The organism is Amycolatopsis silviterrae (genome assembly GCF_042684085.1).
GTDB lineage: Bacteria > Actinomycetota > Actinomycetes > Mycobacteriales > Pseudonocardiaceae > Amycolatopsis > Amycolatopsis silviterrae.
Window position 1 is genome coordinate 225,696 of record NZ_JBHUKS010000014.1, and the last position, 53,958, is coordinate 279,653.

Here is a 53,958-nt window from a genome sequence, read left to right on the forward strand (position 1 = left end):
TAGTTCATCGAGTTGTAGCGGTTGTTCGCCGGCCACGGATCGCCGTATTCGACGACGCTGCGGCCATTCGAATCGTCGTAGCCGTAGAGGACGTGCATGTGGCCGCCGCCGGACGTCCAGCCGATGCGGGTGCCGATGGGCTGTCCCGCGTTGATCTGGTTCTTGATGCCGGAGAAGGAAAGCCGGTAGCCACCGGAATTGTAGGAGCCGGTGCTGCGGAAGCCGAGATAGCGGAAAACTCTTTGCTGGTCGCTGAGGTAGCCCTGGTTGTTGGCGCAGTCGCTGCCGGACTCGTTGTGCGCGATCTGGCAGAACTTGGTCTGGGTCAGGGAATAGCCCCAGAACGCGGCGATGGTGTTGCCGCTGGCGTCCCAGCACCAGTTGCTTTTCTGCTGGGCCTGCATCGAGATGTTGGTCTCGCCGGCGAGCGCCGCGGCCGGAACGGCGAGCGCGGTGCACGCCGCGGCCGAGATCAATGCGATTCCGCGCAGCATAGAAGAACGCACTTTCACGGTTTCCTCCAGGGGAGAAGGGGTGACCGTCCGGAACGGTACGCGCGCGAGGATCGCGGCGGCTAGCGACTAATGTCGGTATTTTCCGATATCCACATTTCCGGTGGCGTCGATGAGCGGAAACAATTCGGCAATCCGACCTTCGTATGGTGTTTTTCCGTTGAATTGGCCCCGTCGTTGGTCGGACGGCATTCCGCGCCGCGGGCCGGACCGCGTCACCGCCCGCCGCTGACTCGGTCCGGACGCCGGACCCGAGGCGGGCACGCGGGGGTTTCGCGCGTATGAGACACTTGATCGGTCATGACTGCCCTCCCTCTTGTTTTCGACGCGCCCAAGCGCGGCCTGCCGCCGCGCCATCTCGCCGACCTCACGGTGGCCGAGCGAGCCGAGGCGGTCGTCGAACTGGGCGAGAAGGCGTTCCGCGCCAAGCAGTTGTCGAACCACTACTTCTCGCGGCTCACCGTCGACCCGGCGGAGATGACCGACATCCCGGCCGCCTCGCGCGACAAGCTCGTGGCCGACCTGATGCCGCCGCTGCTCACCGAGGTCCGCGCGCTGGCCGCCGACGGCGGAGCCACCCGCAAGACCCTGTGGCGCGCGCACGACGGGACGCTGCTGGAGAGCGTGCTCATGCGCTACCCGGACCGCGCGACGCTGTGCATCTCCAGCCAGGCTGGCTGCGGGATGGCGTGCCCGTTCTGCGCGACCGGCCAGGGCGGTCTCGACCGCAACCTGTCCACCGCGGAGATCGTGGACCAGGTCCGCGATGCGGCGGCAGTCATGCGCGACGGTTCGATGCCCGGCGGCCCTGGGCGGCTGTCGAACATCGTCTTCATGGGCATGGGCGAGCCGCTGGCGAACTACAAGCGCGTGGTGGCGGCGGTGCGCCGGATCACTGATCCCGCGCCGGGCGGGCTTGGCATTGGACAGCGTTCGGTGACGGTGTCGACGGTGGGTTTGGCTCCGGCGATCCGGAAGCTGGCGGACGAGCGGATGCAGGTCCGGTTGGCGGTGTCGCTGCATACGCCGGATGACGAGCTGCGGGACACGCTGGTGCCGGTGAACAACCGGTGGTCGGTGGATGAGGTCTTGTCGGCTGCCCGGTATTACGCGGACACGTCGGGTCGGCGGGTGTCGATCGAGTACGCGTTGATTCGGGATATCAACGACCAGCCGTGGCGTGCCGAGCTGCTCGCGAAGCGGCTGCGGAAGCATCTGGGTCAGCTGGTGCATGTGAACGTCATCCCGTTGAATCCGACGCCGGGCTCGAAGTGGGACGCGTCGCCGAAGCCGGTGGAGCGTGAGTTCGTACGCTTGGTGAATGCGGGCGGGGTCGCGTGCACCGTGCGGGACACCCGCGGCCAGGACATTGCGGCGGCCTGCGGACAGCTCGCCGCCGAAGGTTGAGCGAACAGTTCAGAGTGGAGTAGTTGTCTTGTTGTGTGCGCCGAGCCTGCTCGATCCGGCGGCTGAGGAACTGAAGCTGGCCGACGTGAACGGCCGCCAGACCGCGGTGGACGTGGCCCGCACGGCCCGCACCCTGCTGGGCGAGCGGTTCGACCCGGGAAGCTTCATGTATGTCCTGATGCGCGCCTTCGAGGTCGACTACCACGCGGCCCGCGAGGCCTCCCGGTGGCACGAATTCCACGGCGGAGCGGCGGCGCTGTCGGACGACGCGCTGGAGAAGCTTCTCGCGCCCTGGCTGACCGCTCGCTGAGTCCGGCACGGTCTGCGCGACCGGCAAGGTCCTTGGTTACCGATTGCGTCCCCCCACGGCTCCTTTTCAGGGCCGGAATCCGAGCGGCATGCTCGCTCCCGCGTCACCGCGCCGTGATGCCCAGCGGCGGCAGGTTCCCGGCTCTGGTGCGGTCCGTGCCGGAGCGCCCGACTTGCTGCGCACGGCCAGCAGACAGGACTCAGTCCTGTGTGTGGATGTGTGCAGAGGTGTTACATTTCGTTATGGCACTTGGGCTGGCGGTGAGTACATCCGCACGCGATCGTCCCGCTATCCCGGTGCCAGTGACATCGAGCCGGCCTGGACCTTGGAAGCGGCAGCTGACCCTCATCGGATCACCCGTGAGCCTGACCCTAAGAGTCACCGGGGAGACATCCGCGTGATCGGCTACTCGCCCGCCGCGGGCTTCGTGCTCACAGTGATCATCGATCACGTGGATCATTCGGGCATCAATGCCTGGAAGACCAGCGGTGCCGACCTGCGTGCGTACCGGGCGGCTCTTGGCGGAGAGGACGAAGCGCCATGACTGAACCCATGAGTCGCGAACAGGTGCTGGCCGGGATCAAGGGAGAGATTGCCGAGCAGGAAGCCGCGGCTCGGCAGGAAGCCGATCCGGTCAAGCGCGAGCGCATGCTGCGGCACGCACGGTCCCGGCGGGACTACGCGGAGGAGGAAGCGGACGCGGTCGCCGCTGACATCGCCGAGAACGAGCAGTCCGCGCTGTCCCTGCGGGTGCCGACCTCACTCGCCGCCGCGCTGAAGGCTCGCGCGGCGGCCGAGCAGATTCCCACCTCTGCCCTGGTACGGCGGATCCTTACCCAAGCGGTGCAGCGGCCCGACGCGCCGGTACTCACTGTCGAACAGGTCGAGGAGATCGCCCGGCGGGTCTACCGCGAATCCGTCTGAGTTCGGCGGGTTACCGTGCGCCTGCCCGCTGGTCAGGGATTCCGGCCCATCAGACGCAGCAACCGATCCTGCCGAGACCCCGATCCGCTGCCCGCCTCCGGCTCCGCGAAGAACCGGTGCGTCGTATCGGCGGCGACCGGGGATTCCACCAGCCCGGCGTAGATCTCTTCCAGATCCTCACTGATCCACGCAACCAGACCGGGATCGAGGCGATCGTCGACGTCCAACGCCCGCGCCAGGTCCCAGGCGTGGATGGTGGAGTCCGTCGCGCGCACGGCCAGAGCTTGGCGGCCGGTCACCTGGCCCAGCGGGTAGTCGAGCAGCTGATCCAGCGCGCCGGGGCGGCTGAAAGCATCGACAACTAGCTGCACCGACACCGTATAAGCGGCGAGCGGGTCATCGCCCCGGGCGTCGGCGTCGCGCAGGCGTAGGAAGTCCTCGCGGGTGCCGCCCGCCAACAGATCGACGTAGTTGAGGTTTCCCCGGACCATGTGGTTGACGAGCTGCCGCACGTTCCATTCCGCGCAGGGCGTCGGGGCGGTCCACTGTTCGGGCCGGACCAACGACAGGCGCTGGTCGAATTCGGTGCTGGCGGAACGGAACCGGTCGAGGACGTTGAGCATGGCCGCCAGTCTTTCGCGGTTTGGGCTCCTTGCGCTGGCGCAAATCCGACGTGGCGTTAGCCGTCCTTGGCGATTTCGCACAGGGAGGCGCGCAACGGCGAACTGCCGCTGATCGGGTCGCTCGGGCCTTGGCTCAGCACGAGGTTGAGGTTCGCGCTGCCCTCGCCGAACGGCGGATAGCCGGGCTGGCCTAGTTCGCCGGCCGGCTGCCACCAGCCGTGCTGGCCGCATACGACAGAGGGGTGCAGGTTGACGTTGAACTTGGCTTTCGTGCGGATGCTTCCCAGCGGAGTCTCCAGCCGCACCCAGTCTCCGGCGACGATGCCGCGGGCGGCGGCGGTTTCGGGGTGCAGTTCGACCGTGGGGTCGGGGGAAGATTTGCGCAGGCTGGTGATTTCGCGATGCTGGGTTTCGCAGAAGAACAGGGACTTCGCGCAGGTGAGAATCAGCGGGTAGCGCGTCGCCAGGTCTGGTCGGGAGAGCGGGCTGATCGACGGTTCGGCGAAGGTCGGCAGCGGTGGGTATCCGTTTTCCAGCAATGTCTCAGAATACAACTCGACCAGGCCGGACGGGGTGTGGAAGCCGCGTTGTTCGTACTTGCGGTGGACCGTTTCCAGCGGCAGTCGGATTCCTTCGGGGGCGGCGCGTAGCTGGTCGAGGGTGATGCCGCTGGGTGCGAGTTGATGGTGCCAGGCTGCTTCGATGTCGCCGTTGAAGAACTGCGGGCCCAGGCCGAGGGCGACGGCTAGGTCGAAGATGATCCTGAGGTCCGATCGGGCCTCTCCGCGCGCGGCGACCAACGGCTGTCGCAATTGGACAGTCGACTGCGCGGCTTGGCTTGTCTCGAAACCGATCCGCAGCGCCTCTGCCTCCCACGCACTCGTCGCGGGCAGCACGAGGTCCGCCTGCTCAGCGGTCGGGTTCAGGAACAAATCCGTGTGGACGAAGAAGTCCAGCGCGCGGAGAGCGTCCCGGCCCCGTGCGCTGTCGCCGTGGGCCAGGTTGCTGCCGAAGTTGACCAGGGCCCGGGCTCGGTAGGGCACGCCGGTCAAGGCCGCGCGGTAGAAGTCCTCGCCGGTGACGTACTCGAACTTCGCCGGGCCGAGCGGGCGCGGCTGTATTCCGATGGCCTTGCGCCGTTGTTCGGGCGGCAGCAGGTCCCGGCCGTCGACCGGGTTGGCTGGCACGGGCGTGAACAGCACGTTCCCGCCGGGGGCGTCGATGCAGCCGGTGAGTGCGTAGACCTGGCCGATGGCGCGGACGGTCTGGGTCGCGTTGCTGTGCTGTTCCAGCCCGCTCCAGGTGTAGAACGCGACCGGACGGTGCTCCCAGAGCAGCCGGGCCGTGGCGACGACCTGGGCGGCGGGCACGCCGGTGATCTCCTCGGCGACCTCGGGGGCGGACTTCGCGCACTCTTCGACGATCAGGTCCCACACCCGCCGCGACGCACCGGCCGGTCTCGCCGCGTTGGTCCATCGGTTGACGAATTCCTTGTCGTACCAACCATTCTCGATCATCACGTGCGTGATCGACAACGCCAGCGCCGCGTCCGTTCCGGGGCGCACGCGCAGCCACTGGTCGGCCTTGCTGGCCAGCCCGGCGCGCCGGGGATCGACCACGACGAGCTTGGCCCCGCGACGCAACGCGGCGGTGGTCGCGGTGGCGTGCGCGAGTCGCGAGACCGACGGGTTGTAGCCCCAGTAGAGGATGCACTGCGCGTTCTCGAGATCGGGCAGATAGCCGCCGGGGACCGGTTCGCCCCAGGTGTACTGGGTGCCCAGGTGGCGGCCCCAGCCGCAGAGTTCCAGGTAGCTGACGAGGTTGGGACTGCCGAAGGCACGCCGCAGCCGGGTCAGCCAATCGATGGTGTCCGACATGGCCGACGTCGACGGCGAGGCACTGCCGAACACCACCGCTTCCGGCCCGGACTCCTCGGCGATCGCCGTCAGCCGGGACGCGATCGTCGCCAGCGCCTCGTCCCAGCCCATGCGCTCCCAGCCCGGGTCGGCCGCGTCTTTCGGGGCCGTCCGGCGGAGGGGATGCAGCAGCCGGTCCGGATGCGCGACGATTTCCGGCGCGGCTTTGCCTTTGACACAGATCGCGCCGCCGGTCGGATGGCCGGGCAGCGGGCCGAGCGCGAGCAGCCGCCCGTCCTCGACCGTCGCGGTGGCTCCGCACCGGGACACGCACAGCGGGCAGAAGGTCGGTACTTCGGTCGCCATCGGGCACCTCCGGACTCTGCTGGTGAGTCGGAGATGCCCGCTCCGGTATAACAGCTCGTGAGTGTTTGTGCCGCTTCTAACCGGCATCGCCACTCACGAGGCCAGAACCGAAGTCTCCCAAGCGAACCCGTCCGGATCCGTGATCCGCCCGGCATCCCCGCCGATGGTCAGCAAGTGCGAACCCGAACCCTCCTCCGGCACCCCGGCGTCCTTGGCCAGCGCCTTCCGGCCGTAGAGCGCCAGCTTCACCGGGCTGGTCTCGAATTCCACGTACTTCCGCCCATAGCTCTTGCCCACCGAAAGCCCGTGCGACACGTAAAACTGCTTAGTCGCCGCCACGTCCGAGGCGCCAAGCAGCAGCACCATCTGGTCGTATTCCCGGACCCCGGGGCCGGAGTCCTTCTTCGTGGAGGTCGCGACCTTCCAGATCGCGCCGTCGGGTGCCTGCACCACGCCGCCGAAACCCCACAGCGACTTGGCCGCCGGCTTCAGTGAGGTGGCGCCCGCGACGAGGGCGGCGTCCAGGTAGGCGACCGCGTTCGCGGGCTGGGAAACGGTGAGCGACAAGGTAAATCCGCGGAAACCGGCGCTCGGTGCGGCGGCCTGCCGGAAGCGGAGACGGTCGCCCAGATCGAACGCGGTGGTGTAGAAGCGCTCGGCGGCGGCGACATCGGGAACGTCCAGGGTGACAAAGTCGAAGGAGGTCATGCGGTAAACGCTAAATCCGGCACCAGTCCCGACGCTTCTTGATTCCTGATCGCTTACCGGGAGCGCCGGGAGAGCCACGCCTCCCGCCGGCGCGGTGACGCACGGGACAGCCAGGCGTCCTCGACGACCTCGGTCAGCTCCTGCAAAGTCAGCGCACCGAGATGGGCGGCGCGGATCAGCACGGACAGGTGGCCGTCGAAGTGCGGAGTGGTGAAAAACGGGCTGTCCGGGTCTTGGACCAGCGCCTGCTTGTCCGATTCGGACGGTACCCAGAACACGATGACGTCCGGATAGCGTTCCCCGGTCTCCGGGTCGAAGGCGTCCGGCCGCGGGGTCCGGAAGAACACGAACGACTTGCCGCCGACCTGGTAAACGGGGTTCTCGCGCGAGCCGCGCACCACCGTGACGTGGGGCATCCCCAGCGCCAGTTTGTGCACGTCTTCGACCCGCGCGCATGACCTGCACGATACGACTCCTCGCGCACCGCGTCAGGTATGAACAGGGGCATGGTCACGCTGGATCGGCTCGTCAACGTCCTCGGTGGGTACGGCGCGCGGTTGTGCTGTTGTCCTATCGCGCGCGAAGCGGCGTTGCGGGACGTGGTGATGGACGACCCCGCCGACCCACGCGGGTTGCGCGGCGACGTTTACCTCGCGGTGGGCGTCGAATCGGTGCTGGAAGCTGTCGAGCGCGCGGCTGCGGCGAGGGCGTCTGTCGTGTTGGTGCGAGGGTCCGTGCCGCCGGGGCCAGCCGAAATCGCCAAGGCAGAAGAGGGCCGGGTCGCGGTGCTGCTGGTGGACCCGGAAGTGTCGTGGGGCCAGCTCGCGGGCGTGGTCTACGGCCTGGTCCTCGAAGGGCGCGAAACGGAATCCGGACGCGGGCCGACCGACCTGTTCGCGCTCGCCGACAGTCTCGCCGACGCGCTCGGCAGCGCGGTCACCATCGAGGACCAGCTGTCCCGCGTGCTCGCGTACTCCAGCCGTCAGCAGGGCGCGGACCGGGTGCGGCTGGAGACGATCCTCGGCCGCCGCGTGCCCGATCAGGTGCGTGAGCTGTTCGAGCGCCGCGGTGTGTTCGCGCATCTCGCCGAGTCCGACGAGCCGTTGTTCGTCGAAGCCGATCCCGAGCACGGGCTGACCGGGCGCATGGTGGTGGCGGTCCGTGCGGGACGCGAGACGCTCGGGTCGATCTGGGTGGAGTGCGAGCAGCCGCTGTCCGACGTCCGGCGCACTGTCCTGCACGACAGCTCTCGCACGGTCGGGCTGCATTTGCTGCGGTCGCGGGCGAGCGCCGACCTGGAACGGCAGGTCGAATCGGACCTGGTGATCCGGCTGCTGGAGGGCACGCCGGACGCGGCGGCCGTGCTGAGCAGGCTCGGGCTGCCGCCCGGCCGGTTCCGCGTGGTCGCGCTCCAAGCGCACATCGCCGACGAACGGCACGCCGCGCTGCTGCTCGCGTTCGAGCGCGCGACCACCGGGTTCGGCTGGTCGCGGCCGGGCCGGAGCACGCTGTTCAGCAACACCGTCTACACCGTCCTGCCCGGCGAGGACGTCGCGGCCGCGCGGGCGTGGATCGACGGGATCCGGGATGCGTTGCCCGCGCAGGTCACGGTCGCGGCGGGGATCGGCGCGGCCGCCTCGACCGCGGAACTCCCGGCCAGCAGGCGGGAATCCGACGAATGCCTCGCCCTGCACGACGTCCGCCCGAAACCCGGCGCGACCGTCGCCTACGACGAGTCCTGGGACGACATCCTGATCCTCCGCCTGCGTGCCGCCGCGGCAGCCGGCCGGGCCCCGGCGCGCGGTCCGATCGCGGACCTGGCCCGGCACGACGCGGCCCACTCGACGAGCTACGTCGCGACCCTGCGCGCGTGGCTCGAAACCCAGGGCGACCTCACCGAGGCCGCCGAACGGCTCGGCGTGCACCCCAACACCATCCGCTACCGGCTGCGCAAGATGGCCGACGTGACGCCGCTGCGGCTCGACCTGCCCGCGAAACGGCTGGCGATGATCATCGAGCTGGCCGTCGCCGATCCCCAGGATTGACCGATCCGGACAAACCGGCCTGCTCCGTTTGGCCGAACTCGACAAAGCCCGCCCGCCCGATCCGGGTCATCCTGGCCGCACCAGCACAACCAGCGGTACGGCGGAGGAACACATGGGCGATCTCGACCGGATGAGCGGCGGACCGCGTTCGGCGATCGTGGCCGGCGCGGGCATCGTCGGACTGTCGACCGCCTGGTTCCTGCAGGAACGCGGCGTGCGGGTGACGGTCGTCGACCGCGAGGGCATCGCGGCGGGCTCGTCGTGGGGCAACGCGGGCTGGCTCTCGCCCGGGTTGTCGATCCCGCTGAACGAACCCGCCGTCCTCCGCTACGGCCTGCGCACGCTGCTCGACCGGCAGGCCCCGCTGCACGTCCCGGCCACCCCGGACCCCCGGCTCTGGCGGTTCCTCGCCCGGTTCGCCGCGAACTGCACCCACCGGTCCTGGACCCGGGCGGTGCGCGCGAACCTCCCGTTCAACGACGAATGCCTCGAAGCCTTCGACGTCCTGACCTCCAGCGGCGTGGACGCGCCGACCATCGACGCGCCCATCACCGCCCTGTTCGAGACCGCCGAGAAAGCCCAGACCCTGGTCAAGGAGCTGGACCGGCTCGGCGACGCCGGGCAGAAGGTGGCCTGGACCCAGCTCGCCGGGCCGGAGCTGCGCGAGCACTTCCCGCAGGTCACCGACCGGATCGGGGCGGGCATCCGGATCGACGGCCAGCGCTATGTCGACCCCGGCCGGTTCGTCGAATCGCTCGCCCGCGCGGTGGTCAGCCGCGGCGGCACGATCCGGCACCGGTTCGAGGTCGCCGCGATCCGCCGGCACGAGTACGCCTACACCGTGCTGTCGGCGAACGGGCAGACGGTCAACGCCAACGCCGTCGTGCTCGCCACCGGCGCGTGGCTGGGCGAACTGGCGCACAAATGGGGAGTGCGCGTCCCAGTGCGCGCCGGACGCGGCTACTCCTTCACCGTGCCGACCGACGAGCCGGTGCCGAGCCCGATGTACCTGCCGGACATCCGGGTCGCGTGTACTCCGTACCAGGGCGGGCTGCGCGTGGCCGGGACGATGGAGTTCCGCAAGCCGGACGACCCGCTGTACCCGGCACGCGTCGACGCGATCATCGCCTCGGCCCGGCCGCTGCTCAAGGGCCTGCGCTGGGACCAGCGCACCGACACCTGGGTCGGCTCGCGCCCGGTCAGCGCCGACGGGCGGCCGGTGATCGGGCAGACCGGCGCGCCGGGCATGTACGTCGCGGGCGGGCACGGCATGTGGGGCCTGTCGCACGGCGCGATCACCGGGAAGCTGCTCGCCGAACAGATCGTCACCGGCAAGCAGCCGGAGGCGCTGGCGCCGTTCGACCCGCTGCGGTGACGCGCGCGTGTCCGCCGACCCCGCCGTTCCGGCGCCGCTGACCGGGGACGAGCACGCCGAACTGCTCTTCCTCCGCGCGGAGAACGCCTTGCTGCGCACCGAAAGAGACATCCTGGTGAAAGCCGCGGGCTGGTTCGCCGCCGACGCCGGCGTGCTCGACCGCCACACCGAGCCCGAGCCCCGCTGACCGCCGCGGGACTCCTCGAAAGTCCGTGGGGGCTGGAGGCCTCCTGCTTGCCCGGCCCCCACGGACGACCATCCGAAAGGCGCATTTCCCATGTCGACCACCTCTTCGCGGCCCTGGCTGACCGCCGACGCGCACGCCCGTCTCGCCGCGGAACTCGCCGCCCTGCGGCGCGAACCCGACCTCGACGGCGACGACCTGCTCGACCGCAGGCAGCACCGGCTGGCCCGGATCCGGCAGCTCCAGGACCTGCTGCGCGACGCCGTCGTCGGCGAAGACCCGCCGGACGACGGGATCGCCGAGCCCGGCATGGTCCTCACCGTCCGGTACGACGACGGCGGGGTCGAGACGTTCCTGCTGGCGGTCCGCGACGAGGCCGGCTCCGACCTGGAGGTCTGCTCGCCGGACTCGCCGCTCGGGCAGGCGCTGGACGGCGCCAAGCCGGGGGAGCGACGGGAGTACGAGGTGCCCAGCGGCGCGGTCGTGCGCGTCACGCTGGTCGAGGCTTATCCGTACGGGTGTTATCAAGACCACATCTGAGCCGGTTTCGTGGCTACTCTGAAGGAGTGACCGACGAAGAACTCATCATCGAGTTCGCTCTCGCGCGGCTCGACAACCCGAGCCTCGACCTCGAAGAGGTCGCCGAGCTTCTCGTCCGCCGCGTCGGGCCGGACCGCATGCTCGACTTCGCCGCGCGCAACCTCGAAACGCGCGGAGAACTGCGCGGCGCGATGTTCGAATCGGCTGTCGAACACGTCTTACGCGTTGTCCTGACGCTGCGCGGCCCGGCCGACTGAGCCGTGGACAATTCGCTGACCTGCGTGGACAGTCAGCGGTGAGGACACGCCCGACGGTTCGCATCGAATGTCGAGGACACAAGCATCTTATCCCTGTAGGTAGTCAAGCGTTGTAGTCGTGGCGAGGCCAGCGTGCGCAGCGTCGCGATGGGTTGTCCAAAGGTAGTCTCCTCTGTTCGTCGTTGGTGCGTCTGCTGTTGCGCTGTCGGGGCGGGCGCACGAGGAGACGGGTGTGATCCACGATCACGGATCTGAGGGTCGATGCCAAGGATTGTCGGTGGTGTCGACTAGCCTGCGTGGTGTGGGTACGAAACCGATCTCGATGATCGACTTGTTCGCTGGCTGTGGAGGCATGACCTCGGGTTTCATGGCTGCGAAGGGCTTCAAACCGGTGATGTCGGTCGAGTTTGACCTTCACGCGGCCGCGACCTACGCGGCCAACTTCGGAGAGTCGCACACTCGTTACGCGGACATCGCGACCATTCCGGATGAGGACATCCCGCAAGCCGACCTGATCATCGGCGGGCCTCCATGCCAGGGCTTCTCCAACCTCGGGTCCCGCAACGTGAATGATCCGCGGAACAAGCTGTGGAAGGAGTACATTCGTTTTGTTCGGCACGCCACGCCGAAGGTCTTCGTGATCGAAAACGTGGACCGCTTCTTCTCCTCTAGCGAGTTCGCTCTCCTGCAGGCCGAGGCGCAGCCTGGCGGGCTGCTCGAAGGCTATGAGTTGACGTCGGGGTTCCTGTTGGCTGCCGACTTCGGAGTGCCGCAGCGGCGGAAACGGACCATTGTGATCGGATCCCGCGTCGGCAGGATTCCGCTCCCAACGCCAACACATGCCCGCACTGGGACTCTGGACGCTCTGCCTGAGTGGCACACGACCCGTGACGTTCTAAGCGGACTGCCCGAGACTCCGGAGACGACGGAGTTGCCAGCTTCGTCGGTGGAATTCTTCGGCGAAGACATCCCGGGTATCTTCAAAAGCTCCGATCTTCACATCGGTCGGAATCCGACGGCGATGTCGCTGAAGCGCTATAGGCACATCCCTCCGGGAGGCGGCCGGTTCAACCTGCCCGATTACTTGCTGTCGCGTTGCTGGAGGGAGAAGAAGACCGGCACGACAGATGTCATGGGGCGGATGCGTTGGGACATGCCCTCGTTGACGATACGTACGGAGTTCTTCAAGCCGGAAAAAGGTCAGTACCTGCATCCGCAGTGGGAGAAAGAGGACGAGGGGCACAGCGTCGACCGTCCGATTACACATTGGGAGGCCGCTCGTCTCCAGAGCTTCCCCGACGACTTTCAGTGGTGTGGCACGAAGCTTCAAGTCGCCAAGCAGATCGGCAACGCTGTTCCTCCGATGCTGGCTGAAGCCATCGCGCACCACCTCAAGCCTTACGTTCGTGGAACCTCGAATCGAACGCGTAAGTCATCCCCGTGCCGCCTATGTCACTAGCCTTGAATTAACGAGAGGTGGCCGACCGGAACGCATTTGTGATGCGCGTTAGGAGGCCTCGCTCGTGCGACGGCGGCTATCTGGTGCGGACACCATGGCTGAGGGTCAGTAACGGATCGTTGGTACCGGTGTTATGGGGTCGTTGGGCTGGGCGACAGCGTAGGTGCCCTCCGGGAGAGTGACTGTCGGTCGGTCGGGTGCAGGCGTGTTTACCGGTGTCAAGCGCACCGACAGAAAAGTGCCCTTCATCGGGACTGGGAGGCCGAGCGCGCGGGCAACCATCGGACTCTGATTTTGGTGGCCGAGGATGACGATGCCCTCTCGAGCGAGTTGGGGCCGCGCGTCGCGACAGCGTTTGAGGCCATCGGCTTGCCTGGCGACTGTCACTGCAGTGTTGCGTTCGATGATCCGACCTTGAACACTACGTAACAGCTGGTTGATTCTTTTCTGGCCCGAACCCGCGGCGACGATAGTGCGGACTAGTGTGTCAGGCAGGGTAAGAAGGAGATTTTCCGGCAGCGGGGCTCGCTGAGCTAGCCACACCACGCGATCCCGGGCTGCTGCAGTGATCGTAGTCTTTTGATCCTTGTTGAGTCCTTTGTTGAGGACTTCAGGGGTGATCCGGATCAGGCCGACGTCGAAGAGACCCTTGCGGTCGTTGGCGGAGGACAACAGGCACATGTGCCCCATGGCTTCGGTCGGTATCGACCATGCTCCTCGCAACGAAAACTTCGAGTCGACGTCGTGCCCGGCGATGGCGTAGTCCATGTTCGCACCACGGGGAAGGTCGAATGCAGCGCGAGTGACGATTTCGACCTTGGTCCCTAGATAGGTCTTCTCGGTCTTCTCCGCGAGAGCGATGTCGTACCGGCCGGTGCGCTGTCCATCGAGTACCTCATCGATCGATTGGCGCAGGATCGACCCGAAATGTTGCTGCAAGCCGGGACGCTTTCGGAACCAGTCGACGACCTGCTGCAGCTCAGGGTCGTCGTCGGCTACGTGTGCAGGCTTCGGATCGACGTGTATGTCGACATGCGAGGTCGGGCCGAACAGGACTAAGTCTTCGGACACACGTTCACTCTATCCGCTGAAGCTGCGGTACGTGACAGGTTTCGATTTGGGCAATCCGGTCCGGGTTCAGGGCTTCGCGGGAAGAGACTTGACGACACGGACCAGGTCGTCGAAGTCTCGGAGCCGGTTCTGGTTCACGAGTCGATCAAAAGTCTTCTTCGGTGACCAGTTCGCTGGCGCGTTCCGCGTCTTCGCCTCGATGTCGATTGCTTTCGCCAGCGAGTCGAGGTCGAGGTGGTACACCCAGTCGATAGAGCCGGAGCCGTCCGCCAGGATCTTGAGCATCGACGGCCGAGTCTCTGCTGTGATGACACCGAAGTGAGGCATGCGACCGCGACGCTGGGTGACTAGCTTGTTGCCCTGCGAGACGCAGTCCTGTGCCCTGTCGGTGCGGAGCGACCATTTGGCCGAAAGCGCCAACGCCAACTCCGGAAGTTCGCCGTCTTGCGGACGTCCGACCACGACGTCAAGCTTGAGCAGGGATTCCTCCGGCATGAGGCCGACCAGTGTCGTCACCAATTCCGCATTGGCGTCGATACCTCGGCCGATGCGCTGGGCGATGGCGATCAGCCGACGTCGGTTGCGGCTGTCGGGAATCGCTTCGATAGCAGAGACGAGCGCCTTGATCTCCTTCGCGGAGTTGCTGTAACCGGCACGGAAGGCTGGGAACACGTTCAGGTGCGCGTATTGGCTGAAGTCCGATGCCGAACACGATTGCTTGATGTCCAGGTCTGGGCGCACGGCTTGCAGGGACGCGATCACACGACGTTCGAGACCGGTGCCCTTCTGGTCAGGTCGTTCGTGCCATGCTCCGGCGACCTCCAAGAACCGAGTTCCGAGACGCACCGAAAGCTTGTCGCTGGCGTCGGACATGTTCGGCTTGCCGTTCTTCTTCCGGTAGCCACAGAGATCTTTAGTGAAGGGTGCTGGCACGGTGGCCACATTGCCGGCTTCTGATCCAGTCCGCAGGCCATTTTCTGAGGCGGGTTGTGCTTCGCGCTGTCAGCGGGTCTCGGGTAACGAGCTAACTACTATAGGTAGTCGCGCGTTGTCCTGACGCTGCGCGGCCCGGCCGACTGAGCCGTGGACAATTCGCTGACCTGCGTGGACAACCGCGCGCATTGACCGTGGACGGCCGGCGGTTGAGCACAAACCGGACGGCGCGCTGGGATGAGTGCACCGGGATTTCCCGGCTGTCATTCCATTCCACTTTCGTCCGAGGGGACACCCATGAAGATCGGCAAGACGCTGATGGCCGCCTCCGCGCTGGGGATCGCACTCGCCGGGATCGCCGCGCCCGCCGCGTCGGCGGACACGGTGAGCGCGCAGGGCAAGCACACCGCGAGCATCAAGTGCTCGAAGCCGTCCGGGAAGAAGTCCAACTACTCCTGGGGCGACGGGTTGACGAACGTCACCGTCTACTTCAACAACCACTGCTCGCACAAGGTGTCCGCGGGCATCGTGCTGAAGGACATGGACGGCGCGCTGAGCGTGCAGTGCATGACCACCAACGGCGGCACCAGCGGCAAGAAGAAGTTCCACATCGGCGCCGACCACACGGTCGCGCGCGTGCAGAAGGGCTGCAAGCTCTGAGCTGCTGACGAGCCGGGGCCCGGGGCTGCGCCGCCCCGGGCCGCCTGGCAACCTCCAAGGGTCGCAATCGATCTTTGGAGGTGTCATGAGCGAGCCCGCGGCCGGACCGCCCCGGGCCCGCCGAGGTCGCAGGCACATCGTGCCCGACGCCGGCGCGGGCCCCGTCGCCCGTTTCGCCTGCGCGCTGCTGGACTTGAAGCGGGAAGCGGGCGACCCGTCCTACGACCGGATGCGCACGGAACTCGGCGCGGCGGCGTCGAAGTCGGCCCTGTCGGCCGCCACCCGCGGCCGCAGCGCCCCGTCCTGGCCGACGACGTGGGAATTCGTCCGGAGCCTTGCGGTGACGAGCCTCGGCCGAGACGAGGAGGCTGTCCGGCGCGAGTGGCTGGAGCGCTGGGAAGAGGCGGTCGAGGACTCGTCCGGTTCGGCGGGGGAAGCGTCGGCGGGCCAGGTCGGCGACGAGCCACGTCCGGAGTCCCTGCCGAATGCGCAGCCATCCCCGGCTGATCTGCCCGGCGCGGAGGACTGGCCGCCATCCGGCCTGGCGAGCGACCCCGCTCCGCCCAGCCGCGAAACCCCGGCCGATTCACCCGGCCACCCCGCTGACAGCCACCCAGCCCAGCCGATCCCCGCCGAGGCCTTCCGCCCGCCCTCCGGCGAACCGGCCAAACCTCGCCGCTGGGGCTCGATCGCCGTGGCGGCGACCGTTTTGGTGGTCCTCGGGCTCGTGGCCGCCGTCGTGGTACTGGCCACCCCGTCCTCCCGCGAGAAGGACGCGGCCGCCCCGCACTACCCGCTGCCCGGCGACTCGTCCGGCTTCGGCGGCGACGGCCTGTCCGGCGACGTCACCTTCCCGGACGGCGCGAAAGCCCGCTACGGCCAGACTTTCACGAAGATCTGGCGGCTCAAGAACACCGGCTCGGTGCCGTGGCGCAGCCGCTACCTCCAGGTCGCCGGCGGCACCACCGTCCTGTGCCCCTCGCCCCCGCGCGTGCCCGTCCCGGACGCCGATCCGGGCCAGCTGGTCGAGGTGAGCGTCCCGGTGACGCCGACCGGCACCGGGGTCTGCCACGTGCTGTGGAAAATGGTCGACGAACGGGGCGCGCTGGTGTTCCCGGACCGGACCGGGATTTTCTACCAGGTGGTCGTCTCCGTCGAGTAGGCGCGCGAGTCCTTTTCGGACTGTCCACAATCGCGCGTCGCCGCTGGTCACCGCCCCGGGCAAGGAAAATCGTACCCTTTTTCCCGTTCGCTCGTTCGGACCTTCCGATTCCTTTGTGGACAATTTCCGCCCGTGCCGCGCCCGGTTCCGGGGCGAATTGGCAGGCCGGGAATGGGCGGTAGCGGTCACATTACGGCGGGTGCCCGGCGCGGACCCTTCGCAGGATCACCCCTCCGGGTGGGGCGCGGGGCAATCCGCCATCGGGGCCTCGGTTCCGGTAGCTCAGCGTGAGAAAACCGCGTCGGCGGAGCCGCGTTACATCACTCTTTAGTGGTGAAATTGCGATAATTGCGGTCACGGGAACCGTCCGGCGGGCGCGCTGCGCGACGGATCTTGCTTTGCGTTTACCGGTGGTCTTGATAATGTCGCGGCCTGCCGATGACCGACAGTTGTGCTCGGTCACGCGTGGATTCGGGGATCCGTGCGGCGGCTCCATTTCTTGATGTTCGGAAGGACAATTCATGCGTTCTGCCCTGCTGCGCGGACGAACCGTCGCGGTCGCCGTTCCCGCGCTGGCTCTGCTCGCCGCCGCCGTCGCCCCGCCGGCGTTCGCCGACGCGCCCGCCGGGTCGGCCTACGGCGCGTCCGCCTCGGTTTCGCTGCTGCCCGGCGTGCTGGGGGACAAGGGAATCACCGTCGACACCGGCAAGATCGCCCCGTCCTCGACCGCGGGCCCGGAGTCCGCGCAGGTGGTCAACGTGCCGCTGAAGGGCCTGGTCACCGCGAAGGCGGTCAGCAGCTCGGCGAAGCAGGACGGCAGCAACGGACCGGTGGACGCGAAGGCCTCCATCGTCGACGCCGCGCTGCCGGTGCTCGCCCCGCTCGCCGGTGCCACCCCGAAGGCGCGCGTGATCAGCTCCGAGTGCAAGTCCACCCCGGAAGGCATCACCGCCTCGTCCGAGCTGGCCGGCCTCGACCTCGGCAAGATCGGCAAGATCCCGGTGTCGACCAAGCCGAACCAGAAGCTCGGCATCGACGGCGTGCTGCAGGTCATCGTCAACGAGCAGGTCAAGCACTCCGACGGCAGCCTCACCGTCAACGCGCTGCACATCAAGCTCCTCGGCGGCGACGTCACCGGCGCGCTCGGCAAGGGCGACATCGTCCTCGCCTCGGCCACCTGCGCCAAGGTCGCGGGCAACCCGACCACCCCGCCGACCACCAAGCCCAGCGAGCCGAGCAAGCCGAGCACCCCGCCCGCCGAAGGCCCCGGCCAGGTGACCGTCGTGCCGGTCGGCGCGCCGGAGACCGGCGACGGCACCCTGGCTTCGGTGACCGCCCGGTGACCCGTTCCCGGTTCGGGCTTTTCGCGCTCCTGCTGGCTTTCGTCGCGAACTTCGCCCTGCTGGGCTGCGGTTCGGCGGAGACCCCGCCCGCCGCCGCCCCGGCGAGTTCCGCGGCGGCCGCGCAGCAGGTCGCGGACCCGGTCTCGCTCGACGTTCCCAGCATCGACGCGCATTCGTCGCTGGTGCCGCTCGGCCTCAACGACGACAAGACCGTCCAGGTCCCGCCGGTCGACCAGCCGCTGCAGGCGGGCTGGTACCACTTCGGGCCCAAGCCGGGCCAGGTCGGGCCCGCGGTCGTCCTCGGGCACATCGACGGCAACCACCAGAAGGGCATTTTCTGGCGGCTGCACGAGATGAAGACCGGCGACAAGGTCGTGATCGGCCGCAAGGACGGGTCGAAGGCCTCGTTCACGGTGACCAAGGTGGACCAGATCGCGAAGAAGACGTTCCCCACCGAAGCCGTGTACGGCAACACCAGCGATTCGCAGATCCGGTTGATCACCTGCGGCGGCGCGTTCGACGCCGAAAAGAAGAGCTATCTCGACAACATCATCGTGTACGGCACGCTCGACAGCTGAGCTGGCCGATCCCGGTACTGGGCCTCGTCGTTTCGCGCTCGGGCGAAACGGCGAGGCCCTTCCGTCATTCCCCGGACAGCTCGTCGGTCGCCGCCCGGCCCGCCTCGGCGGTGCGGCGCAGGAACCCGGCGATCAGCATCAGTTCGTCCTCGGTGTACCCGGCGCACAGGTCGTCCATCGCCGCGTTCATCCCGCCGTACACCCGGAACAGCTCCTGCGTGCGCCCCGGCACCGCGCGCACGGTGACCGCTCGCCGGTCCGCCGCGCCGGGATCCCGTTCGCGCGCCACCCATCCGCCGCGTTCCAGCCGGTCGAGGATGCCGGTCACGGTCGCCGGGTGCAGTCCCGCGCGGCGGGCGAGCGCGCTCGGGCTCAGCGGTCCGCCGGAGGAGATCAGTTCGAGGCAGTCGAGGTCGACGTCCTTGAGCTTCAGCCGCCCGCCGACCTGGTGGTTCAGCAGCGACAGCTGATTGCGCAGTTCCCGCAGCGACTCCTTGAGCGCCACCGTGGTGCGCCGCCTGCGCCGCGCCTGCTCCGTTCCGGATGCTCCGGACGCCATCTGCCCCGCCTCCTGTTTCTCGCTGGTCAGGGTAGCCGGGTCAGGCGGCGGCGAGCAGCGCTTCCCCCGCCGGGGTCAGCACGGCGGGCACCGGCTGCCCGAGCGGCCCCGGTTCGCTCGCGCGCAGCAGGCCGGCGTGCGCCAGCGCGTGCGCGGTGAACTGGTCGCTGCAGGGCAGGCCGTCCACGAACAGATCCGGTTCGCTGCTGCAGGTCAGCCGTCCGCGCCCGGCGGCGACGGCACGCAGCATCGAGATCCCGCGGCGGGTGACGGTGGTGGCGGTGGTGACAGTGCTGCTCATGGCTGCCTCCTCGAAGCTCGCTCTCACCGGTACGTCGAACGAGCAAGCCGGATTTCGACCTAACCTGACGGGGAAAGCAGACCGGAAGAAGGCGGGAGCCCTCCCATGCTGATCGACGACCTGCACGCCGTTCTGCCGGACGACCGGATCGTGCGGGACCCCGACGTGCTGCGCGGCTACGCGCACGACGAGGCGGAATGGGCCCCGTACGGCGAACCGGCGGTCCTGGTCCGGCCGCGCACCGCGGACGAGGTCCAGGCGGTCGTGCGGCAATGCCTCAAGCACCGCACCCCGGTGGTGCCGCGCGGCGCCGGGACCGGGCTGTCCGGCGGGGCGAACGCGCTGGCCGGATGCGTCGTGCTGGCGACCGACCGGATGACCGCGGTCAAGGAGATCGACCCGGTGGAGCGGCTCGCCGTGGTCGAACCGGGCGTGGTCAACGACGATCTGCGCGCGGCCTGCGCGGAACACGGGCTCTGGTATCCGCCGGACCCGGCCAGCTCGCCGTGGTCGACCATCGGCGGCAACGTCGCGACCAACGCGGGCGGCGTCTGCTGCGTGAAGTACGGCGTGACCCGCGACTACGTGCTCGGGCTGCAGGTCGTCACCGGCACCGGCGAACTCGTCCGGCTCGGCCGCCGCACCGCGAAGGGTGTCGCCGGGTACGACCTCGCCGGGCTGATGGTCGGCTCGGAGGGAACGCTCGGCGTCATCACCGAAATCACCGTGCGGCTGCGGGCGAAGCGCGCTCCGGAGGCGACGGTCGCCGGGTATTTCGACTCGACGGTCGCGGCGGGGGAGGCGGCCGCGGCGATCCGGGCGGCCGGGATCGTGCCGTCGGCGCTGGAGCTGGTGGACCGGCATTGCCTGGCCGCGGTCGACGCCTGGAAGAACATGGGCCTGTCCGCCGACGCGAACGTGGTGCTGCTCGGCCGCAGCGACGTGCCGGGCGGGCACGAGGCCGCGGCGATGGTGGCGTGCTTCGAAAACGCGGGCGCGACCTGGGCCGCGCAGTCGACCGACGAGGCCGAGGCGGACGCGCTGTTCGCCGCCCGGCGGCTGGCCTACCCGGCGCTCGAACGGCTCGGCCCGGTGCTCACCGAGGACGTCTGCGTGCCGACGCATTCAGTGCCGGAAATGCTCGCGCGGATCGATCTGGCCGCGCGAAAGCACGACACGCAAATCGCCAATATCGCGCATATCGGCGACGGAAATCTGCATCCGCTCCTGATTACGCCGGCCGGGGACGACGACGCGCAGCGCCGTGCGCAGGCCGCGTTCGACGACATCGTCGCGGACGCGCTCGACCTCGGCGGCACGGTGACCGGCGAGCACGGCGTCGGCCTGCTGAAGCGGCCTGGCCTGGAAAAAGAGCTGGGACCGGCGGTGCTCGGCCTGCACCGCGCGGTCAAGGACGCCCTCGATCCGCACGGGATCCTCAATCCCGGGAAGGTCGTCGGCGGTCCCGTCCAGCGGTAACTCGGGCGAGTGAAAGTAAATAGTCCACAAAGGATAGTCACGCATTTGTGACCCTTGTCTCCCAGTCGTTTTCGATTGTTGGTTGCCTACCGCAAGCAACTTGCTTAGCCTAGCTAAGGGAACGGCTCGGAGAGGGGTTTTCGACAGTGGCGGAGCGCAGGACGTATTCGATCGCGGAACTCGGCCCGCGGTACAAGTGGATCGCGCTGTCCAACACGACGCTCGGGATGCTGATCGCGACGATCAACTCGTCGATCGTGCTGATCGCGCTGCCCGACATCTTCAAGGGCATCGGCATCAACCCGCTGGAACCGTCGAACACCAGCTACCTGCTGTGGATGATCATGGGCTTCCTCGTGGTCACCGCGGTGCTGGTGGTGGCGTTCGGCAGGCTCGGCGACATGTACGGCCGGGCCAGGATGTACAACCTCGGCTTCGCGGTGTTCACCGTCTCCTCGATCATGCTGGCGATCACCTGGTTCGGCGGCGACGCGGCCGCGCTGTGGCTGATCGGCTGGCGGATCGTGCAGGGCGTCGGCGGCGCGTTCCTGATGGCGAACTCGTCGGCCATCCTCACCGACGCCTTCCCGGCCAACCAGCGCGGGCTCGCGCTCGGCATGAACGGCGTCGCGGCCATCGCGGGCTCGTTCCTCGGTCTCGTGGTCGGCGGCGTGCTCGCGCCGGTGAACTGGAACCTGATTTTCCTGGTGTCGGTGCCGTTCGGCGTCATCGGCACGGTGTGGGCGTACCTCAAGCTGCACGACACCGGCGTCCGCCAGCACGCGAAAATGGACTGGTGGGGCAACATCACCTTCGCCGTCGGCCTGATCGCGGTGCTGGTGGGGATCACCTACGGAATCCAGCCGTACGGCACTTCGCAGACCGGCTGGGGCAGCCCGATGGTGCTGTCCTGCCTGATCGGCGGGGTCGCGGTGCTGATCGCGTTCGTGATCATCGAAACGAAGGTGCCCAACCCGCTGTTCCGGCTGTCGCTGTTCCGGATCCGCTCGTTCAGCTGGGGCAACCTGGCGAACCTGACGGCGTCGCTCGGCCGAGGCGGGCTGCAGTTCGTGCTGATCATCTGGCTGCAGGGAATCTGGTTGCCGCAGCACGGTTTCACCTTCGAGCAGACGCCGCTGTGGGCCGGGATCTACATGCTGCCGCTGACCATCGGCTTCCTGGTGGCCGCGCCGACGTCCGGCATCCTGTCCGACCGGATCGGCAGCCGCGCGCTCGCCTTCAGCGGCCTGGTGATCACCGCGCTCACGTTCCTGCTGCTGACGCTGCTGCCGGTGAACTTCGACTATTGGGCCTTCGCCGGGATCCTGCTGCTCAACGGCATCGGCATGGGCATGTTCTCCTCGCCCAACCGCGCCGAGGTGATGAACAGCCTCCCCGCCGACGCCCGCGGTTCCGGCGCGGGCATGATGACGACCTTCCAGAACGCGGCGATGGTGCTGTCGATCGGCTTCTTCTTCAGCCTGATCATCGCCGGCCAGTCGGACCACCTGCCTGCCGCGATGTCGCAGGGCCTGACCCAGCACGGCGTCCCCGAGGCGGCCGCGCAGCAGGTCGCGCACCTGCCCGCGGTGGCGGTGCTGTTCGCGGCGTTCCTCGGGTACAACCCGATCCAGCAGCTGCTGGGCGGCCAGCTCGGCAGCCTGCCCGCGGACCAGGCGAACTTCCTGACCGGGCGCAGCTTCTTCCCGAACCTGATCTCGGGCCCGTTCCAGGACGGCCTCGCGGTGGCGTTCGGCTTCGCGATCGTGGTGTGCCTGATCGGCGCGGTGGCGTCGCTGCTGACGAAGGACGCGAAGTCGTCGGAGTCGGTGGGGGAGGAGCTGGCCGCGGTGGCGGGGGAGGCTGGTGGCGGGCCTAGTGAGCTGGTGTCGCCGCGTAGTGAGTCGTGAGTGGCGATCACGGTTCTAACCGGGATTGCCGCTCACGAGCTTTCCGGCCAGAGCACTGCCTGAGCGACGATCACGTTCTCGCCGTTGAAGGTCAGCGCGGGGCCCTCGTGCAGGCGGTAGCCGAGCGCTAGGGCCTCGCTGACGCGGCGGCAGAAGTTCGCGTCGTCGGGGCCGGTGAGGACGCGGTAGGCGGGGAGACCGTCTGGTGGGGTGCTCATGCGGTCATGATGTCGTGAGTGGCAACGCCGGTTAGAACCGGCATCGTCACTCACGAGGCCCTTCGCACCAGCCATGCCGTCCCCAGCGCCCCCACCGCCCCCACGCTGATCGCCCCGAACCCCAGCCGGAACGCCGCGTCGGCATCCGGCAGCCGCCCAGCGATCAGCACCGCGAACACCGCGCCGCCGAGCGACCCGCCCACCCGCAGCAGGATCGTCACCTGCGCGGCCGCGTCCGGAAGCCGTTCCGGTGCAACGGTTTTGTACGCCGCGATCCCCATCGGCATGCTCACCAAAGCCACCGAAGCCCCGTACCCGGCCAGCAAAACCTGAACCACCGCACCAGGTGCGTCCACCGGCAGGAACGCGAACGGCACCGTCGTCACCACCGCCAGCACCGCGCCCGCCAGCGCGACCGGTGCGGCGCCGTACCGGTCCACCGCGCGTCCGGTCACCGGCGCGATCGCCGCCGTCGCTCCAGCGAAGCCGAGCAAACTCAAGCCGGTGCCGACGAAATCCAGGTGCCTGCCCAGCTGGAAATACAGCGTCACGACGATCCCGCTGCCGAAGATCAGCGCCCCGTTGAACGCCGCCGCCAGGCTCGCCGCCCGGTAAAGCCGGTTGCGGTACAAGGAAAAGTCCAGCAGCGGACGCGGATGACGGCGGCACCGCTGCACGAACCACCCCAGCAAAGCCAGACCAGGCAGCAGGATCGGCCAGTCGAGCCGTCCGGTGTCGCCCCAGGTGGTCACGGCGTACAGGACCAAGGGCAGCCCGGCCGCGATCAGGGCGAGGCCGGCGAAATCGATCCCGCCGGTGGCCGTCGGCGTCCCGCGAGGCACATACCGGAGGCCGAGGACCAGTCCGACCGCGCCGATCGGCAGGTTGATCAGGAACAGCCACGGCCACGAAAGCCCGTGCAGGATCAGGCCGCCGGCGAGCGGGCCGAGCGCGGGCGCGACGCTCACCGCGATCCCGAGCGTCGCCATGACCCGGCCCAGCCTCGCGGCACCGACCTGCTGGCCCAGCACGGTTTGCCCGGCCGGGATCAGGATGCCGCCCGCCAACCCTTGCAGGAACCGGAAAGCGATGAGCAGCACGACGTCCGGGGCGATCGCGCACAACCCGGAGGCCACGGTGAACGCGGCCAGCGCGGCGAGCCACACCCGGCCCGCGCCGAAACGCCGGGCGAGCCAGCCGGTCAGCGGCAGCGACAGGGCGAGGGCGAGCAGATAGCCGCTCGCCACCCATTGAGTCGTCGAGAGATCCGCGCCGAGATCGCTGCTGATCGAGTCGAGGCCGATCGTCACGACGGACGCGTCGAGTCCGCTCGCGAACGCGCCGAACACGATGATCCAGCAGATCCGCCAGGTCGCGCGGTCGATCGGGGCGGCAATCGTGGTCACTGTGAGACTCGCAGGGTGCGCAAGGCGGCCGCCCAGTCGACGAGTTCGCCGAGCATCCGCGTCAGGATGCCCTCGTGGTGGTCGGCGGGCGCGAAGGTGCCGGGCTCGGCCATTTCCGGGATGACGAAGTCGGTGAACAGCCCCAGCGCGACCTGGGAGCGCACGCAAGCGACCTTCACCTCGGCGAGCGTTAGCCGCAGGTGTTCCACCGCGCGCGTGCCGCCGTTCGTGCCGTAGCTGACGAAACCGGCGGCCTTGTCCGACCATTCGGAAAACAGGAAGTCGATGGCGTTCTTGAGCGCCGCCGGCATGGAGTGGTTGTACTCGGGGGTCACGAAAACGAAGCCGTCGTAGCTGTCGATCAGCCGCGCCCAGCGGCGCGTGTGGTCGTTGCGGTAAGCGCCGATCGCGGCGGGCATCGGTTCGTCCAGGAGCGGCAGGCCGATCTCGGCGAGGTCGAGGACCTCCACCTCGGCCCGGTCGCCGAGGTGCGCGGCGGCGCGGGCGCGGGTCCACTCGGCGACCTGGGTCGCGCGGCGGCCGGGACGGGTGCTGCCGGAGATGACGGCGATGCGAAGCGAAGAAGTCATGCCCCGAAGGTACAACGACCGTTGTAGTTTTTGCAACGGTCGTTGTACTTCGGCATACTGAACCGGTGCGGACGGACAAACAACGTGCTCTGCTCGACGGCGCCCTGCGGGTCTTCGCCCGGGACGGCTACTCGCGCGCCAGCATCGACGTGCTCGCGGCGGAGGCAGGCGTGTCGTCGCGGACGATCTACAACCACTACGGCGACAAGGCCGGGCTCTTCCGCGCGGTGATCCTGGACAGCTCGGACCGGGTGGCCGAACGCCAGATCGCGGTCGCGGACAAGCTGCTCGGCCGGATCGCCCGCCTGGAGCCCGATCTCGTCGAGTTCGGCCTCCAGTGGGCGAAACGGGATCCGGAAACCGAACCGCACTGGGCGCTGGTGCGCCAGATCCAGGCCGACCTCGACCACATCGACCCGGAGACGGTCGCGGCCTGGAAGGAACGCGGCCCGACGCGCGTACGGCTGGCGCTGGCCGGGCACCTGCGCCGGCTCGCCGCCGAAGGCCACTTGGAGCTGGACGATCCGTCGCTGGCCGCGGTGCACCTCGTGCAGCTCACCGCGGGCAGCGTCGCCGCCGCCGAACCGGGGGAGGACTGGGAAGCGGTGATCCGGTCCGGCGTCGGCGTTTTTCTGCGCGCTTACGCGCCGGGCGTCACCAGCCGAAGCTGACCGAGCGGATCTTCACCGGATGCTTGGGAGCGCCGTCGAGCGGGCCGTTCGGGTCGGTCGGGACGATGCCGTCGGCGACCATCCGGTCGAGCGCCTCCATGCCGCGCACCACCTTGCCGAGCACCGAGTAGTTCGCCGGGATGTGCGCGAACGAGTGCACGATGAAGAACTCCGACCCGTTGGTGCCGGGGCCCTGGTTGCCCATCGCGACGGTGCCGCGCTCGTACGTCTCCGCGCCGGTGACCTCGTCCGGGAATTTGTACCCGGGGCCGCCCTTTTCGACCTCGTAGATGTCGCCGCACTGCAGGACGCCGAGCCGCGCGGAGTTCGACAGCCGCCAGCACTGCGAACGGTCGTAGAAGTGCTGCAGCACCAGGCTCGCCATGTTGGCGACGGCGCACGGGGCCGCTCCGCCGCTGTTGAGCCGGACGGTCACCGGGCCGTAGTTGTAGTGGAACGTGACGTCGATCGTGCCGCGGGTGGGCGCGAACGGCAGCGGGCGCAGCACCGGGCGCGCGGCCGGGTTCTCCGGCGTCGGCGTGAAGGTGCACTTCACCACCGGCGGCTTGGCCGAGGGCGCGGCGCTGGCCGGGGCCGCGGTGCACAGGGAAAGACCGGCGATGACGGCGGCCGCGAGCGCGGCCCAGCGTGGCTTCATGGGCCCGGAAACTAGCGAAAGCGCGGTCCGGGCACCAGTCCCGCCGGCGGGACTACTTGCGCCAGGCGGTGCGGCTCTTGCGCAGGTCGAGCAGCAGGAGCAGGACGATGAACGCGGCCAGCCCGACGAGCCACACGTTCTCCGTGTTGTTCTCGTGGTTGCCCTTGATCATCACCAGCAGGATGGCCGCGGACAGCCAGCCCGCGATCCGGGTGGCCTTCGGGAACGAGCCGTGCCAGCCCCACTCCGCCGACGGCTCGTCGCGCGGGTCGACCTCGGGGCGCTTCTCGACCGCCTTGCCTGCCACGACCACTCCTTCAAACCGCCTGACGTTGTGCCCTCGCATGATCCCACACCGCTGGCCGCCGCGCGGACACGACCCGGGCCATAATGCTTGCTGATGACTACTCCGCGAAGCATCCTCGTGCTGGGTTCCACCGGGTCGATCGGGACCCAGGCGCTCGACGTCGCCGCACGTAACCCGCATTTGTTCACGATCGCCGGCCTCGCCGCCGGCGGTTCCGATCCGGCGGCGCTCGCCGAGCAAGCGATCGCGCACGAAGTAGCGGCCATCGCCGTGACGAAGCCCACGGCGGTCGAAGACGTGCAGCTCGCGCTGTACGCCGAGGCGCAGCGCCGGGGCTACGCGAAGGGCGAGTTCCGCCTTCCGCGCATCCTCGCCGGCACCGACGCGGTGAGCGAGCTGATCGACTCGGTGCCGGTCGACGTGGTGCTCAACGCGGTGCCCGGTTCCCAAGGCCTCGAACCGACGCTGCGCGCGCTGGCCAGCGGCGCGACCCTCGCGCTGGCCAACAAGGAATCCCTCATCGCGGGCGGTCCGCTCGTGCTCGCCGCGGCGAAGCCGGGACAGCTGGTGCCGGTCGACTCCGAGCACTCGGCGATGGCGCAGGCGCTGCGTTCCGGACAGGACAACGAGGTCGCGCGGCTCGTGCTCACCGCGTCCGGCGGCCCGTTCCGCGGCCGGAAGCGCGAGGACCTCGGCGAGGTCACCGTCGAGCAGGCGATGGCGCATCCGACCTGGTCGATGGGCCCGCTGGTCACCATCAACTCGGCGACGCTGGTGAACAAGGGCCTGGAGCTGATCGAGGCGTCCCTGCTGTTCGGCGTCGAACCGGCGCGGATCGACGTGACGGTGCACCCGCAGTCCATCGTGCACTCGATGGTCACCTTCGCCGACGGCTCCACGATCGCCCAGGCCAGCCCGCCGGACATGCGGCTCCCGATCGCGCTCGCGCTGAACTGGCCGCATCGCGTGCCCGGCGCGGCGGCCGCGTGCGCCTGGGACACCGCGGCGAGCTGGACGTTCGAACCGGTCGACAACGAGGCGTTCCCGGCCGTCGAGCTGGCGCGCGAGGCGGGTACCGCGGGCGGCTGCCTTCCCGCGGTTTTCAACGCGGCGAACGAGGAATCGGTGGCCGCGTTCCTGGCGGGCAAGGCCGGTTTCCTGTCGATTGTGGACACTGTCTCGCGGGTGGTGTCCGACGCGGGCGAATGGCGGCGCGAACCCCGCGACGTCGCGGACGTGCTCGCGGCCGAGCAGTGGGCCCGCGCGCGGGCCGCCGAGCTGCTGGGATGAGCCCGCGACCGGTGCGCGGAGCCGCGCCGGTTGATGCAACACTGGTTTCACGCTGGCGGCGGATACTTGGACCCGAAAACTTGTCGGGTGGTCTCACCGCTTGCGGAAGCCGTGGAAGACGACGAACCTGCCGCCACCGCATCGCGGGTCGCGGCTGAGGGGTGAGGTGCACGTCCCGTGCTTGCCTATGTGATCGGCGTGGTGCTCTTCGCGCTCGCGATCTGTGTTTCGGTCGCGTTGCACGAAGCGGGCCACATGGTCACCGCCCGGATGTTCGGGATGCGGGTCCGCCGGTACTTCGTCGGCTTCGGCCCGACGGTGTTCTCCTTCCGGCGCGGCGAGACCGAGTACGGCCTCAAGGCGATCCCGCTGGGCGGCTTCTGCGACATCGCGGGCATGACCGCGCTCGACGAGGTCACCCAGGAGGAAGCGCCGCGCGCGATGTGGCGGTTCAAGGCCTGGAAGCGGACGATCGTGATGTCGGCCGGTTCCATCACGCACTTCCTGCTCGGCTTCATCGTGCTGTTCATCATGGCGGCCACCATGGGCCTGCCGAACGTGGACCAGAAGCCGATCGTTTCGACGATCTCCGACTGCGTGCGCGGCGGCACCACGGTCGAGCAGGTCAACAACCCGGTGTGCCAGCCCGGCGACCCGGCCCCGGCGAAGAAGGCGGGCCTGCTGCCCGGCGACACCGTCGTCTCGGTGGCCGGCAAGGCGACCCCGACCTGGACCGAGATGGTCAACCAGGTCAAGGCGGTCTCCGGCCCGGTCCCGGTGGTCGTGGACCGCGGCGGGGAGAAGAAGACGTTCGTCGTGGACGTGCCGAAGGTGACCCGGCCCGCCGCGAACGGCGGCACCGAATCGGTGGGCGCGGTCGGCGTCGGGGTCGCGCGCAGCATCCAGTACAGCGCGGTCGGCGCGTTCGGCGGCGCGGCGTCGTTCACCGGCGACATGTTCGCCCGCACCTGGGACGGGCTGATGGCCTTCCCGAAGCGCATCCCGGCGGTGTTCAACTCGATCTTCGGCGGCGAGCGGGACCCGGACACCCCGGTCAGCGTCGTCGGCGCGAGCAGGCTCGGCGGCGAGGCGGTCGAGGCCGGGCTGTGGCAGGTCTTCCTGCTGCTGCTGGCCAGCCTGAACTTCTTCATCGGCGTGTTCAACCTGCTGCCCCTGCTGCCGATGGACGGCGGGCACATCGCGATCGTCTGGTACGAACGCGTCCGCGACTGGCTGCGCGGGCTGCGCGGCAAACCCGCGGGCGGCCCGGTCGACTACACGAAGCTGTCCGCGATCACGATGGTGTTGGTCGTCATCGGCGGCGGCGTCACGCTGCTCACTGTGACGGCCGACATCGTCAACCCGATCCGCCTGCAGTAACCCGGCGCACCGGCCGGGGCACGAGTGCGTCCCCGGCCGCCCGACCGGGGGTAACGCTGCTCACCGCGTCGGCTGACTTCGTTGAAACCCGCCGGGGCGGGGTGGGTACGCTGGAAGCGTGACCGTCGCGTTAGGTATGCCCGCTCTGCCCCCGCCCGTTCTCGCCGAGCGTCGCAAGACCCGCCAGCTGATGGTGGGATCGGTCGGAGTCGGCAGCGACCACCCGATCTCGGTGCAGTCGATGACCACGACGCTGACCTCCGACGTCAACGCCACCCTGCAGCAGATCGCCGAGCTGACCGCGGCGGGCTGCGACATCGTGCGCGTGGCGTGCCCGTCGGCCGACGACGCCGAGGCGCTGCCCGCGATCGCGAAGAAATCGCAGATCCCGGTGATCGCCGACATCCACTTCCAGCCCAAGTACGTGTTCGCCGCGATCGAGGCGGGCTGCGCCGCGGTGCGGGTGAACCCGGGCAACATCCGCAAGTTCGACGACCAGGTCAAGGAGATCGCGCAGGCCGCGAAGGACCACGGCACGCCGATCCGGATCGGCGTCAACGCCGGGTCGCTCGACAAGCGGCTGCTGGAGAAGCACGGCAAGGCGACGCCGGAGGCGCTCGCCGAATCGGCGATGTGGGAGGCCTCGCTCTTCGCCGAGCACGATTTCCACGACATCAAGATCTCGGTCAAGCACAACGACCCGGTCGTGATGGTGCGCGCGTACGAGATCCTCGCCGAACAGTGCGACTACCCGCTGCACCTCGGCGTCACCGAGGCCGGGCCGGCGTTCCAGGGCACGATCAAGTCCGCCGTCGCGTTCGGCGCGCTGCTGCGCCAGGGCATCGGCGACACCATCCGGGTGTCGCTGTCCGCGCCGCCGGTGGAGGAGGTCAAGGTCGGCACGCAGATCCTGCAGTCGCTGAACCTGCGGCCGCGGAAGCTGGAGATCGTGTCGTGCCCGTCGTGCGGGCGCGCGCAGGTGGACGTGTACACGCTGGCCGACCAGGTCACCGCCGGGCTGGAGGGGATGGAGATCCCGCTGCGCGTCGCGGTGATGGGCTGCGTCGTGAACGGCCCCGGCGAGGCCCGCGAGGCCGACCTCGGCGTCGCGTCCGGCAACGGCAAGGGCCAGATCTTCGTGAAGGGCGAGGTCATCAAGACCGTGCCGGAGCACGCGATCGTGGAGACCCTGATCGAAGAGGCCATGCGCATCGCCGAGGAATCCGGCGAATCGATCGGCGAGGGCGCGCCGAGCGTCACCGTCGGCTGAGTTTTCTTTTCGCGAAAGGGCTCCTCGATTACGGTCGAGGAGCCCTTTCGTTTCAGCGGCGTTCCAGCAGGACGACGGGGACCTGCCTTCCGGAAGCGGCCTCGAATTCGGCGAATTTCGGGACCAGCGCGATCTGGTCCGCCCAGATCCGGGCGCGCTCGTCCCCGGCGGTCAGCCGTGCTTCGACCGGGATCTCCTCCGCGCCCGCCTCGATGACGGTGCGCGGATTGGCCATGAGATTGCGGTACCACGCGGGGTCGCGCGGGCTGCCGCCGTGCGTGCCGAAGACGGCCCAGTTGTCGCCGACCGGCCGGTAGAACAGCGGGCTGATCCGCGCTTTCCCGGTTTTCGCGCCGACGTGGTGCACGAGAATCAGCGGCATGCCTTTTTCCGGGAAACCGGGCATCCGCGGCGGAACGGGACGGCCCGCGGCGAATTCTTCGGGACTGCTCCAGGCGACATATCCGGCGTTCTTCCGGGACTCGGCGATGATCCGGGTATTCCAGTCGGCGAGGTCGGGCACGACTTCTCCTTCCTTAGGCGGAGCACTTGCTCCGCAAAGTAGCACACTACCCGGAGCACGTGCTCCGGGTAAGCGGGTATGCTCGGCGCATGGCCGTGGCTGAACCGCACCCCGCCCCCCGGCGCCGCGCCCCGCGCGCGGACGCGATCCGCAACCGGGAAGCGATCGTCGAAGCCGCCGCCGAGGTGATGGCGGAACAGGGAGCCGCGGTCGACGTCCGCGAGATCGCCCGCCGCAGCGGCGTCGGCATGGGCACGCTGTACCGGCACTTCCCGAAGAAGGAAGACCTCGTCCGGACGGTCCTCGACCAGGACTTCTCCCGGTGGGCCGAGGCCGCGCGCAAGGCGGCGGTCGAGGCGGAGGACCCGTGGGCGGCGCTGACGGACTTCTACCGCCAGGCGCTGTCCGGCTGTGCCCGGCACCGGGCGATCATGGAAAGCTTCGCGCTGACCTGGACCGACCCCGACCCGACCGGCATTCCGCAGCTCCGGGCGGTGCTCGAGGAACTGCGGGTTCGCGCGGCGGAGTTGCTGCGGCCCGGGGTGACGACTGAGGATCTGGTGCTGCTGCTGATTTCGCTGGGGTACGCGGCGCAGTTCACCGACGAGCGCCGCCCGCACATGTGGAACCGGCTGCTGCTGATTTCGCTGGACGGGCTGCGTGCCGAGCACCGGGAGCCGCTGCCGGAGGGGTAGGGCGGGGCTGGCCGTCTCGGCTGGCGGATGGTCCGGCATGCGACTGTCCTCGGGTGAGTGCCCTCTCCGTTTCTGCCGGGGACGCTAGTGAGGGTTGTTCAAGGATCCGTCGTGTGCGCCGCACCCGTCGCCGCCGGAGGTGATGGTGAGGCCGTGGCGCGGATCCGGTACAGCTTCGAGCGCTGCTTTGACCGGAGGCTGGTCGTGGAATTCGTCGCGGATGGCTCCGGTCCGGAAGCTGATCTCGAATACGACGCCGTGTTCGTGGTCTCGCCACGACCAGCGCACGGCGCGGTCGGCGATCGCGGCGTCGACTAGGGCGTCGGCGTAGGTGCGACGCCAGGCGCTCGCCGGGGTTTCTCCGTCGAGCACCAGGATGCGCAGCCAGGGGTCCGGCATCGTTCAGACCTTCCCCGAATCGGCCCCGCTAAGCAGAATCAGCGCGTAATAAGCCAGAAAATGCTCCACCGCATACGGCCCCTCCGTAACCTGCGGCAGCGCGGCATGCGCGTGCTCCCGCGAAGTCTCCTCAACCACCCCCACCCGACCGTCCCCACCCGGCAACGCAGCCGCGATCCGTCGCCAGCACCACGCGCGGTGCAGGTTCAGCCCGTGCAGATGGGCGATCAACCCGTCGGAAGCATCGGTCACCCGCACCGGCGTGAACAGCGCCGTCGGGGTCCGGTCGGCGATTCCGGGCAGGAACGCGTCCAGCCAGGCACCGAAGTCGCCGGCGGGCAGGAGCTGGCTCATCAGCTCGGCCTCGGCCAACGCCGGCGTGAGGAAGTCCGCCCCGGACGGTTCCCAGGCACCGGGGTAGTCCCGGTCCAAGCCGAACCAGCGCCAGGCGGTTTCGGTGATGACCTGCTGCAGCTCCGGTTCTCCACGGGACGCTAGGTAGCCGGCGTACGGCAGCGCGCGGGAGAGTCCGAAAGCGCCGTTCTCGTGCAGGCCGTATCGGATGGGGTAGGTGACCTTCGGCAGCCAGTCGAGGAAGCGGGTCACGAAAAGCTTGCTCAGCGGCTGGAGAGCCGCGGCCCAGCGCGTCGCGTCGGGGTCGTCCCAGGTGGCGGTTTCCCTGGCCAGCGCAAGCAGAATCGACCAGCCGTACGGGCGCTGGGTCGTGCGGTGGTGCTCGGGCGCGAAGTAGGCGGCTTCGGTGGCCAACGCGGGTTCGGTCAGGTGCGAGTTGAGGACGGCGCGGATCTCGTCGGCCGGCACGAGGGACGGGTACCGGCGCAGCAGATGGGCCAGCACCCAGAACATTTCCACGCACGAATGCCAGTCGAAGCTGCCGTAGAAACACGGGTGCAGCTCGCGGATCGAGGGAACCGGCGTGTCGTCGGTGCGCCAGTGGCTCTCGTAATGCGGGTACTCGCGCACGATGTTGGCCAGCGCGGTTTCGGCGAAATCACCGGCGTGTGCGGCCAGCAGCTGGGCGCGTTCCTCGCTCCATCCGGTCATCGGTCCATAGTGCCGCGAAGATCAGCCGCGCAGGTGGTGTTGCGCGGCTTCGCGGATCTGCAGCCGCACGTTCTCCAGCGAAGCGGCGACCTCGTCGATCTGCCGCATCGCGATCTGCACCGAACCCTGGATCGCGGTCGCGCTGCCGGTTTCGCCGAGCAGGCCGAGCACCTGGGCCTGCACGTCTTCCAGTTCGCCCTTCGTGGCGAGGGCGATTCCGGTCGGCACCTGGTCGGCGAGCAGTTCGAGCTGCTGCGCCTGTTCCTGGATCGTCATCGGGCTTCTCCTCATCGTGGGGACCGCCCTCCCGTGGTAGCAGAATCCGGCCGTTTCCGGGCTAGCCTGGTCGCGTGAGTCACAGCTGGGCCGCCCGTCCGCCGCATCCGGTGCTGCGGGGCCTGGTCACGCGCTACATCGGCTACGCACAGGAGAACGTCACCCTCGAAGTGCACCGCGGGCTGCCGTCCCGGCACCTCACGCTCGTGATCAGCCTGGAGGAGCCGATCCGGTACGCCGGGCTGGCCGGGGCCGGCGCGCTGCGGAGCGCGGTCGGCGGCCTGCACACCGAACCCGCGCTGATCACCCAGGACCGGGTGCAGCGCGGCGTGCAGCTGGAGCTGGACCCGCTGGGCGCGCGGACGCTGCTGGGCGTCACGGCCGCCGAGCTGACCGGTCAGGTGGCCGACCTCGCCGACTTCGGCGGCGACCTCGCCCGGCTGCCGGACCGGCTGGCCGAGGCGCCGGACTGGCGCACCCGGTTCGCGATTCTCGACGACGTGCTGGCCGCGCGGGCGGTCGAGCCCGCCGAACCGCCGCCGGAGCTGGACCGCGCGTGGCACGCACTGCGCCGCAGCGGCGGTCTGGTGCGCGTCGGCGACCTGGCGGACGAGGTCGGGTGGAGCCGGCGGCATCTGGGGGAGCGGTTCCGCGCCGAGCTGGGATTGGCCCCGAAGCAGGCGGCGCGGGTGCTGCGGTTCGAGCGCGCGGTCCGGCTGCTGCGGACCGGGCACCGTGATCTGGCGGGAATCGCTTACGCCGCCGGGTATTACGACCAGGCGCACTTCTCGAACGAATGGCGCGCGCTGGCGGGCTGCTCGCCGCGGACGTGGATGGCCGAAGAGCTCCCGTTTCTCCAAGACGAGACGAAGGCGGCCGCCGCAGAATCGGTGGCATGACACCGCAACCGACAGTCTGGCCCGCCTTCCGCTACCACGACGCCCGCGGCGCGATCCGGTTCCTCACCGAGGTTCTCGGCTTCGAAGAGACCCTCGTGGTCCCCGGCGAAAACGGTGTCGCGCACGCTGAACTCCGCTGGCCCGAAGGCGGGGCAGTGATGCTGGGCAGCAGCGGCGGCCCCGCCGACGGCGTGCACGACGAGATGAAGCCCGGGGCCAGCGCCGCGTACGTGGTGTCGGACCGGGTGGACGAGATCTACGCCCGCGTGCGCGAAGCCGGTGCCGAAATCAGCCTGGAGCTGCACGACACCGACTTCGGCTCGCACACGTTCACCGTCCGCGACCCGGAGGGGAACGCCTGGACGGTCGGGACTTACCGCGGCGCTTAGCCCTCGGGATAAAACACGAACAACGTGCATCCGCTCTCCGTCGCCGGCACATGCCACGACCCCGCCGGCGCGTGGAGGAACGTGCCAGCCGGGTAATCGCGGGCGCCGTCGTTGAAGACGCCGGAGACGACGAAGACCTCTTCCGGCCCGGGCTCGTGCACGTCGCGTTCGGGCCACGTGCTGCCCGGATCGAACTCGACCACGTTGGCGTGCGCGCCGTTTTCGCCCTTCCACAGCGGGCGGAGGCGGATGCCGGGGAACAGGTCCTTCACCGGCGCTTCGTCGACCGGGACCGACGTGTATCCCGGCTGGGCAAGGATTTCGGAGTGCATGGGTCCCAGCGTGGCTTCCCCGGCCCGCGCGGAACAGTGTCAGGAAAGACGTCATAGGGTACTTTCTTGCCATGCATCGTGTGGTGGCTCTCGTCCAGCCGGTGCAGTCGACGTTCGAACTCGGCTGCGGCGTGGAGGTCTTCGGCACGACCCGGGGCGGCGTACCGCAGCACTACGCATTCGAGGTGTGCACCGAAAAACCCGGCCCGGTGCCGACCACCGCCGGCTACGAGATCCACGTGTCCAGCGGGCTTTCGGCGCTGGCCAAGGCGGACACGGTGCTGATCCCGGGCTGGACGCCGGTCGAAACGCCGCTCTCGCCGAAGGTGCGCCGGGCGTTGCTGCGCGCGCACGAACGCGGCGCGCGGCTGGTCACGATCTGCTCGGGTTCCTTCGCGCTGGCCCAAACCGGGCTGCTGGACGGAAGAACGGCGACGACGCACTGGGCGCGGATCGACCAGCTGCAGCGCGATTTCCCGGAACTGCGCGTGGAACCGGACGTGCTCTACGTGGACCACGGCGATGTCGCCACGAGCGCGGGCGCGGGGGCAGGCATCGACCTGTGCCTGCACCTCGTCCGGCGTGATCACGGCGCGGCGCACGCGGCGCTTATCTCGCGGCACATGGTGATGCCGACGCATCGCGAGGGCGGGCAGGTGCAGTACGTGCCGCGGCAGCCGTCCGCGGATGCCTTGGACGGCCTGCTCGACTGGGCCGGCGAGCGGCTGGGCACGCCGTTGTCGGTCGAGGATTTGGCTGCCCGCTTGAGGATTTCCCCGCGGACGCTGGCCCGCCGGTTTGCCGATCAGCTCGGGACGAGCCCGGGCGCGTGGCTGCTTTCCCGGCGGGTGGCCGAGGCGCGGCGGCTGCTGGAGGAGACGGACCTGCCGGTGGACGCGATCGCCGCGCGGGTCGGCCTGGTGTCGGCGGTGAACCTGCGCCGCCGGTTCCGGGCGCAGGTCGGGACGACGCCGGGGGCGTATCGAAGGGCGTTCCGGCTGGGGTGATCGGCGCGTACCGGCGGGGAGGTCCGATACGCGCCGATCACCGGGTCAGGCGGTCGTGGCTTGCACCGACACCGCCGGGCCGACGCCGGTTCCGGTGACGGCCGCGATGGTGAACGTGTACGCGGTGCCGGACTTCAGCCCGTCCACGACGCGGGTCAGGCCCTTCTGCGTGGGCTGGCTGACGATCGCGTCGCGTCCGGTGACCTCGATGGTGCGGCCGTCGGACACGGTGATCCGGTAGCCGATCACCGGGGTGGAGCCGGTCTCCTTCGGCGGCGTCCAGCGGATGCTCGCCGCGTCAGTGCTCGGCAGCGCCTTCGCCCCGGTCGGGACGGCAGCGAGCTGGGTGCCCGGCTGCGCCACCGTGACCGGTGCCGACGGCAGCGACGGCAGGCCAACCCCGAACCGGTTGCGCGCGGCAATCGTGACGGTGTACGTCTGGCCGTCCGTCAGCTTCGGGATCACGGTATACCCGGTACGCGCGAAGTCCTTTGCGGACACCGAAGTCGTGACACTGTGCTTGCCGTCGGAAGCGGTCAGCAGGTAATCCTGAACCGGCGCACCGTTTTCCGCGACTGTCGGGTTCCAGGTCGCGTACAGCTTGCCGGACACCGAGAAGGTGCCGATCCGGGTCGGGGCCTGCGGAGCGGACGCGCCGTCGATCCGCCGGTTCAGCACCGAACGGTGGCCTGGCTCGATGCCCGCGTTGTCCACAATGGACTTAGGGGCGGCGGCGGGGTTGTTCAGCAGGTGGTTGCCGGAGGTGATGACGCCCTTCTTGTCGCCGTCCGGATCGCCCTGCTCCCAGTAGTTCCCGGAGATGACGGTCGGGTCGTTGTTGCCGAGCGAATCGCGGTAGTCGACGTGCGTGGAGGCGACGTTGGCGTACGCCGCGTGGTAAAGCACGTTGCCGGAAACGGTTTCGTAGGTGCAGCCGTTGTCGGTGTAGACGGACTTGCCGAGGCCCCACTGGTCGTAGATGACGTTGCCGGTCACCTTCTCTCCCTCGGCCTGCGACGGGCCGGTGATGCCCTGGGTGTAGATGCCGCCGCCGTCGTCGAGGGAAAGCATGTAGTCGTGGATCAGGTTGTTCGAAACCACGTTGTTGCGCGAGACGTTCGGCGTCGCGGCCTGCTTGATCTTGTCCGGCCAGCCGCCCCAGCCCATCGAGATGCCGGAGTACGCGACGTGGTCGATCTGGTTGTGCGACACGACATTGTCCTGCGAGTACCCGTTGACGATCGGCACCCCGCCGGTGAATTCGCGCGGCATGCCGTACAGGTGGTTGTTGGTCACCTTGACCCGCGCGGTCAGGTCCGCGCCGGCGGCGGTGGGCTTGCTGACCCCGCCGATTTCGACGCCGTTGCCGGAGATGTCGGTGAACACGCTGTCGGACACGCTGCTGTCCTGCGCGCCTTCGCCGAGGTCGAGCCCGGCCGCGCCGAGGTGGGCGAAGACAGTGTCCCGGAACTCGATCCGGTGCCCGTGCGACATCGAGACGTTGCCGGGTTCCTTCGTCCAGTCCGCGTACGGGCAGGTGCCGCCGGGGGTGAACTGGCACAGGCCCTGCGTCGCCCAGCCGCGTTCGCCGGTGATCCGGTAGCCGGCCTGGATTTCGGAGAACCCTTCCGGCGACGACGGGGCGAGCCAGGTCGCGTAGGAGAACTGGATGCCGCGGAACGAGATGTCGTGGATCGGCGCGTCGGCGGTGCCGCGGCCGTCCACGAGCTTCTCCAGCGCGGGCATCTCGACGTCGGCCCAGTGCAGGTTCTCGCCCTTGCGCGGCAGGTAGTACACGGTGTGCGCGGAGCGGTCGAGGTACCACTCGCCGGGGGTGTCCAGCAGCTCGAACGCATTCTCCACATAGGACGGCTGGCGGCCGTTCGTGAGATCGCCGGGGCCGACCATGTTGACCGAACGGCCGGGGATGTCGGCGAACATCACCCGACGCGTCGAGTTGTCCCAGCACGGCTGCGCCATGGTGATCGTCGTGCCCTGTGCCGAGGCGATCGGGCAGCGCGGCTCGGTCCACTGGCCGAGGCCGTTGCGCTCGACGTTCCACAGTCCCTCGCCGCTCGTGTAGACCAGTTCGAGGTCGCTCGGGTTTCGCCAATGCGCCATGGTGTCCGCGGACGCGGTGTATCCGGTGTCGGTCGCCTTCACGCTTACCGGAAGCCGGCCGGACGCTCGTTGCGCGCGGGTGCCGTCGACGTACAGCTGGCGAGTGTTGTCCAGTCCGGCGGGCGCGGGCGCGGAGTAAAGCCCCGGCCGTCCGGCGACCGGACGCCAGCCGGTGACCTGCTTGCCGCCGCTGACCACGGTGCCTGGCGAACCCTGCCAGACGATCCGGTGACCGTTCGTGCCGGAATCGGCCGAGTCGAGTTCGAGCGGCTTGTCGAGCCGGTAGGTGCCGGAAGCGACGTGCACGGTCAGGTCGGAGTTCAGGTGCGCGGCGCGCTGCCGGACCAGCTGCTGGGCGCGGGGGAGCGTGCGCACTGGAGACCAGACGGCGCCGGTCCCGGAATCGTTGCCCCACTGCGAGACGTACACGTCCTGGCTGCCCGGCCATGCCGCGGCCGCGCCGGCGGGCAGCAGCGCGGTGGCGGTCGCCACCGCCACGGCTAGCCCAAGGGAGCGCGCTGGTCTGAACTTCATCCGGGACCTCCGTGTTCGCCAGTGAACGACGCTGGGGCGCGCCGCACAAAAGATAGGATCTATTCGCGATCGTGTCGAGAGGTCGTTTCCGGATATTCGCAGCATTCACGGTGGTGAACGGGCTTGATCCGGTCGGCGGGTTCCGTCCCGGTTAGCGGTCAGTGATCCGATGAATCATTGCTCGGGCCGGTCCGGCGCGCGTACAACGAAGCGATCCCCGGGAGAGGTGGTCGCGATGAAGCGAAGTCGGATCGGAGTGCTGGCCGCGGCGGTGGCGGTGCTGGCCGGAGCGCTGGCCGGAACGGCGGCGGCGGACAGTCAGTCGATCGAGTCCTGGACGCCGGTGGCGAGAACGCCGCCGATGGGCTGGAGCAGCTGGAGCGCGCTGCGCCGGAAGTTCACCGAGGAGACGATCAAGGCACAGGCCGACGTCCTGCACGACCGGTTCGCCGCGTACGGCTACCGGTACATCAACATCGACGCGGGCTGGAACGACCACGTCGACGAATTCGGTCGCGTCGCGGCGGACCCGAAGAAATTCCCGAACGGCGTTGCCTCGCTGGCCCGGTACCTGCACCAGCGCGGGCTGAAATTCGGCATCTACCTGGTGCCCGGCGTCCCGGCGCAAGCGGTCGCGGCCGATTCGCCGATCGAAGGCACGCCGTACCGGGTGCACGACATCGTCATGTCCGGCGCGGGCAACACCGCGGACGACAAATCCGCGAAACTCGACTTCAGCAAGCCCGGCGCGGCCGCGTACGTCCGCTCGCAGGCGCGGCAGCTGGCTTCGTGGGGCGTCGACTACATCAAAATGGACTTCGTCGGCCCCGGCGGCGGGAAAATCCCCGCGGACAACCGCGAGGACATCAAGCAGTGGCACGCCGCGATCCAGGCCACCGGCCGTCCGATCCACTTGGAACTGTCGAACTCGCTCAGCATCGCCGAAGCCGCGACGTGGCAGCGCTACAGCAACGGCTGGCGGATCGAAGGCGACATCGAGTGCTACTCGCACTGCGTCGGCCTCACGAACTGGGACGTGCGGGTCAAACTGCGCTTCGCCGACGCTCCCAAGTGGACCTCTTTCGCGGGCCCCGGCCACTGGAACGACCTTGACTCGATCGAGATCGGCAACGGCGACGCGAACGGCATCACCCCGGACGAACGGCAGAGCGTCATGACGCTGTGGGCGATCGAAGCCTCGCCGCTGCTGCTCGGCACCGACCTGACCAAGCTTGACCCGGACGACCTGAAGCTGCTCACCAACCGCGAGGTGCTGGCGGTCGACCAGGCGGGCCGCCCCGCGCGGCCGGTTTCGCAGGAAACCCAGCAGCAGGTGTGGTTCAGCCCCGACGGCCGGGGCGGGGTCACGGTCGCGCTGTTCAACCTGGGCTCGACGGAGGCGTCGGTGACGGCTTCCTGGCCGGACCTGGGACTGCGCGGCCCGGCGTCGGTGCGGGACCTGTGGACGCACCGGAACCTGGGGGTGAGCCGCGACAGTTTCACCGCGACACTGGCCCCGCACGCTTCGCGGCTGCTGCACCTGGTCCCGCGGCACCACTGAGCCCGTCCGTGAAGGACTCCTTGAGGGAATCTGATTCCCTCAAGGAGTCCTTCACGGACAGCAACCTCGGCAGCCAGGTCGAAGGGCTCGCCGGGCCGGGGCTGGCTCGGCGGGCACCGCGAGGTAGTCGTCCGTGAGGGCCACCTTCACGGACTCTGATTCCCCCAGGGTTCCCTTCACGGACCCTGGGGCGAGGCTCCGGAGGTGCCCGGGCGGGGTGCCTCCGGAGCGCCGCACCGGGGTCGGGCACGGTCGGCGCCGGAGCCCGCCGGGGCGCCGCCGTTCGGGTGCGAGGGCCGTTCATCTCAGCGTGTCGGCCGGCTCGCGTTCCGTTCACCCGGTTCATCTGGCACTCTGGAGCGCGTGTTGCGGCTTGCAGGTGCACGGCTGCTCGATGATCGGGACTATCCGGCGGTGCGCGCTGCACTCGCCGCCGACCCGGTGGGCAGCTGCATGGTCAGCGCCCGGGTCGAGGCGGCCGGTCTCGACCCGTGGCGGCTCGGTGGCGAGCTGTGGGCCGCCGATTCCCGTCCGGTGCGCGCCGGGCGCCTCACCGGGCTGTGCTTCGCCGGGCCCAACCTGATCCCGTTGCGCGGCAACGCTTCGGCGCTGCGGTCGTTCGCCGACCGGGCCCTGCGCCGCCAGCGCACCTGCTCCTCGCTCGTCGGGCCCGCGCCGCAGGTGCTCGGGCTCTGGGACGAGCTGTCCGCGGAATGGGGGCCGGCCCGCGAGGTGCGCGGCGACCAGCCGCTGATGGCGCTCGAAGGCGATCCGCTGGTGGCCGCCGACCCGCAGGTCCGCACCGTCCGCCCGCACGAGCTGGACCGCTACCTGCCCGCGGCGGTGGCGATGTTCATCGAGGAGGTCGGCGTCGACCCGCGCGCGGGCGACGGCGGGGCCAGCTACCGGGCCCGGGTGAGCGAGCTGATCTCCACCGGCCGCGCGTTCGCCCGGTTCGAGGACGGCGAGGTCGTGTTCAAGGCCGAGATCGGCGCGATGTCCGCGCGGGTCGGCCAGATCCAGGGCGTGTGGGTGCACCCGGACCGGCGCGGCGGCGGCCTCGGCACCGCGGGCACCGCCGCGGTGGTGAACCGCCTGGTCCACGGCCTAGGCCGGACCGCGAGCCTGTACGTGAACGGGTTCAACGCGCCCGCGCTGGCGGCCTACCGGCGGATCGGGTTCCAGCAGGTCGGGCAGTACGCGACCGTGCTGTTCTGAGCTGGCTGCGCCGCGTCGGGGCGAGGTCGTAGGCTGGGGACATGTCCGTTCGCGCCCCGTTGAAGCCCGGCGTCCAGACGCCGCGCCGTGCCGTCCCCGCCGACATCGCCCGCCCCGAGTACGTGGACCGGCCGGCGCCGAAACGGGACACCGGCAACGGAGTGCGCACGCCCGAGGTCATCGAGGCGATGCGGGTCGCGTCGAAGATCGCCGCGCAGGCGCTCGAAGAGGGCGGCAAGGCGGTCAAGCCGGGCGCGACCACCGAGGACATCGACAAGGTGGTGCACGAGTTCCTGCTCGACCACCACGCGTACCCGTCCACGCTCGGTTACCGCGGCTACCCGAAGTCGTGCTGCACCTCGCTCAACGAGGTGATCTGCCACGGCATCCCGGACTCGACGGTGATCGAGGACGGCGACATCTGCAACATCGACGTGACGGCCTTCATCGGCGGCGTGCACGGCGACACCAACGCGACGTTCCTCGCCGGAGACGTTTCGGAGGAGGTGCGGCTCCTGGTCGACCGCACCCGCGAAGCGACCGCCCGCGCGATCAAGGCGGTCCGCCCCGGCCGCCAGCTCAACGTGATCGGCCGCGTGATCGAGGCGTACGCGAAGCGGTTCGGCTACGGCGTGGTGCGCGACTTCACCGGCCACGGCGTCGGCCCGGCGTTTCACACGGCGCCGACGGTGCTGCACTACGAGGAGCCCTCGGTGCAGACGCTGATCGAAGAGGGCATGACCTTCACCATCGAGCCGATGATCACGCTGGGCACCATCGACTACGACCTGTGGGACGACGACTGGACGGTCACCACGAAGGACAAGAAGTGGACCGCGCAGTTCGAGCACACCCTGGTGGTGACCGCCGACGGCGCGGAGATCCTGACGCTTCCGTAAGTCCTTCTCGTGAACGATGAGGCGAGGCACGCCGCGGTGGCCGCCCTGATCAAGCTGTCGGAAAGCCCCGACTATCGCGACAGAGCGGACGCGGGCCGTGCCCTCGCCAGCTTCGCCGCGATGCCGGAGGCCAAGGGGCCGTTGCTGGGACTCGTGCTCGACGCGGATAACACGTTCGTCACCCGCGAGACAGCGGAGGCTTTGCTCCGCCGTCTCGACGCGGCTGGGCTTGCCGTGGTCGCCGCTGCTCTTGGCGACGCCGACCCGAATCAGGGCGATTGGATCTATACCGCGGTGGACGACGTGTTCGTGGTGGACGACGCCGAGCGGGACGCCGCGCTGCGGGAGTGCGAGGCGCTGGAAGAGGACACAGACGAACGGACGCGACGCGGCGCGAAGCGCTTGATCAGAGCGCTCTCGGCGCGGGACGACTGATCACAAGTCTTCCGCCCGCGCGATCAGCTCGTCCAGGAACCCGGCCGCCTCATCCGCCGCCCGCCCGGCGTCGCGCGCTTCGATCGCTTCCACCAGTTCCCGGTGCCGGATCATCTCCGCGTGCTCCGGATTGTCCGAAGTGGACGCCACGCTCGCGGTGATCGCCTCCATCAGGCCGCGGTACAGCTCCAGCAGCAGGCCGTTGTGCCCGCACCGGACCACGACCTGGTGGAATTCCGCGTCGCTGCGGGCGAAATCGTCGAGCCTGCCCTCGTCCCAGTCGGTGTCCCGCCGGTTGAGCAGGACGCGCAGTTCGGCCACGTCCTCGTCGGTGCGCGCGGTCGCGGCCAGCCGGGCGCCCTCGACTTCCAGCAGACGGCGCACCTGCAGCACCTCGCGCAGTTCCGTCCCGCAGAGCCGGCGGATCGCGCCGGACACCTCGCTCGTCGCGCGCACGTAGGTGCCGTCGCCCTGACGGACCTCCAAAATCCCGGTATGCGCCAGCGCGCGCACGGCCTCGCGGACCGTGTTGCGCCCGACGCCCAGCTGCGCGGACAGCTCCGGCTCGGTCGGGATCCGATGCCCGATCGGCCATTCTCCGGCGGTGACCGCCTCGCGCAGCTGGTCGATGACCTGGTCGACGAGTCCGGCGCGGCGAGTGGTGGCCAACGGCACAGCCTGATCCCTTCATCCAATCATCCTACGTATGGAATAGTAGCGCACATGTCCGCCGATTCCCGAGATTCCGCTGCCGCGTCCACCGCTACCTACTCCGACCGGCTCGAGCTTGAGCTGGAAGGCAGCCTCGAGGAAGAGGTCCCCGCCGGTCGCCGTCCGGGCGTGGTGGCCGGCGGCGTGCTCCTGGCGGTCGCGGTGGTGCTCACGGCGATGAACCTGCGGCCGGCGATCACGAGCGTCGGCCCGCTGCTCGCGGAAATGCGCGGAAGCCTCGGCGCATCCGCGGTGTGGGCGAGCATCCTCACGACGCTGCCCGGCCTGTGCTTCGCCGGCGCCGGCCTCGCCGCGCCGGTGCTGTCGCGCCGCTTCGGCATCGGCCCGGCGATCGGGCTCGCGCTGGCGGTGCTGACCGCGGGCCTGGTGGTGCGGGTGCTCGACGGACCGTACGTCGTGCTGGGCGGCACGCTGATCGCCACCGCCGGAATCGCGCTGGTCAACGTGCTGATCCCGGTGGTCATCAAGGATTCGTTCCCGGCCCGCGTCGGCCTTATGACGGGCATCTACACCGCGGCGCTGCAGGGCGGCGGCGCGGCGGGTTCCGCGGTGAGCCCGCCGCTGGAATCGGCCCTCGGCGGCTGGCGGGCCGCGCTCGGCGCGTGGGGCGTGCTGTCGGCGATCGCGCTGGTGGCGTGGCTGATCGCTTCGCGCGGCGCGGGCCGTCCGCCGCGTCCGGCCGCCGGCGCCGCTCCGGCCCGGTCGCTGATGCGCAGCCCGCTCGCGTGGATCGTCACGATCTTCTTCGGCCTGCAGTCGTTCATCGCCTACGTCGTGATGGGCTGGCTGCCGCAGGTCTTCATCGACTCGGGCGTCAGCAAGGCCGACGCCGGTCTGCTGCTCGGCCTGATCTCGGTGATCGCGGTGCCGATCAGCCTGGTGATCCCGCCGATCGCGGCGCGGCAGAAGAGCCAGAGCCCGTGGATTGTCGGCATGGGCGTGTTCGGCGCGGCCGGCATGCTGGGCCTGGTCTTCGCGCCCGGGTTCTCGCCGCTGCTGTGGAGCATCCTGCTCGGCATCGGGATGAGCGTGTTCTCGCTCGCGCTGACGGTGATCGCACTGCGCGCCCGGACCGGTGCCGAGACGGCGCGGCTGTCGGGGATGGCGCAAGGCTTCGGCTACCTGCTGGCGGCGGTGGGGCCGTTCGTGTTCGGCCTGCTGCACGACGCGACGGGCAGCTGGACGGTGTCGTTGATCGTGCTGCTCGCGGTGATGCTGACGCAGATGGTGTTCGGCGCACTGGCCGGGCGGCGCCGGTTCGTGTGAGACGTCGTGAGTGTTCAGGCCGGTTCTAACCGGCTTGAACACTCACGAACGGCTCAGGCAGCAGCCCGGTGCGCCGCACGTCGTCCAGCGCGGCCACCGCGACCGCAAGGCATTGCGCGGCCCATTCGGACGGCATCGCCCGGAGCTCCTCCAGCAGCGCCAGCGTCGCGGCTGTGGTCCCCAGCTCCGCCCGCCGCACGGCGAATTCCAGCTCAAGATCCGTCACGTCGGTCCAGCGAGCGGCCACTTCCTCAGCGGCCACCACGATTTCCCCGGCGATCATGTCGGTCATGTCAGTCCCCGCACCTCCGCGGGAAACAGTAACAACGCGAGATCCTTGTTACCCGATCCGGGAATCGCCACCCCGCATGATCAACTCTGGGTATCCCCGCGTCAGTCCAGCGGCAGGTTCAGCAGCGCGTTCTCCACCAGTTCCGGCATCGCCGGGTGGATCCAGTACTGCCCGCGCGCCATCGACCGCGCGTCCAGGCCGAAGCTCATCGCCTGGATCAGCGGCTGGATCACCGACGACGCCTGCGGTCCGATGATGTGCGCGCCCAGCAGCTGCCCGGTCGCCGGATCGGCCAGCAGCTTCGCGAAACCGGTGGTGTCCTCCATCGCCCAGCCGTAGGCGATGCCCGCGTAATCCTGCTTCGAGACCACAAAGGACAGTCCGCGCTCGGTCGCCTGCGCTTCGGTCAGCCCGACCGACGCCACCTGCGGTGAGGTGAACACCGCGTGCGGCACGAAGCGGTGGTCGGCCTTGATCCGGTCGTCCGGGTGCAGCAGATTGTGTTGCACCACACGGGCTTCGTGGTTCGCGACGTGCTTCAGCTCCAGCGGCGACGAGATGTCCCCGAGCGCGTAGATGCCTTCGACGGACGTCTGCTGGTAGTCGTCCACCACGACGTGCCCGCGTTCGGTGGTGGCGACGCCGGTGGCACCCACGTCGAGCAGGTCCGAGTTCGGCTTGCGGCCGGTGGCGACCAGGATCAGGTCGGCCTCGACGGTCTCCGCGCCCTGCGGGCCTTCGAGTTCCAGCGCGACCCCGTTGTCCGTGCGGCGGGCGCGAACGGTCTTGCGGTCCAGCCGGACGTCGAACCGCTGCGAAGCGAGTTCGGTGAACCGGGCGCTGATGTCCGCGTCCTCTTGCCGCAGCAGCGCCCCGGACCGGTTCACCATCGTGACCGCCACGCCGAACGACGCGAAGACGTGCGCGAACTCCGCCGCGATGTACCCGCCGCCGAGCACGACGATCCGCTCCGGCAGCGCGTCGAGGCGCATGATCGTGTCGGAGGTGTAGTAGCCGGTTTCGGCCAGCCCCGGCACGTCCGGGACCACCGGCCGCCCGCCCGCGGCGAGCACGAACCGGTCCGCGGTGACGACCTCGTCCGGACGGCCGCCGGGGAAGCTGACGCGCAGCTCCTTCATGCCGGTGAACCGGCCCTCGCCGCGGTAGACGTCGACGTTCCGGTTGTCCTCGTGGCTCTCGCGGTACTCCGCGCCGCCCTCGGCGATCGGGTCGATCCGGCCGAAGATCCGGTCGCGGATGTCCGGCCAGCGCACCGCGGTGAGCTGCTCGTCCACGCCGAAGCGCGAGCTGCCCGCGGGCGTCGCGGCGACGTCGGCGGCGTAGACGAACATCTTCGTCGGGATGCAGCCGACGTTCAGGCAGGTCCCGCCGAACACGCCCTTCTCCACGATGGCCGTCCGGAGGTCGGCGAACTCCGGCCCGAGGATCGAGTTGCCCGATCCGGTCCCGATGATCACCAGGTCGTAGTGCGGCACGGCGGTCCTTCCGAAAAGCGGTCTGCTGCCAGCTTAGTCAACCCCGCGCACCCGCCCGGGTGTTCCCGGATCACTCGCCGTTGGCTGTGAAATGCATCCGGTCGACCGGCGACGTCCACGCCCCGCCCCACTGCCAGCCCGCCCCGGCGAACGCGCGCACGACCGGGCCGCCCGCGGTCACCATCCCCGGCCGCACGTTCGCGCGGTCGACATAGGAGGACGCCAGCTCCGGGAGGACGAGATCGCCCTTCGTGTAGGGATTGCAGAACGGGTTGACGTCCACCGCGAGCCCGTACGCGTGCGCGGACCAGTTCTTCTGCCCGCGCACCGGACGGCAGACGAACGCGCTGGTGTCGTTGCCGTCGCCGGTGGGCGGCGCGTCGAGTTCGGCGGGGGAGGTGATGCGCATTTCCTCGATGGGGAACTGCTGCGCGTACAGCTCGCTGAACGCTTTCACCACTCCCTCGGCGGCGTCCTTGTTGACCAGCAGTTCGCCGGTGTGCGCGCGGTGGTCGAAGCCCCAGAACGAGAGCGTGACGTAGCGAAGGTCGCCTGACGACACCGGGCAGGCTGCCTGCCAGGTGCTGCGCTTGAGCACGGTGTCGGGGACGGCGGCGATCTTCGCGTCGTACGTGGTGCTCGCCGGCGGCGGGAGGAAGTCCTGGGTCGGCAGCGAGCGGTTCACCAGTTCGGGTGGAGTCGGCTGGATCTCGCCGAAGCCGTCCGTCCGCCGCGGCAACGGACGAGCACCCACCTGCCAGGTGACAGCGGGCGCGCTCGTCGCCGTCCGAGTTGCCGGAAGTGTCGGGCTGGGCGCCGCCGACGGCGCGCTCAACGGGCTCGGCTGGGGTGCCGCCGGGGTGCTCGTGGCACATCCGGCCAGCAGGAAGACCATCAGCGCGCCGGCCGTCGCGGCTGTTTTCCGTCGCATGAGACCACCTAAGCGAATGCGCTCGGTGTATAGAGACTCCACCCGTTCCAGTGACACCGTTTTGGGCTTGGCCCGTTTAGGGTAATCGCGGCCGTGTGTGCACGCGCCGGAGTCGGCCGATTCCCGTGCGCGTCCAGGCTGTGCCGTCGTAGTGCCGATGAAGGGAAAGCCCATGCCCGCGAAGTTCCGCCGTCCGGTCCTGCTCGCGGCGGGGTCGCTGCTCGCCGCCGCGATCGCGGTCCCGGTCGGCTCGGCGTGGGCGTCGGAGCCCGCGGACCCGGGGTCGCACGCGCAGCCGCGGATCGTCGGCGGCAGCGAAGCGTCGCTCGCCGACCACCCGTACGCGGTGTACCTCACCGACCAGAGCGGGTCTCAGTTCTGCGGCGCGGTGATCGTGAGCCCGTCCGCGGTGGCGACCGCCGCGCACTGCGCGAAAGCCCTGCCGAAGTCGTCGGTCCACGTGGTCGCCGGCCGCCAGGACAAACGGAGCAGCGACGGCGTGGAGCTGGGCGTCTCGAAGGTCTGGGTGAACCCGGACTACAGCGACCCGACCAAGGGCGACGACATCGCGGTCCTCACCGTGCGCGGGCGGCTGCCTTACCAGGCGGCGAAGGTCGCGGACAAGAGCGACCAGTCGCGGTACGCGGAAGGCACGCAGGCGACCGTGCTCGGCTGGGGCCGGCTCTCCGAAGGCGGCGAGCGGTCGGACGTGCTGCGCAGCGCCCAGGTGCCGCTGGTCAGCGACTCCGCCTGCAAGACGGCTTACGACACGTACGACCCGTCGAGCATGGTGTGCGCCGGTTACCCCCAAGGCGGCCAGGACGCCTGCCAGGGCGATTCCGGCGGCCCGCTCGTCGAGGGCGACACGCTCGTCGGCATCGTGTCCTTCGGCGACGGCTGCGGGAAGGCGGGCAAACCCGGCGTGTACACCCGGGTTTCGCAGTTCTCCGACGACATCGCGGCGCAGTCCCAGGCGCGGCTGTTCGGCTGAGCTGTGTTAAGCAGGGTCGTGTGACGACTCTGCACCGCGCCACCGGGCCCGAACTCACCGCCGCCGAGCTGTACGCGATCCTCCGGCTGCGGTCGGACGTGTTCGTGGTGGAACAAGACTGCGTGTACGCCGACATCGACGGGCTAGACCTGCGCCCGGAGACGCGGCATCTGTGGCTGACCTCCGGCGGCGAGGTCGTGGCGTGCCTGCGCGTGCTGGCCGAACCCGGCGGCGGGTCGCGGATCGGCCGGGTAGTGACGGCGAAGCCGGCGCGCGGGCAGGGTTTGGCGGCACAGCTGATGGCGGCGGCGCTGGAGGGCGCGGCCGGGGAGTTCGTGCTGGATGCGCAGACCTATGCGCAGCAGCTTTACGCGCGGTTCGGGTTCGTCGCCGAGGGCGAGGAGTTCCTGGAAGACGGGATCCCGCACGTCACCATGCGCCGCAAGGGCTAACCGCGCGGTGCGGTCGCGGCGATCACCTTCACCGCGCGGTCGACGTCCGCCTCGGACAGATCCGCGCGGGCGGTGAGACGCAGCCGGGAAACGCCGTCCGGCACGGCGGGCGGGCGGAAGCAGCCGACGAGAATCCCTTGCTCCGCACAGGCTTCCGCCCACGCGGTGGCTGCCTGCGGCGACGGAGTCTGCACAGCGACCACGGCGGCTTCGGGGAGACTCACCGGGATACCGGCGTTCTTCAACCCCATCGCGAGGTTTCCGGCGTTCTCGATGACTTTCGCCGGAAGGTCCGGCTCGGATTTGAGCACCTGCAACGCAGTCAGCGCGGCGGCAGCGTTGGCCGGGGCGAGGGCGGTGTCGAAGAGGAAGCTGCGCGCGGTGTCCACGAGATGCCGGATCACGCGTCGCGGGCCGACGACAGCACCGCCTTGCGCGCCCAGGGCATTGGCGAGCGTCAGCGTGGTGACGACGTCCGGCGCGGACGACAGCCCAGCGGCGTGCACCGCGCCCCGGCCGCCTTCGCCGAGCACCCCGAAGCCGTGCGCGTCGTTGACGACCAGCGCGGCGCTGTGCGTACGGCAGATGTCGGCGAGTTCGCCCAGCGGCGAGAGTTCGCCGTCCGCCGAGAACACCGAATCGGTGACCACGATCGCGCGCGGTTTACGGCGGGTGGCCAGCGCGTGCTTGATCGCGGACGGAGTCGAGTGCTCGACCGCCGCGATGTCCGCACGGGAAAGACGGCAGCCTTCGACCAGCGACGCGTGGACGTACTTGTCCGTGACGATCGCCGATTCGGAGCCGGACAGAGCGGTGACCGCGCCGAGGTTCGCGGTGAAGCCGGAGGAGAACACCAGTGCTGCTTGGGCGCCGCAGAAGCGGGCCAGCTCGTGTTCGAGTTCCGCGTGGAGTTCGGTGGACCCGGTGCCCAGGCGCGATCCGGTGGCCCCGGCGCCCCAGCGCAACGCGGCCGCCGCGGCTGCCCCGGCGACGCGCTTGTCGCGGGCGAGCCCGAGGTAGTCGTCGCCGGCGAGGTCGAGCCCGGGGTGCTGCGCCGGCCGCGGAGTCATCCGCCGCCCGAGACCGGCTTCCGCTCGCCGCTGGCCTTCGGCTTCCAGCCAGTCGAAGACGTTCTCTGGCGGCAGCGGCGGAGTGTCAGTCACCCAGGCAGTGTCGCATCCGGCCGGTGGGCGCGTGTGCCGCCCCCGCCCCCGGGGAGGGTGGGAAGCGTGGCGGGGCAACGGAAACACGGGCTGCCTGCGATCTTCAAGTCCGTGAGGGGAACCCTGAAGGAATCAGATTCCCGCAGGGTTCCCCTCACGGACCGCAAGCCCCGGGCGCGGCGGCGAGCGGAAACCTGCCCGGAAACGAAGAACGGCCCCGCCGGAGCGGGGCCGTTCTCAGGAATCAGGCGTCGTGTCCGCGGCGCGGGCCGCGGCTCGGGCGGCCGAAGCCGCCGCCGGCGCGCGACTGCTTCCGGCTGCGGCTGTAACCGCCGCCGCCGTGGTTCTCGCGGGAGCCGTAACCGCCTTCGCGGCCGCCTTCCCGCGAGAAGCCGCCTTCGCGGGCGTAGCCGCCCTCGCGCGAACCGCGACCTTCGTACGAGCCGCGGTTGTAGCCGCCTTCGCGGGAACCGCCGCGGTCGTCACGCGAGCCGTAACCGCCGCCGCCTTCGCGGGAGCCGTAACCGCCACGGCCGCCTTCGCGCGAGCCGCGGTAGCCGCCGCCCTCGCGACCGCCGCGGAAGCCGCCGCGGTCGCCGCCGAAGCCGCGGCCGCCGGAGCGGCGCGGGGACTCCCGGCGACGCTCCACCACCGGCTCGCCGCTCGGCTCGCGGGCGCCGGTGATGCGGGACAGGTCCTCGTCGTGGGTGCGGATCATCGTGGTCTCGGCGCGCACGCCGGCCCGGTCGGTCATCCGGCGGACGGTGCGCCGCTGGTCGTGCGTCACCAGGGTGACGACGATGCCCGACGCGCCCGCCCGGGCGGTGCGGCCCGCGCGGTGCAGGTAGTCCTTGTGGTCCGCGGCCGGGTCGACGTGCAGCACCAGGGAGATGTCGTCGACGTGGATGCCGCGCGCGGCGACGTCGGTGGCCACCAGGACCGCCGCGTGGCCTTCCTTGAAGTCGGCGAGGACGCGGTTGCGCTGGCCCTGGGTCTTGCCGCCGTGCAGCGCCACCGCGTGCACGCCGCTCTCGCGCAGCCGCTCGGTGAGCCGGTCCACGTGGTGCTTGGTGCGCACGAACATGATCGTGCGGCCCTCGCGGGCGCCGATCCGGGTGATGATGTCCTGCTTGTCCGAGTGCGACACCTGGAACAGGTGGTGGTCCATGGTGGTGACGCTCGCGGTCGACGGCGCGACCGAGTGCGTGACCGGGTCGGCGAGGTACTGCCGGACCAGCTTGTCGACGTCGCCGTCGAGCGTCGCGGAGAACAGCAGCCGCTGCCCGCCGGGAGGCGTGAGGTCCATGATCTCGCGGACCTGCGGCATGAAGCCCATGTCGGCCATCTGGTCGGCCTCGTCGAGGGCGATGAAGTTGCAGTCGCCGAGCGAGGCGGTGCCCTGGCGGACGTGGTCCGACAGCCGGCCCGGGGTGGCGATCAGCAGGTCGACGCCGCGGGCGAGCGATTCCGCCTGGCGGCCGAAGGACATGCCGCCGACCGCGGTGCGGCACCACAGGCCGAGCGACTTGGCGAGCGGGGTCAGCGAGTCGGCCACCTGCATGGCCAGCTCGCGGGTCGGCACCAGCACGAGCGCGCGGGGGCGCTTCGGGCGGGCCTTGCCGCCGTCGAGCCGGGCCAGGATGGCCAGGCCGAAGGCCAGCGTCTTGCCGGACCCGGTCTGGGCGCGGCCCAGCACGTCGCGGCCGGCCAGCGCGTCCGGGATGGTCGCGGACTGGATCGGGAACGGCGCGTCGATGCCCGCCTCGGCGAGCGCCCGCAGCAGTGGCTCGGGCAGGCCCAGCTGGGCGAAAGTCTTCACGGCGGGGGTTTCCACCGTGTCGTCGTGGAGAACGTCTCCACCGGCCGGCCGGTGCCGCGGCTTGCGCTCGGGGCGGCCCGCTCGGGAGCGGGCGGACTGGCCGGAGTCGTACGTGATCGTCACAAATGCCTCTCGGACGTGGCACGTCGCAAGGAGGCCCGGGCTGCCCGCGCGCAGGCAGGGCAAGATGGTGTGGCGATGGGCGTTCACAGGGACGGACCCGGTGCGCCGAGCCATGGCGTGGCACACCGACGGAAATTGCTTCGGATGGCCGCGAGTCCTTCTGCGGACTGTGGAGGCGACGGACACCAACTCATCCACGCCGCCGTTGCGGTCTTGACACACTCTACCTGAGAGATCGCGGTTGCCCCGCACCCAGGTGGGCGGTTGTGGGCGGGGTCGCAGGTGTGGGCTGGCGCACACCCGCGGCCCCGCCGGGAGGATCAGCCGAGACCGGCCGCGTTTTCCAGTTCCCGCACCAGGTCACCGGTGTCGGCGACCTGTTCGGACAGTCCGCGGCCGCGGAACCAGCCGGCGAGATTCGCGACGTCGCGGGCGAGGAATTCCCGTCCGCGCGGGTTCGCGATCACGTCGACCGCCTGGGGAAGGTCGATCACCATCAGGTGGCCTTCGTGCACCAGGAGGTTGTACGCGGACAGGTCGCCGTGCGCGAGTCCTTGTCCCGCCAGGAGTTCCAGCGCGGACACGGCTTGCTCCCACAGGTCGGCCAGTTCGTCCGGCCCGGGCCGCAGCTGCGCCAGCCGGGGCGCGGCGGTGCCGTCGGATTCGCCGAGGAACTCCAGCAGGATCTCGGTGCCGTGGCGCTGCACCGGATACGGCACCGGCGCGCCGATCGTCCACAAGCGACTGAGCACGGCGAACTCGGCCACCGCCCATTGTTCGGCGATCAGGTTGCGGCCGAACGAGGTGCGCCCCTCCATCGCGCGCATCTCGCGGGACCGGCGCATCCGCCTGCCCTCGAGATAACCCGCGTCGCGGTGGAAGAGCTTGTGCTCGTCTGAGCGGTATCGCTTGGCTGCCAGCAGAACGCCGTCCTCGCCGGGAAGATTGCGGCGCAGCAGGTGCACGTCCGCTTCCTTGCCGGTCTTGAGCACGCCGAGGTCGGTGTCGACCGCGGCGAGTTCGGTGATCACCCAGTCCGGCCGGGGATGCGGGCCTTGGTCGGCCCCGTCCCAGTTGGACCACCGGTCGGCGCCGTCGGGCAGTTCGGTTTCGGTGTAAGCGTCTTCGCGAAGCTGGGAGAGCCGGACTCGCTCGGCTTCGGTGAGCCGTCCCCGGCGGGCGGGGGCGGGCTGGTCGTCGTAGCGGGGGCGGCGGCGCATCCGGCGGTCGGCGTAGTCGGAGGCGTCGGCAAATTCGTCGAAATCGTGCTCGCGCACTGGTGAGTTCTCCTAGATCAGGGTGCCCACCAGGCGAGCGCGTGCTCTAGCCGAGGCGGGCGGGCGGAAGAGGGCAGGACAGCGCCCGGACAAACTCCACGACGCACCTCCCTTGCTTCCGGCACCCGGCGGCTCCCCGCCGGTCGCCGACCACCTTGCCGCCTCGCCCAGGACCGCCGCAACTGATTTATTTCGCCCCCGCCCACCGGGAGAGCGCGGCGTCGAGGAGCTTCTGGTCGTCGCTCCCGGAACTCGCCCAGACGATCACTCCGTCGGGACGGACGAGAAGGCTCGGCTCGTCCGCCGGATCGGCCACGTACGCCAGCCGGTCGTCCAGCCCGGACACCGCGAACCGGCCGTCGGGGGAGCGGTCGACGAGCACGAACCGGCCGTCGTGCGCATGGTCGGCGAGCCGGGACCCGGATGTCAGCTCGACGTCCCCGGCGATCGAGCCGACCGGAGCATCGGCGTCGTCCGCGACGTCGTAGTGCTGCAGGATCCCGGACGACAGCGCGACGATGCGGTTCATCGCGGCGGGCACCCGGAGCAGTTCGCCGCCGACGATCTTGCGCAGCTGTTCCGTGCGTTCGTCGCCGCGCAGGAGCGCGACCTGCGCGCGGGTCCAGTCGAGCACCCCGGCGCCGACGGGATGGCGTTCGGTCTCGTAGGTGTCGAGCAGCCCGGCCGGTGCCCAGCCCTGGACGGCCGCGG

General features: G+C 69.6%; 59 protein-coding genes (2 of these 59 running past the window's edge). 31 read left to right on the top strand and 28 right to left on the bottom strand.

Translation table 11 applies throughout. The features are described 5' to 3' along the window. Positions 1–494 carry the 5' portion of a papain-like cysteine protease family protein gene (locus tag ACFSVL_RS20150; RefSeq protein WP_378306502.1) on the bottom strand. It extends 64 nt beyond the left edge of the window, so the window shows 494 of its 558 coding nt (coding positions 1–494); its start codon is at positions 492–494; its stop codon lies beyond the left edge, outside the window. A gap of 318 nt (positions 495–812) precedes the next feature. Here ACFSVL_RS20150 and rlmN point away from each other — a divergent pair, with 318 nt between their 5' ends. From rlmN to ACFSVL_RS20170, 4 genes are all read left to right on the top strand, one after another. Next, on the top strand, positions 813–1,919 hold the full coding sequence (gene rlmN, locus ACFSVL_RS20155) for a 23S rRNA (adenine(2503)-C(2))-methyltransferase RlmN (RefSeq protein WP_370939420.1): 1,107 nt from the start codon (positions 813–815) through the stop codon (positions 1,917–1,919). 28 nt (positions 1,920–1,947) lie between these two features. Further along, positions 1,948–2,229, top strand: coding sequence for a hypothetical protein (locus ACFSVL_RS20160; protein WP_378306303.1), 282 nt, complete (start codon positions 1,948–1,950; stop codon positions 2,227–2,229). Between the two features lie 397 nt (positions 2,230–2,626). Beyond that, on the top strand, positions 2,627–2,773 hold the full coding sequence (locus tag ACFSVL_RS20165; RefSeq protein WP_378306305.1) for a hypothetical protein: 147 nt from the start codon (positions 2,627–2,629) through the stop codon (positions 2,771–2,773). After that, the gene (locus ACFSVL_RS20170) at positions 2,770–3,153 is read left to right on the top strand and encodes a ribbon-helix-helix protein, CopG family (protein WP_378306307.1); all 384 of its coding nucleotides are present in this window, start codon (positions 2,770–2,772) and stop codon (positions 3,151–3,153) included. Before ACFSVL_RS20165 ends, ACFSVL_RS20170 begins: the two co-directional genes overlap by 4 nt. Before the next feature lie 32 nt (positions 3,154–3,185). On the opposite strand, the gene ACFSVL_RS20175 is transcribed toward ACFSVL_RS20170, so the two are convergent. The 4 genes from ACFSVL_RS20175 to ACFSVL_RS20190 form a co-directional block, all read right to left on the bottom strand. After that, positions 3,186–3,776 (bottom strand): TIGR03086 family metal-binding protein, encoded by a 591-nt coding sequence (locus ACFSVL_RS20175; protein WP_378306309.1) that lies wholly within the window; start codon positions 3,774–3,776, stop codon positions 3,186–3,188. A gap of 56 nt (positions 3,777–3,832) precedes the next feature. Beyond that, positions 3,833–5,998 (bottom strand): molybdopterin-containing oxidoreductase family protein, encoded by a 2,166-nt coding sequence (locus tag ACFSVL_RS20180; protein ID WP_378306310.1) that lies wholly within the window; start codon positions 5,996–5,998, stop codon positions 3,833–3,835. A gap of 93 nt (positions 5,999–6,091) precedes the next feature. Continuing rightward, positions 6,092–6,706: a glyoxalase gene (locus ACFSVL_RS20185; protein ID WP_378306311.1), complete on the bottom strand. Its 615-nt coding sequence runs from the start codon at positions 6,704–6,706 to the stop codon at positions 6,092–6,094. A 53-nt stretch (positions 6,707–6,759) separates the two neighbouring features. Continuing rightward, the gene (locus tag ACFSVL_RS20190; RefSeq protein WP_378306313.1) at positions 6,760–7,122 is read right to left on the bottom strand and encodes an MmcQ/YjbR family DNA-binding protein; all 363 of its coding nucleotides are present in this window, start codon (positions 7,120–7,122) and stop codon (positions 6,760–6,762) included. Between the two features lie 90 nt (positions 7,123–7,212). On the opposite strand from ACFSVL_RS20190, the gene ACFSVL_RS20195 reads away from it, so the two are divergent. The 6 genes from ACFSVL_RS20195 to ACFSVL_RS20220 all read left to right on the top strand — a co-directional run bounded on the left by ACFSVL_RS20195 (position 7,213) and on the right by ACFSVL_RS20220 (position 12,566). After that, positions 7,213–8,751 (top strand): PucR family transcriptional regulator, encoded by a 1,539-nt coding sequence (locus ACFSVL_RS20195; protein WP_378306314.1) that lies wholly within the window; start codon positions 7,213–7,215, stop codon positions 8,749–8,751. Between the two features lie 112 nt (positions 8,752–8,863). After that, positions 8,864–10,126 (top strand): NAD(P)/FAD-dependent oxidoreductase, encoded by a 1,263-nt coding sequence (locus ACFSVL_RS20200; RefSeq protein ID WP_378306316.1) that lies wholly within the window; start codon positions 8,864–8,866, stop codon positions 10,124–10,126. A 7-nt stretch (positions 10,127–10,133) separates the two neighbouring features. Next, positions 10,134–10,313, top strand: a complete 180-nt coding sequence (locus ACFSVL_RS20205) for a hypothetical protein (protein WP_378306318.1) — start codon at positions 10,134–10,136, stop codon at positions 10,311–10,313. A gap of 90 nt (positions 10,314–10,403) precedes the next feature. Then, entirely contained in the window at positions 10,404–10,850 is a 447-nt protein-coding gene (locus ACFSVL_RS20210; protein WP_378306320.1) for a GreA/GreB family elongation factor, read from the top strand. Positions 10,851–10,876: 26 nt separating this feature from the next. Next, positions 10,877–11,107, top strand: a complete 231-nt coding sequence (locus ACFSVL_RS20215) for a hypothetical protein (RefSeq protein ID WP_378306322.1) — start codon at positions 10,877–10,879, stop codon at positions 11,105–11,107. A 301-nt stretch (positions 11,108–11,408) separates the two neighbouring features. Next, the gene (locus ACFSVL_RS20220) at positions 11,409–12,566 is read left to right on the top strand and encodes a DNA cytosine methyltransferase (RefSeq protein WP_378306324.1); all 1,158 of its coding nucleotides are present in this window, start codon (positions 11,409–11,411) and stop codon (positions 12,564–12,566) included. Between the two features lie 105 nt (positions 12,567–12,671). Here ACFSVL_RS20220 and ACFSVL_RS20225 read toward each other — a convergent pair whose 3' ends face one another. Together ACFSVL_RS20225 and ACFSVL_RS20230 are read right to left on the bottom strand one after the other, a co-directional pair. Next, entirely contained in the window at positions 12,672–13,637 is a 966-nt protein-coding gene (locus ACFSVL_RS20225) for a NaeI family type II restriction endonuclease (protein WP_378306326.1), read from the bottom strand. Between the two features lie 66 nt (positions 13,638–13,703). Further along, a complete protein-coding gene (locus ACFSVL_RS20230) occupies positions 13,704–14,570 on the bottom strand; it encodes an NgoMIV family type II restriction endonuclease (RefSeq protein WP_378306328.1) in 867 nt (288 codons plus the stop codon). 297 nt (positions 14,571–14,867) lie between these two features. Between ACFSVL_RS20230 and ACFSVL_RS20235 the strand changes: the two genes are divergently transcribed. From ACFSVL_RS20235 to ACFSVL_RS20250, 4 genes are all read left to right on the top strand, one after another. After that, on the top strand, positions 14,868–15,230 hold the full coding sequence (locus ACFSVL_RS20235) for a hypothetical protein (protein ID WP_378306330.1): 363 nt from the start codon (positions 14,868–14,870) through the stop codon (positions 15,228–15,230). Between the two features lie 85 nt (positions 15,231–15,315). Beyond that, a complete protein-coding gene (locus tag ACFSVL_RS20240; RefSeq protein WP_378306332.1) occupies positions 15,316–16,392 on the top strand; it encodes an NBR1-Ig-like domain-containing protein in 1,077 nt (358 codons plus the stop codon). A 521-nt stretch (positions 16,393–16,913) separates the two neighbouring features. Then, positions 16,914–17,735, top strand: a complete 822-nt coding sequence (locus tag ACFSVL_RS20245) for a choice-of-anchor P family protein (RefSeq protein WP_378306334.1) — start codon at positions 16,914–16,916, stop codon at positions 17,733–17,735. Beyond that, positions 17,732–18,313 (top strand): class F sortase, encoded by a 582-nt coding sequence (locus ACFSVL_RS20250; RefSeq protein WP_378306336.1) that lies wholly within the window; start codon positions 17,732–17,734, stop codon positions 18,311–18,313. The genes ACFSVL_RS20245 and ACFSVL_RS20250 overlap by 4 nt, the downstream gene beginning before the upstream one ends. A gap of 64 nt (positions 18,314–18,377) precedes the next feature. On the opposite strand, the gene ACFSVL_RS20255 is transcribed toward ACFSVL_RS20250, so the two are convergent. Together ACFSVL_RS20255 and ACFSVL_RS20260 are read right to left on the bottom strand one after the other, a co-directional pair. Then, the gene (locus tag ACFSVL_RS20255; protein ID WP_378306338.1) at positions 18,378–18,872 is read right to left on the bottom strand and encodes a MarR family transcriptional regulator; all 495 of its coding nucleotides are present in this window, start codon (positions 18,870–18,872) and stop codon (positions 18,378–18,380) included. Positions 18,873–18,912: 40 nt separating this feature from the next. Next, positions 18,913–19,173, bottom strand: a complete 261-nt coding sequence (locus ACFSVL_RS20260; RefSeq protein WP_378306340.1) for a hypothetical protein — start codon at positions 19,171–19,173, stop codon at positions 18,913–18,915. Between the two features lie 105 nt (positions 19,174–19,278). Here ACFSVL_RS20260 and ACFSVL_RS20265 point away from each other — a divergent pair, with 105 nt between their 5' ends. After that, the gene (locus ACFSVL_RS20265; protein ID WP_378306342.1) at positions 19,279–20,652 is read left to right on the top strand and encodes an FAD-binding oxidoreductase; all 1,374 of its coding nucleotides are present in this window, start codon (positions 19,279–19,281) and stop codon (positions 20,650–20,652) included. A gap of 146 nt (positions 20,653–20,798) precedes the next feature. Then, positions 20,799–22,562, top strand: a complete 1,764-nt coding sequence (locus tag ACFSVL_RS20270; protein WP_378306343.1) for an MFS transporter — start codon at positions 20,799–20,801, stop codon at positions 22,560–22,562. 32 nt (positions 22,563–22,594) lie between these two features. On the opposite strand, the gene ACFSVL_RS20275 is transcribed toward ACFSVL_RS20270, so the two are convergent. From ACFSVL_RS20275 to ACFSVL_RS20285, 3 genes are read right to left on the bottom strand one after another with little or no spacing between them, the layout of a single operon-like run. After that, the gene (locus ACFSVL_RS20275) at positions 22,595–22,780 is read right to left on the bottom strand and encodes a DUF1737 domain-containing protein (protein WP_378306345.1); all 186 of its coding nucleotides are present in this window, start codon (positions 22,778–22,780) and stop codon (positions 22,595–22,597) included. Positions 22,781–22,830: 50 nt separating this feature from the next. Beyond that, complete coding sequence (locus ACFSVL_RS20280) at positions 22,831–24,186, bottom strand: DHA2 family efflux MFS transporter permease subunit (protein WP_378306347.1); 1,356 nt, start codon at positions 24,184–24,186, stop codon at positions 22,831–22,833. Continuing rightward, positions 24,183–24,776, bottom strand: coding sequence for an NADPH-dependent FMN reductase (locus ACFSVL_RS20285; protein ID WP_378306349.1), 594 nt, complete (start codon positions 24,774–24,776; stop codon positions 24,183–24,185). Before ACFSVL_RS20285 ends, ACFSVL_RS20280 begins: the two co-directional genes overlap by 4 nt. Positions 24,777–24,841: 65 nt before the next feature. On the opposite strand from ACFSVL_RS20285, the gene ACFSVL_RS20290 reads away from it, so the two are divergent. Then, entirely contained in the window at positions 24,842–25,447 is a 606-nt protein-coding gene (locus ACFSVL_RS20290) for a TetR/AcrR family transcriptional regulator (RefSeq protein WP_378306351.1), read from the top strand. Here ACFSVL_RS20290 and ACFSVL_RS20295 read toward each other — a convergent pair. Both ACFSVL_RS20295 and ACFSVL_RS20300 read right to left on the bottom strand, forming a co-directional pair. Next, positions 25,431–26,105, bottom strand: coding sequence for a peptidylprolyl isomerase (locus ACFSVL_RS20295; protein WP_378306353.1), 675 nt, complete (start codon positions 26,103–26,105; stop codon positions 25,431–25,433). The genes ACFSVL_RS20290 and ACFSVL_RS20295 overlap by 17 nt on opposite strands. Positions 26,106–26,157: 52 nt before the next feature. Continuing rightward, on the bottom strand, positions 26,158–26,412 hold the full coding sequence (locus ACFSVL_RS20300; protein WP_370939364.1) for a DUF2631 domain-containing protein: 255 nt from the start codon (positions 26,410–26,412) through the stop codon (positions 26,158–26,160). 93 nt (positions 26,413–26,505) lie between these two features. On the opposite strand from ACFSVL_RS20300, the gene dxr reads away from it, so the two are divergent. The 3 genes from dxr to ispG all read left to right on the top strand — a co-directional run bounded on the left by dxr (position 26,506) and on the right by ispG (position 30,352). Next, complete coding sequence (dxr, locus tag ACFSVL_RS20305) at positions 26,506–27,702, top strand: 1-deoxy-D-xylulose-5-phosphate reductoisomerase (RefSeq protein WP_378306355.1); 1,197 nt, start codon at positions 26,506–26,508, stop codon at positions 27,700–27,702. A 177-nt stretch (positions 27,703–27,879) separates the two neighbouring features. Then, entirely contained in the window at positions 27,880–29,082 is a 1,203-nt protein-coding gene (locus tag ACFSVL_RS20310; protein WP_378306357.1) for a M50 family metallopeptidase, read from the top strand. 118 nt (positions 29,083–29,200) lie between these two features. Continuing rightward, a complete protein-coding gene (gene ispG / locus ACFSVL_RS20315; protein ID WP_378306359.1) occupies positions 29,201–30,352 on the top strand; it encodes a flavodoxin-dependent (E)-4-hydroxy-3-methylbut-2-enyl-diphosphate synthase in 1,152 nt (383 codons plus the stop codon). A gap of 52 nt (positions 30,353–30,404) precedes the next feature. Here the strand turns inward: ispG and ACFSVL_RS20320 are convergent, their stop codons facing one another. Continuing rightward, a complete protein-coding gene (locus tag ACFSVL_RS20320) occupies positions 30,405–30,875 on the bottom strand; it encodes a nitroreductase/quinone reductase family protein (protein WP_378306361.1) in 471 nt (156 codons plus the stop codon). Positions 30,876–30,964: 89 nt separating this feature from the next. On the opposite strand from ACFSVL_RS20320, the gene ACFSVL_RS20325 reads away from it, so the two are divergent. Further along, positions 30,965–31,570 carry a TetR/AcrR family transcriptional regulator gene (locus ACFSVL_RS20325; RefSeq protein ID WP_378306363.1) on the top strand — a complete coding sequence of 202 codons (606 nt, stop codon included), beginning with the start codon at positions 30,965–30,967 and terminating at the stop codon, positions 31,568–31,570. An 84-nt stretch (positions 31,571–31,654) separates the two neighbouring features. Here the strand turns inward: ACFSVL_RS20325 and ACFSVL_RS20330 are convergent, their stop codons facing one another. The 3 genes from ACFSVL_RS20330 to ACFSVL_RS20340 are packed head-to-tail and all read right to left on the bottom strand — an operon-like array spanning position 31,655 to position 33,310. Beyond that, a complete protein-coding gene (locus tag ACFSVL_RS20330) occupies positions 31,655–31,969 on the bottom strand; it encodes a hypothetical protein (protein WP_378306365.1) in 315 nt (104 codons plus the stop codon). 3 nt (positions 31,970–31,972) lie between these two features. After that, positions 31,973–33,034 (bottom strand): DUF2891 domain-containing protein, encoded by a 1,062-nt coding sequence (locus ACFSVL_RS20335; protein WP_378306367.1) that lies wholly within the window; start codon positions 33,032–33,034, stop codon positions 31,973–31,975. A gap of 21 nt (positions 33,035–33,055) precedes the next feature. After that, the gene (locus ACFSVL_RS20340; RefSeq protein ID WP_378306369.1) at positions 33,056–33,310 is read right to left on the bottom strand and encodes a hypothetical protein; all 255 of its coding nucleotides are present in this window, start codon (positions 33,308–33,310) and stop codon (positions 33,056–33,058) included. Between the two features lie 74 nt (positions 33,311–33,384). Here ACFSVL_RS20340 and ACFSVL_RS20345 point away from each other — a divergent pair, with 74 nt between their 5' ends. Together ACFSVL_RS20345 and ACFSVL_RS20350 are read left to right on the top strand one after the other, a co-directional pair. Further along, entirely contained in the window at positions 33,385–34,209 is an 825-nt protein-coding gene (locus tag ACFSVL_RS20345; protein ID WP_378306371.1) for a helix-turn-helix domain-containing protein, read from the top strand. Further along, positions 34,206–34,598 (top strand): VOC family protein, encoded by a 393-nt coding sequence (locus tag ACFSVL_RS20350; protein ID WP_378306373.1) that lies wholly within the window; start codon positions 34,206–34,208, stop codon positions 34,596–34,598. The genes ACFSVL_RS20345 and ACFSVL_RS20350 overlap by 4 nt, the downstream gene beginning before the upstream one ends. Here ACFSVL_RS20350 and ACFSVL_RS20355 read toward each other — a convergent pair. Further along, positions 34,595–34,930, bottom strand: a complete 336-nt coding sequence (locus tag ACFSVL_RS20355) for a cupin domain-containing protein (protein WP_378306375.1) — start codon at positions 34,928–34,930, stop codon at positions 34,595–34,597. The two genes, ACFSVL_RS20350 and ACFSVL_RS20355, sit on opposite strands and share 4 nt — an antisense overlap. A 71-nt stretch (positions 34,931–35,001) precedes the next feature. On the opposite strand from ACFSVL_RS20355, the gene ACFSVL_RS20360 reads away from it, so the two are divergent. Then, positions 35,002–35,937: a GlxA family transcriptional regulator gene (locus ACFSVL_RS20360; protein ID WP_378306377.1), complete on the top strand. Its 936-nt coding sequence runs from the start codon at positions 35,002–35,004 to the stop codon at positions 35,935–35,937. Positions 35,938–35,982: 45 nt separating this feature from the next. Here the strand turns inward: ACFSVL_RS20360 and ACFSVL_RS20365 are convergent, their stop codons facing one another. Further along, positions 35,983–38,592: a fibronectin type III domain-containing protein gene (locus tag ACFSVL_RS20365; RefSeq protein ID WP_378306379.1), complete on the bottom strand. Its 2,610-nt coding sequence runs from the start codon at positions 38,590–38,592 to the stop codon at positions 35,983–35,985. A gap of 235 nt (positions 38,593–38,827) precedes the next feature. Here ACFSVL_RS20365 and ACFSVL_RS20370 point away from each other — a divergent pair, with 235 nt between their 5' ends. The 4 genes from ACFSVL_RS20370 (at position 38,828) to ACFSVL_RS20385 (ending at position 42,705) form a co-directional block, all read left to right on the top strand. Continuing rightward, positions 38,828–40,153 carry a glycoside hydrolase family 27 protein gene (locus ACFSVL_RS20370; protein WP_378306381.1) on the top strand — a complete coding sequence of 442 codons (1,326 nt, stop codon included), beginning with the start codon at positions 38,828–38,830 and terminating at the stop codon, positions 40,151–40,153. A gap of 363 nt (positions 40,154–40,516) precedes the next feature. Then, positions 40,517–41,371, top strand: a complete 855-nt coding sequence (locus tag ACFSVL_RS20375) for a GNAT family N-acetyltransferase (protein WP_378306383.1) — start codon at positions 40,517–40,519, stop codon at positions 41,369–41,371. 41 nt (positions 41,372–41,412) lie between these two features. Beyond that, positions 41,413–42,270 (top strand): type I methionyl aminopeptidase, encoded by an 858-nt coding sequence (map, locus tag ACFSVL_RS20380; RefSeq protein ID WP_378306385.1) that lies wholly within the window; start codon positions 41,413–41,415, stop codon positions 42,268–42,270. 9 nt (positions 42,271–42,279) lie between these two features. Continuing rightward, a complete protein-coding gene (locus ACFSVL_RS20385; protein WP_378306386.1) occupies positions 42,280–42,705 on the top strand; it encodes a hypothetical protein in 426 nt (141 codons plus the stop codon). Here ACFSVL_RS20385 and ACFSVL_RS20390 read toward each other — a convergent pair whose 3' ends face one another. Next, positions 42,706–43,380 carry a FadR/GntR family transcriptional regulator gene (locus ACFSVL_RS20390; protein WP_378306388.1) on the bottom strand — a complete coding sequence of 225 codons (675 nt, stop codon included), beginning with the start codon at positions 43,378–43,380 and terminating at the stop codon, positions 42,706–42,708. A 48-nt stretch (positions 43,381–43,428) separates the two neighbouring features. Between ACFSVL_RS20390 and ACFSVL_RS20395 the strand changes: the two genes are divergently transcribed. Further along, positions 43,429–44,703, top strand: a complete 1,275-nt coding sequence (locus tag ACFSVL_RS20395; RefSeq protein WP_378306389.1) for a CynX/NimT family MFS transporter — start codon at positions 43,429–43,431, stop codon at positions 44,701–44,703. Between the two features lie 25 nt (positions 44,704–44,728). Here the strand turns inward: ACFSVL_RS20395 and ACFSVL_RS20400 are convergent, their stop codons facing one another. The 3 genes from ACFSVL_RS20400 to ACFSVL_RS20410 all read right to left on the bottom strand — a co-directional run bounded on the left by ACFSVL_RS20400 (position 44,729) and on the right by ACFSVL_RS20410 (position 47,422). Beyond that, complete coding sequence (locus ACFSVL_RS20400; protein WP_378306391.1) at positions 44,729–44,995, bottom strand: hypothetical protein; 267 nt, start codon at positions 44,993–44,995, stop codon at positions 44,729–44,731. Positions 44,996–45,096: 101 nt separating this feature from the next. After that, positions 45,097–46,491 carry a mycothione reductase gene (locus ACFSVL_RS20405; protein ID WP_378306393.1) on the bottom strand — a complete coding sequence of 465 codons (1,395 nt, stop codon included), beginning with the start codon at positions 46,489–46,491 and terminating at the stop codon, positions 45,097–45,099. 70 nt (positions 46,492–46,561) lie between these two features. Then, the gene (locus ACFSVL_RS20410) at positions 46,562–47,422 is read right to left on the bottom strand and encodes a M15 family metallopeptidase (protein ID WP_378306395.1); all 861 of its coding nucleotides are present in this window, start codon (positions 47,420–47,422) and stop codon (positions 46,562–46,564) included. A 172-nt stretch (positions 47,423–47,594) separates the two neighbouring features. Here ACFSVL_RS20410 and ACFSVL_RS20415 point away from each other — a divergent pair, with 172 nt between their 5' ends. Next, positions 47,595–48,413, top strand: coding sequence for a S1 family peptidase (locus tag ACFSVL_RS20415; protein WP_378306397.1), 819 nt, complete (start codon positions 47,595–47,597; stop codon positions 48,411–48,413). A 20-nt stretch (positions 48,414–48,433) separates the two neighbouring features. Beyond that, positions 48,434–48,865 carry a GNAT family N-acetyltransferase gene (locus ACFSVL_RS20420; protein WP_378306398.1) on the top strand — a complete coding sequence of 144 codons (432 nt, stop codon included), beginning with the start codon at positions 48,434–48,436 and terminating at the stop codon, positions 48,863–48,865. On the opposite strand, the gene ACFSVL_RS20425 is transcribed toward ACFSVL_RS20420, so the two are convergent. The 4 genes from ACFSVL_RS20425 to ACFSVL_RS20440 all read right to left on the bottom strand — a co-directional run. Further along, positions 48,862–50,028 carry an 8-amino-7-oxononanoate synthase gene (locus ACFSVL_RS20425; RefSeq protein WP_378306400.1) on the bottom strand — a complete coding sequence of 389 codons (1,167 nt, stop codon included), beginning with the start codon at positions 50,026–50,028 and terminating at the stop codon, positions 48,862–48,864. The genes ACFSVL_RS20420 and ACFSVL_RS20425 overlap by 4 nt on opposite strands. A 244-nt stretch (positions 50,029–50,272) precedes the next feature. After that, on the bottom strand, positions 50,273–51,970 hold the full coding sequence (locus tag ACFSVL_RS20430; protein WP_378306402.1) for a DEAD/DEAH box helicase: 1,698 nt from the start codon (positions 51,968–51,970) through the stop codon (positions 50,273–50,275). A 320-nt stretch (positions 51,971–52,290) separates the two neighbouring features. Further along, entirely contained in the window at positions 52,291–53,247 is a 957-nt protein-coding gene (locus ACFSVL_RS20435) for a serine protein kinase RIO (protein ID WP_378306404.1), read from the bottom strand. A gap of 187 nt (positions 53,248–53,434) precedes the next feature. Then, positions 53,435–53,958: the 3' end of an FAD-dependent oxidoreductase gene (locus tag ACFSVL_RS20440; RefSeq protein ID WP_378306405.1), read on the bottom strand. 991 nt of this gene lie beyond the right edge of the window; only the last 524 of its 1,515 coding nucleotides appear in the window; its start codon lies off the right edge, out of view; its stop codon occupies positions 53,435–53,437.

What these genes read in the sequence shown, in the direction of transcription:
- rlmN (WP_370939420.1), top strand. Translation starts at nt 813, where the DNA reads ATGACTGCCCTCCCTCTTGTTTTCGACGCGCCCAAGCGCGGCCTGCCG.
- ACFSVL_RS20170 (WP_378306307.1), top strand. Translation starts at nt 2,770, where the DNA reads ATGACTGAACCCATGAGTCGCGAACAGGTGCTGGCCGGGATCAAGGGA.
- ACFSVL_RS20175 (WP_378306309.1), bottom strand. Translation starts at nt 3,776, where the DNA reads ATGCTCAACGTCCTCGACCGGTTCCGTTCCGCCAGCACCGAATTCGAC.
- ACFSVL_RS20180 (WP_378306310.1), bottom strand. Translation starts at nt 5,998, where the DNA reads ATGGCGACCGAAGTACCGACCTTCTGCCCGCTGTGCGTGTCCCGGTGC.
- ACFSVL_RS20185 (WP_378306311.1), bottom strand. Translation starts at nt 6,706, where the DNA reads ATGACCTCCTTCGACTTTGTCACCCTGGACGTTCCCGATGTCGCCGCC.
- ACFSVL_RS20190 (WP_378306313.1), bottom strand. Translation starts at nt 7,122, where the DNA reads ATGCCCCACGTCACGGTGGTGCGCGGCTCGCGCGAGAACCCCGTTTAC.
- ACFSVL_RS20195 (WP_378306314.1), top strand. Translation starts at nt 7,213, where the DNA reads ATGGTCACGCTGGATCGGCTCGTCAACGTCCTCGGTGGGTACGGCGCG.
- ACFSVL_RS20200 (WP_378306316.1), top strand. Translation starts at nt 8,864, where the DNA reads ATGGGCGATCTCGACCGGATGAGCGGCGGACCGCGTTCGGCGATCGTG.
- ACFSVL_RS20210 (WP_378306320.1), top strand. Translation starts at nt 10,404, where the DNA reads ATGTCGACCACCTCTTCGCGGCCCTGGCTGACCGCCGACGCGCACGCC.
- ACFSVL_RS20235 (WP_378306330.1), top strand. Translation starts at nt 14,868, where the DNA reads ATGAAGATCGGCAAGACGCTGATGGCCGCCTCCGCGCTGGGGATCGCA.
- ACFSVL_RS20240 (WP_378306332.1), top strand. Translation starts at nt 15,316, where the DNA reads ATGAGCGAGCCCGCGGCCGGACCGCCCCGGGCCCGCCGAGGTCGCAGG.
- ACFSVL_RS20245 (WP_378306334.1), top strand. Translation starts at nt 16,914, where the DNA reads ATGCGTTCTGCCCTGCTGCGCGGACGAACCGTCGCGGTCGCCGTTCCC.
- ACFSVL_RS20255 (WP_378306338.1), bottom strand. Translation starts at nt 18,872, where the DNA reads ATGGCGTCCGGAGCATCCGGAACGGAGCAGGCGCGGCGCAGGCGGCGC.
- ACFSVL_RS20260 (WP_378306340.1), bottom strand. Translation starts at nt 19,173, where the DNA reads ATGAGCAGCACTGTCACCACCGCCACCACCGTCACCCGCCGCGGGATC.
- ACFSVL_RS20265 (WP_378306342.1), top strand. Translation starts at nt 19,279, where the DNA reads ATGCTGATCGACGACCTGCACGCCGTTCTGCCGGACGACCGGATCGTG.
- ACFSVL_RS20275 (WP_378306345.1), bottom strand. Translation starts at nt 22,780, where the DNA reads ATGAGCACCCCACCAGACGGTCTCCCCGCCTACCGCGTCCTCACCGGC.
- ACFSVL_RS20285 (WP_378306349.1), bottom strand. Translation starts at nt 24,776, where the DNA reads ATGACTTCTTCGCTTCGCATCGCCGTCATCTCCGGCAGCACCCGTCCC.
- ACFSVL_RS20295 (WP_378306353.1), bottom strand. Translation starts at nt 26,105, where the DNA reads ATGAAGCCACGCTGGGCCGCGCTCGCGGCCGCCGTCATCGCCGGTCTT.
- dxr (WP_378306355.1), top strand. Translation starts at nt 26,506, where the DNA reads ATGACTACTCCGCGAAGCATCCTCGTGCTGGGTTCCACCGGGTCGATC.
- ACFSVL_RS20325 (WP_378306363.1), top strand. Translation starts at nt 30,965, where the DNA reads ATGGCCGTGGCTGAACCGCACCCCGCCCCCCGGCGCCGCGCCCCGCGC.
- ACFSVL_RS20330 (WP_378306365.1), bottom strand. Translation starts at nt 31,969, where the DNA reads ATGCCGGACCCCTGGCTGCGCATCCTGGTGCTCGACGGAGAAACCCCG.
- ACFSVL_RS20335 (WP_378306367.1), bottom strand. Translation starts at nt 33,034, where the DNA reads ATGACCGGATGGAGCGAGGAACGCGCCCAGCTGCTGGCCGCACACGCC.
- ACFSVL_RS20340 (WP_378306369.1), bottom strand. Translation starts at nt 33,310, where the DNA reads ATGACGATCCAGGAACAGGCGCAGCAGCTCGAACTGCTCGCCGACCAG.
- ACFSVL_RS20350 (WP_378306373.1), top strand. Translation starts at nt 34,206, where the DNA reads ATGACACCGCAACCGACAGTCTGGCCCGCCTTCCGCTACCACGACGCC.
- ACFSVL_RS20355 (WP_378306375.1), bottom strand. Translation starts at nt 34,930, where the DNA reads ATGCACTCCGAAATCCTTGCCCAGCCGGGATACACGTCGGTCCCGGTC.
- ACFSVL_RS20360 (WP_378306377.1), top strand. Translation starts at nt 35,002, where the DNA reads ATGCATCGTGTGGTGGCTCTCGTCCAGCCGGTGCAGTCGACGTTCGAA.
- ACFSVL_RS20365 (WP_378306379.1), bottom strand. Translation starts at nt 38,592, where the DNA reads ATGAAGTTCAGACCAGCGCGCTCCCTTGGGCTAGCCGTGGCGGTGGCG.
- ACFSVL_RS20370 (WP_378306381.1), top strand. Translation starts at nt 38,828, where the DNA reads ATGAAGCGAAGTCGGATCGGAGTGCTGGCCGCGGCGGTGGCGGTGCTG.
- map (WP_378306385.1), top strand. Translation starts at nt 41,413, where the DNA reads ATGTCCGTTCGCGCCCCGTTGAAGCCCGGCGTCCAGACGCCGCGCCGT.
- ACFSVL_RS20395 (WP_378306389.1), top strand. Translation starts at nt 43,429, where the DNA reads ATGTCCGCCGATTCCCGAGATTCCGCTGCCGCGTCCACCGCTACCTAC.
- ACFSVL_RS20400 (WP_378306391.1), bottom strand. Translation starts at nt 44,995, where the DNA reads ATGACCGACATGATCGCCGGGGAAATCGTGGTGGCCGCTGAGGAAGTG.
- ACFSVL_RS20410 (WP_378306395.1), bottom strand. Translation starts at nt 47,422, where the DNA reads ATGCGACGGAAAACAGCCGCGACGGCCGGCGCGCTGATGGTCTTCCTG.
- ACFSVL_RS20415 (WP_378306397.1), top strand. Translation starts at nt 47,595, where the DNA reads ATGCCCGCGAAGTTCCGCCGTCCGGTCCTGCTCGCGGCGGGGTCGCTG.